At 69.8% G+C, this 55,356-nt stretch carries 57 protein-coding genes, 1 rRNA gene and 1 riboswitch (1 of these 59 only partly in view); of the genes, 19 read left to right on the top strand and 39 right to left on the bottom strand.

Annotated elements, in window-relative coordinates; all coding sequences use genetic code 11:
- From ACFU6I_RS23730 to ACFU6I_RS23715, 4 genes are all read right to left on the bottom strand, one after another.
- Positions 1-206: the 5' end (the start) of a patatin-like phospholipase family protein gene (locus ACFU6I_RS23730; protein ID WP_384370152.1), read on the bottom strand. It extends 640 nt beyond the left edge of the window; the window shows 206 of its 846 coding nt (coding positions 1-206); its start codon is at positions 204-206; its stop codon lies beyond the left edge, outside the window.
- A gap of 68 nt (positions 207-274) precedes the next feature.
- A complete protein-coding gene (gene tuf, locus ACFU6I_RS23725) occupies positions 275-1,444 on the bottom strand; it encodes an elongation factor Tu (protein ID WP_037690479.1) in 1,170 nt (389 codons plus the stop codon).
- Positions 1,445-1,537: 93 nt separating this feature from the next.
- A complete protein-coding gene (locus ACFU6I_RS23720) occupies positions 1,538-1,705 on the bottom strand; it encodes a hypothetical protein (protein WP_384370150.1) in 168 nt (55 codons plus the stop codon).
- A gap of 83 nt (positions 1,706-1,788) precedes the next feature.
- Positions 1,789-2,505: a DNA alkylation repair protein gene (locus ACFU6I_RS23715; protein WP_384370147.1), complete on the bottom strand. Its 717-nt coding sequence runs from the start codon at positions 2,503-2,505 to the stop codon at positions 1,789-1,791.
- Between the two features lie 49 nt (positions 2,506-2,554).
- Between ACFU6I_RS23715 and ACFU6I_RS23710 the strand changes: the two genes are divergently transcribed.
- Positions 2,555-3,268 (top strand): TVP38/TMEM64 family protein, encoded by a 714-nt coding sequence (locus ACFU6I_RS23710; RefSeq protein WP_384370144.1) that lies wholly within the window; start codon positions 2,555-2,557, stop codon positions 3,266-3,268.
- 229 nt (positions 3,269-3,497) lie between these two features.
- Entirely contained in the window at positions 3,498-4,370 is an 873-nt protein-coding gene (locus tag ACFU6I_RS23705; RefSeq protein WP_384370141.1) for an undecaprenyl-diphosphate phosphatase, read from the top strand.
- Positions 4,371-4,954: 584 nt separating this feature from the next.
- On the opposite strand, the gene ACFU6I_RS23700 is transcribed toward ACFU6I_RS23705, so the two are convergent.
- Both ACFU6I_RS23700 and ACFU6I_RS23695 read right to left on the bottom strand, forming a co-directional pair.
- The gene (locus tag ACFU6I_RS23700) at positions 4,955-5,749 is read right to left on the bottom strand and encodes an SDR family oxidoreductase (protein ID WP_384370138.1); all 795 of its coding nucleotides are present in this window, start codon (positions 5,747-5,749) and stop codon (positions 4,955-4,957) included.
- Positions 5,750-5,852: 103 nt separating this feature from the next.
- Positions 5,853-6,677, bottom strand: coding sequence for a hypothetical protein (locus tag ACFU6I_RS23695; RefSeq protein ID WP_384370135.1), 825 nt, complete (start codon positions 6,675-6,677; stop codon positions 5,853-5,855).
- Positions 6,678-6,946: 269 nt separating this feature from the next.
- Between ACFU6I_RS23695 and ACFU6I_RS23690 the strand changes: the two genes are divergently transcribed.
- The 3 genes from ACFU6I_RS23690 (at position 6,947) to lnt (ending at position 10,146) form a co-directional block, all read left to right on the top strand.
- Positions 6,947-7,810, top strand: coding sequence for a universal stress protein (locus ACFU6I_RS23690; protein ID WP_384370132.1), 864 nt, complete (start codon positions 6,947-6,949; stop codon positions 7,808-7,810).
- A gap of 102 nt (positions 7,811-7,912) precedes the next feature.
- Positions 7,913-8,413: a nuclear transport factor 2 family protein gene (locus ACFU6I_RS23685; protein ID WP_345511828.1), complete on the top strand. Its 501-nt coding sequence runs from the start codon at positions 7,913-7,915 to the stop codon at positions 8,411-8,413.
- A 107-nt stretch (positions 8,414-8,520) separates the two neighbouring features.
- Positions 8,521-10,146, top strand: a complete 1,626-nt coding sequence (gene lnt, locus ACFU6I_RS23680) for an apolipoprotein N-acyltransferase (RefSeq protein ID WP_384370128.1) — start codon at positions 8,521-8,523, stop codon at positions 10,144-10,146.
- On the opposite strand, the gene ACFU6I_RS23675 is transcribed toward lnt, so the two are convergent.
- The 3 genes from ACFU6I_RS23675 to ACFU6I_RS23665 all read right to left on the bottom strand — a co-directional run bounded on the left by ACFU6I_RS23675 (position 10,141) and on the right by ACFU6I_RS23665 (position 12,736).
- Positions 10,141-10,488 carry a hypothetical protein gene (locus ACFU6I_RS23675; protein WP_327247557.1) on the bottom strand — a complete coding sequence of 116 codons (348 nt, stop codon included), beginning with the start codon at positions 10,486-10,488 and terminating at the stop codon, positions 10,141-10,143. The genes lnt and ACFU6I_RS23675 overlap by 6 nt on opposite strands.
- Positions 10,489-10,579: 91 nt before the next feature.
- Positions 10,580-11,479, bottom strand: a complete 900-nt coding sequence (locus tag ACFU6I_RS23670; RefSeq protein ID WP_384370125.1) for a Gfo/Idh/MocA family protein — start codon at positions 11,477-11,479, stop codon at positions 10,580-10,582.
- A gap of 45 nt (positions 11,480-11,524) precedes the next feature.
- Positions 11,525-12,736: an FAD-dependent monooxygenase gene (locus ACFU6I_RS23665; protein ID WP_384370122.1), complete on the bottom strand. Its 1,212-nt coding sequence runs from the start codon at positions 12,734-12,736 to the stop codon at positions 11,525-11,527.
- A gap of 76 nt (positions 12,737-12,812) precedes the next feature.
- On the opposite strand from ACFU6I_RS23665, the gene ACFU6I_RS23660 reads away from it, so the two are divergent.
- From ACFU6I_RS23660 to ACFU6I_RS23650, 3 genes are all read left to right on the top strand, one after another.
- On the top strand, positions 12,813-13,481 hold the full coding sequence (locus ACFU6I_RS23660; RefSeq protein ID WP_384370119.1) for a TetR/AcrR family transcriptional regulator: 669 nt from the start codon (positions 12,813-12,815) through the stop codon (positions 13,479-13,481).
- Between the two features lie 40 nt (positions 13,482-13,521).
- Positions 13,522-14,034: a DinB family protein gene (locus ACFU6I_RS23655; protein WP_384370116.1), complete on the top strand. Its 513-nt coding sequence runs from the start codon at positions 13,522-13,524 to the stop codon at positions 14,032-14,034.
- 119 nt (positions 14,035-14,153) lie between these two features.
- On the top strand, positions 14,154-14,600 hold the full coding sequence (locus tag ACFU6I_RS23650) for a hypothetical protein (protein ID WP_384370113.1): 447 nt from the start codon (positions 14,154-14,156) through the stop codon (positions 14,598-14,600).
- 100 nt (positions 14,601-14,700) lie between these two features.
- On the opposite strand, the gene ACFU6I_RS23645 is transcribed toward ACFU6I_RS23650, so the two are convergent.
- The 8 genes from ACFU6I_RS23645 to ACFU6I_RS23610 all read right to left on the bottom strand — a co-directional run bounded on the left by ACFU6I_RS23645 (position 14,701) and on the right by ACFU6I_RS23610 (position 21,337).
- A complete protein-coding gene (locus ACFU6I_RS23645; protein ID WP_384370110.1) occupies positions 14,701-15,174 on the bottom strand; it encodes a hypothetical protein in 474 nt (157 codons plus the stop codon).
- Between the two features lie 334 nt (positions 15,175-15,508).
- Complete coding sequence (locus ACFU6I_RS23640; protein WP_384370107.1) at positions 15,509-16,192, bottom strand: uracil-DNA glycosylase; 684 nt, start codon at positions 16,190-16,192, stop codon at positions 15,509-15,511.
- A gap of 77 nt (positions 16,193-16,269) precedes the next feature.
- On the bottom strand, positions 16,270-17,850 hold the full coding sequence (locus ACFU6I_RS23635; RefSeq protein WP_384370104.1) for an ABC transporter substrate-binding protein: 1,581 nt from the start codon (positions 17,848-17,850) through the stop codon (positions 16,270-16,272).
- A 118-nt stretch (positions 17,851-17,968) separates the two neighbouring features.
- Positions 17,969-18,724 carry an SDR family oxidoreductase gene (locus ACFU6I_RS23630; RefSeq protein WP_384370102.1) on the bottom strand — a complete coding sequence of 252 codons (756 nt, stop codon included), beginning with the start codon at positions 18,722-18,724 and terminating at the stop codon, positions 17,969-17,971.
- Positions 18,725-18,744: 20 nt separating this feature from the next.
- Entirely contained in the window at positions 18,745-19,506 is a 762-nt protein-coding gene (gene fabG / locus ACFU6I_RS23625; protein WP_345511842.1) for a 3-oxoacyl-ACP reductase FabG, read from the bottom strand.
- Positions 19,507-19,709: 203 nt separating this feature from the next.
- Positions 19,710-20,093 (bottom strand): DUF3037 domain-containing protein, encoded by a 384-nt coding sequence (locus ACFU6I_RS23620; protein WP_384370099.1) that lies wholly within the window; start codon positions 20,091-20,093, stop codon positions 19,710-19,712.
- Positions 20,090-21,004, bottom strand: a complete 915-nt coding sequence (locus tag ACFU6I_RS23615) for a HipA family kinase (RefSeq protein WP_384370096.1) — start codon at positions 21,002-21,004, stop codon at positions 20,090-20,092. Before ACFU6I_RS23615 ends, ACFU6I_RS23620 begins: the two co-directional genes overlap by 4 nt.
- Positions 21,005-21,181: 177 nt before the next feature.
- Entirely contained in the window at positions 21,182-21,337 is a 156-nt protein-coding gene (locus ACFU6I_RS23610; protein ID WP_384370093.1) for a hypothetical protein, read from the bottom strand.
- A gap of 419 nt (positions 21,338-21,756) precedes the next feature.
- Between ACFU6I_RS23610 and ACFU6I_RS23605 the strand changes: the two genes are divergently transcribed.
- The gene (locus ACFU6I_RS23605; RefSeq protein ID WP_384370090.1) at positions 21,757-22,203 is read left to right on the top strand and encodes a Rieske (2Fe-2S) protein; all 447 of its coding nucleotides are present in this window, start codon (positions 21,757-21,759) and stop codon (positions 22,201-22,203) included.
- Here ACFU6I_RS23605 and ACFU6I_RS23600 read toward each other — a convergent pair.
- Positions 22,187-22,852, bottom strand: coding sequence for a cysteine hydrolase (locus ACFU6I_RS23600; protein WP_384370087.1), 666 nt, complete (start codon positions 22,850-22,852; stop codon positions 22,187-22,189). The genes ACFU6I_RS23605 and ACFU6I_RS23600 overlap by 17 nt on opposite strands.
- Before the next feature lie 143 nt (positions 22,853-22,995).
- Between ACFU6I_RS23600 and ACFU6I_RS23595 the strand changes: the two genes are divergently transcribed.
- Positions 22,996-23,466, top strand: coding sequence for a pyridoxamine 5'-phosphate oxidase family protein (locus ACFU6I_RS23595; RefSeq protein ID WP_384370084.1), 471 nt, complete (start codon positions 22,996-22,998; stop codon positions 23,464-23,466).
- Between the two features lie 24 nt (positions 23,467-23,490).
- On the opposite strand, the gene ACFU6I_RS23590 is transcribed toward ACFU6I_RS23595, so the two are convergent.
- Positions 23,491-24,420 (bottom strand): LysR family transcriptional regulator, encoded by a 930-nt coding sequence (locus ACFU6I_RS23590; RefSeq protein ID WP_384370081.1) that lies wholly within the window; start codon positions 24,418-24,420, stop codon positions 23,491-23,493.
- Positions 24,421-24,494: 74 nt separating this feature from the next.
- Between ACFU6I_RS23590 and ACFU6I_RS23585 the strand changes: the two genes are divergently transcribed.
- The gene (locus ACFU6I_RS23585; RefSeq protein WP_384370078.1) at positions 24,495-25,502 is read left to right on the top strand and encodes a DMT family transporter; all 1,008 of its coding nucleotides are present in this window, start codon (positions 24,495-24,497) and stop codon (positions 25,500-25,502) included.
- Here ACFU6I_RS23585 and ACFU6I_RS23580 read toward each other — a convergent pair.
- Entirely contained in the window at positions 25,493-26,824 is a 1,332-nt protein-coding gene (locus ACFU6I_RS23580) for an aminotransferase class I/II-fold pyridoxal phosphate-dependent enzyme (RefSeq protein ID WP_384370075.1), read from the bottom strand. The genes ACFU6I_RS23585 and ACFU6I_RS23580 overlap by 10 nt on opposite strands.
- A gap of 35 nt (positions 26,825-26,859) precedes the next feature.
- Here ACFU6I_RS23580 and ACFU6I_RS23575 point away from each other — a divergent pair, with 35 nt between their 5' ends.
- Positions 26,860-27,555, top strand: coding sequence for a pyridoxamine 5'-phosphate oxidase family protein (locus ACFU6I_RS23575; protein ID WP_345511852.1), 696 nt, complete (start codon positions 26,860-26,862; stop codon positions 27,553-27,555).
- Positions 27,556-27,598: 43 nt separating this feature from the next.
- Here the strand turns inward: ACFU6I_RS23575 and ACFU6I_RS23570 are convergent, their stop codons facing one another.
- From ACFU6I_RS23570 to ACFU6I_RS23560, 3 genes are all read right to left on the bottom strand, one after another.
- Positions 27,599-28,555, bottom strand: a complete 957-nt coding sequence (locus ACFU6I_RS23570; RefSeq protein WP_384370072.1) for a DMT family transporter — start codon at positions 28,553-28,555, stop codon at positions 27,599-27,601.
- Positions 28,556-28,713: 158 nt separating this feature from the next.
- A complete protein-coding gene (locus ACFU6I_RS23565) occupies positions 28,714-29,721 on the bottom strand; it encodes a DMT family transporter (protein ID WP_384370069.1) in 1,008 nt (335 codons plus the stop codon).
- Between the two features lie 272 nt (positions 29,722-29,993).
- Entirely contained in the window at positions 29,994-30,545 is a 552-nt protein-coding gene (locus ACFU6I_RS23560) for a Clp protease N-terminal domain-containing protein (RefSeq protein ID WP_384370066.1), read from the bottom strand.
- A gap of 508 nt (positions 30,546-31,053) precedes the next feature.
- On the opposite strand from ACFU6I_RS23560, the gene ACFU6I_RS23555 reads away from it, so the two are divergent.
- Positions 31,054-31,485, top strand: a complete 432-nt coding sequence (locus tag ACFU6I_RS23555; protein ID WP_384370063.1) for an SRPBCC family protein — start codon at positions 31,054-31,056, stop codon at positions 31,483-31,485.
- Positions 31,486-31,564: 79 nt separating this feature from the next.
- Here ACFU6I_RS23555 and ACFU6I_RS23550 read toward each other — a convergent pair whose 3' ends face one another.
- Positions 31,565-32,185 (bottom strand): PadR family transcriptional regulator, encoded by a 621-nt coding sequence (locus tag ACFU6I_RS23550; protein ID WP_384370060.1) that lies wholly within the window; start codon positions 32,183-32,185, stop codon positions 31,565-31,567.
- Between the two features lie 862 nt (positions 32,186-33,047).
- Positions 33,048-33,482: a VOC family protein gene (locus ACFU6I_RS23545; RefSeq protein WP_384370057.1), complete on the bottom strand. Its 435-nt coding sequence runs from the start codon at positions 33,480-33,482 to the stop codon at positions 33,048-33,050.
- A 361-nt stretch (positions 33,483-33,843) separates the two neighbouring features.
- Between ACFU6I_RS23545 and ACFU6I_RS23540 the strand changes: the two genes are divergently transcribed.
- Together ACFU6I_RS23540 and ACFU6I_RS23535 are read left to right on the top strand one after the other, a co-directional pair.
- The gene (locus ACFU6I_RS23540; protein WP_384370054.1) at positions 33,844-34,647 is read left to right on the top strand and encodes a class I SAM-dependent methyltransferase; all 804 of its coding nucleotides are present in this window, start codon (positions 33,844-33,846) and stop codon (positions 34,645-34,647) included.
- A gap of 86 nt (positions 34,648-34,733) precedes the next feature.
- The gene (locus ACFU6I_RS23535) at positions 34,734-35,555 is read left to right on the top strand and encodes a PhzF family phenazine biosynthesis protein (RefSeq protein ID WP_384370051.1); all 822 of its coding nucleotides are present in this window, start codon (positions 34,734-34,736) and stop codon (positions 35,553-35,555) included.
- A gap of 63 nt (positions 35,556-35,618) precedes the next feature.
- Here ACFU6I_RS23535 and ACFU6I_RS23530 read toward each other — a convergent pair whose 3' ends face one another.
- On the bottom strand, positions 35,619-36,398 hold the full coding sequence (locus ACFU6I_RS23530) for a CPBP family intramembrane glutamic endopeptidase (RefSeq protein WP_384370048.1): 780 nt from the start codon (positions 36,396-36,398) through the stop codon (positions 35,619-35,621).
- Between the two features lie 184 nt (positions 36,399-36,582).
- On the opposite strand from ACFU6I_RS23530, the gene ACFU6I_RS23525 reads away from it, so the two are divergent.
- Complete coding sequence (locus ACFU6I_RS23525) at positions 36,583-38,373, top strand: substrate-binding and VWA domain-containing protein (RefSeq protein ID WP_384370045.1); 1,791 nt, start codon at positions 36,583-36,585, stop codon at positions 38,371-38,373.
- Positions 38,374-38,438: 65 nt separating this feature from the next.
- Here the strand turns inward: ACFU6I_RS23525 and ACFU6I_RS23520 are convergent, their stop codons facing one another.
- Complete coding sequence (locus tag ACFU6I_RS23520; protein ID WP_384370042.1) at positions 38,439-39,944, bottom strand: glutamate-cysteine ligase family protein; 1,506 nt, start codon at positions 39,942-39,944, stop codon at positions 38,439-38,441.
- 483 nt (positions 39,945-40,427) lie between these two features.
- Here ACFU6I_RS23520 and ACFU6I_RS23515 point away from each other — a divergent pair, with 483 nt between their 5' ends.
- Positions 40,428-41,021 (top strand): hypothetical protein, encoded by a 594-nt coding sequence (locus ACFU6I_RS23515; protein ID WP_384370039.1) that lies wholly within the window; start codon positions 40,428-40,430, stop codon positions 41,019-41,021.
- A gap of 341 nt (positions 41,022-41,362) precedes the next feature.
- Positions 41,363-41,569, top strand: a complete 207-nt coding sequence (locus ACFU6I_RS23510; RefSeq protein WP_384370036.1) for a DUF5999 family protein — start codon at positions 41,363-41,365, stop codon at positions 41,567-41,569.
- A gap of 87 nt (positions 41,570-41,656) precedes the next feature.
- On the opposite strand, the gene gcvP is transcribed toward ACFU6I_RS23510, so the two are convergent.
- Positions 41,657-44,542, bottom strand: a complete 2,886-nt coding sequence (gene gcvP, locus ACFU6I_RS23505) for an aminomethyl-transferring glycine dehydrogenase (protein ID WP_384370033.1) — start codon at positions 44,540-44,542, stop codon at positions 41,657-41,659.
- Positions 44,543-44,736: 194 nt separating this feature from the next.
- Positions 44,737-44,833, bottom strand: a riboswitch (glycine riboswitch).
- 101 nt (positions 44,834-44,934) lie between these two features.
- Between gcvP and ACFU6I_RS23500 the strand changes: the two genes are divergently transcribed.
- Positions 44,935-45,315, top strand: coding sequence for a PRC-barrel domain-containing protein (locus ACFU6I_RS23500; RefSeq protein ID WP_384370030.1), 381 nt, complete (start codon positions 44,935-44,937; stop codon positions 45,313-45,315).
- On the opposite strand, the gene ACFU6I_RS23495 is transcribed toward ACFU6I_RS23500, so the two are convergent.
- The 11 genes from ACFU6I_RS23495 to rrf all read right to left on the bottom strand — a co-directional run.
- Positions 45,240-46,694, bottom strand: a complete 1,455-nt coding sequence (locus tag ACFU6I_RS23495) for a DNA polymerase IV (RefSeq protein ID WP_384370027.1) — start codon at positions 46,692-46,694, stop codon at positions 45,240-45,242. The two genes, ACFU6I_RS23500 and ACFU6I_RS23495, sit on opposite strands and share 76 nt — an antisense overlap.
- A gap of 44 nt (positions 46,695-46,738) precedes the next feature.
- Positions 46,739-47,356, bottom strand: coding sequence for a MerR family transcriptional regulator (locus ACFU6I_RS23490; RefSeq protein ID WP_384047603.1), 618 nt, complete (start codon positions 47,354-47,356; stop codon positions 46,739-46,741).
- A 168-nt stretch (positions 47,357-47,524) separates the two neighbouring features.
- On the bottom strand, positions 47,525-47,998 hold the full coding sequence (locus tag ACFU6I_RS23485) for a bifunctional nuclease family protein (RefSeq protein WP_037690563.1): 474 nt from the start codon (positions 47,996-47,998) through the stop codon (positions 47,525-47,527).
- Between the two features lie 54 nt (positions 47,999-48,052).
- The gene (locus ACFU6I_RS23480; protein ID WP_384370024.1) at positions 48,053-48,796 is read right to left on the bottom strand and encodes a MerR family transcriptional regulator; all 744 of its coding nucleotides are present in this window, start codon (positions 48,794-48,796) and stop codon (positions 48,053-48,055) included.
- Between the two features lie 17 nt (positions 48,797-48,813).
- Complete coding sequence (locus tag ACFU6I_RS23475) at positions 48,814-49,587, bottom strand: FHA domain-containing protein (protein WP_384370021.1); 774 nt, start codon at positions 49,585-49,587, stop codon at positions 48,814-48,816.
- Positions 49,588-49,777: 190 nt separating this feature from the next.
- Positions 49,778-50,566 carry a DUF881 domain-containing protein gene (locus ACFU6I_RS23470; protein ID WP_384370018.1) on the bottom strand — a complete coding sequence of 263 codons (789 nt, stop codon included), beginning with the start codon at positions 50,564-50,566 and terminating at the stop codon, positions 49,778-49,780.
- Positions 50,567-50,571: 5 nt separating this feature from the next.
- A complete protein-coding gene (locus tag ACFU6I_RS23465; RefSeq protein WP_023543062.1) occupies positions 50,572-50,904 on the bottom strand; it encodes a small basic family protein in 333 nt (110 codons plus the stop codon).
- The gene (locus ACFU6I_RS23460; RefSeq protein ID WP_384370015.1) at positions 50,901-51,821 is read right to left on the bottom strand and encodes a DUF881 domain-containing protein; all 921 of its coding nucleotides are present in this window, start codon (positions 51,819-51,821) and stop codon (positions 50,901-50,903) included. Before ACFU6I_RS23460 ends, ACFU6I_RS23465 begins: the two co-directional genes overlap by 4 nt.
- 98 nt (positions 51,822-51,919) lie before the next feature.
- On the bottom strand, positions 51,920-54,415 hold the full coding sequence (locus ACFU6I_RS23455) for a sugar phosphate nucleotidyltransferase (RefSeq protein ID WP_384370012.1): 2,496 nt from the start codon (positions 54,413-54,415) through the stop codon (positions 51,920-51,922).
- A 114-nt stretch (positions 54,416-54,529) separates the two neighbouring features.
- Positions 54,530-55,138, bottom strand: a complete 609-nt coding sequence (locus ACFU6I_RS23450; protein WP_266988138.1) for a CDP-alcohol phosphatidyltransferase family protein — start codon at positions 55,136-55,138, stop codon at positions 54,530-54,532.
- Between the two features lie 144 nt (positions 55,139-55,282).
- Positions 55,283-55,356: ribosomal RNA gene (gene rrf, locus ACFU6I_RS23445) — 5S ribosomal RNA — on the bottom strand; the annotation flags it as partial.

The raw sequence follows: 55,356 nt of genomic DNA, 5'->3' as shown, positions 1-55,356 counted from the left end.
TCGGCCAACTGACGTTCGTACAGTTCCGGGAGGCCGATCAGTCCGGAGGAGAGCTGGGCGCCGACGAGGGCCCCGGCAGAGCTTCCGATGACGAGATCCGCGGTGGACAAATCCACGCCCGCCTCGGCGAGCCCGTGCAGGATTCCGGTCTCCCAGGCGCCGCCGGTGCCGCCGCCTGCTCCGAGTACCAGTGCAATGTCTGCCATGCCGTCAGTCTCGCGCATGGCGCCGGGTCCGCGTCCCGTGGGGTCGGGAGGCGGACCCGGCGCCCGGATCAGAGCAGACCGGTGACGGTGCCCGCGCCGACTGTGCGGCCGCCCTCGCGGATCGCGAAGCCGAGCCCGGACTCCAGCGGGGTGTCACGGCCCAGTTCGACGGTCATGGTGACCGTGTCGCCGGGGCGCGCCACCGCCGCTTCGCCGAGGTCGATGTCGCCCACGACGTCCGCGGTACGGATGTAGAACTGCGGCCGGTAGCCGGTGGTGACCGGCGTGGTCCGGCCTCCCTCCCGCGCCGACAGGACGTACACCTGCGCGGTGAAACGACGGCTCGGCGTCACGCTGCCGGGCGCCGCCACCACATGGCCGCGGCGGACCCGGTCGCGCTCCACCCCGCGTACGAGCAGCGCCACGTTGTCACCGGCCTGCGCGGACTCCATCGGCTTGCCGAAGGTCTCCAGGCCGGTGACGACCGTCTCGATGTCCGCGCCGAGCACGGAGACCCGGTCGCCGACGCGTACGGTGCCGCGCTCGACGGCTCCGGTGACGACCGTGCCCCGGCCGGTGATGGTCAGGACGTTCTCCACCGGCAGCAGGAACGGCGCGTCGGTGTAGCGCACCGGCATCGGTACGTATGTGTCGACGGCGTCCAGCAACGCCTCGACGGACGCGGTCCAACGCGGGTCGCCTGCCAGCGCCTTCAGTCCCGACACGCGGACGACGGGGACGGTGTCGCCGCCGTAGCCGTGCGCGGAGAGCAGCTCGCGGACCTCCAGCTCGACCAGGTCGGTCAGCTCCGGGTCGCCCGCGTCGGCCTTGTTGAGGGCGACGACGATGTGGTCGACGCCGACCTGGCGGGCGAGCAGGACGTGCTCGGCGGTCTGCGGCATGATCCCGTCGAGCGCGGACACGACGAGAATCGCCCCGTCGAGCTGTGCGGCGCCGGTCACCATGTTCTTGACGTAGTCGGCGTGACCGGGCATGTCGACGTGCGCGTAGTGCCGGGTGTCGGTCTCGTACTCGACGTGCGCGATGTTGATGGTGATGCCGCGCTGTGCCTCCTCCGGCGCCCGGTCGATGCGGTCGAACGGGACGAACGTGCCGGTGCCGCGGTCACTGAGGACCTTGGTGATGGCGGCTGTCAGGGTGGTCTTGCCGTGGTCGACGTGGCCCATGGTGCCGATGTTGAGGTGCGGCTTGGTGCGCACGTATGCCGTCTTGGGCATGGCTCATTCCTTGGAAACTCGAAGCTGAGAGAGAAGACCCCAGGGCCCCGCCGACCCTCCCCTTACGGGGTCCGCCGGACTGTCGGGGGAGGGTCAGCTTCGGGCGCCGCCGATGGGCGCTGCGGCAGCGCTGAACGCTGCTGCGTCGACTGCGGCTGCTGCCGCGGTGATTGCGGTGGCAGCGAGGAAGGACGGGATGACGGCAGCCTTCGGCGTGTCCGCGACTGCGGACTGCGCTGCGAGGAAGGCGTACCGGAACATGGGTCCGATCATGGCCCACGGCCGTGATCCCGTCGAATGGTTTTCCGCCGGGCCCGGAAAGGGAGTTCGGCGCCGACCGCGCCTCAGAGGTGCTTCATGGCCTCACGTACGGACAGCGGCGAAAGCCGGTCCCGGGCGCCGTCGACGAAGTCCCGTACCGCCCACGGATCGGTCTTGGCGTACTCGCGCAGACACCAGCCGATCGCCTTGCGGATGAAGAAGTCGGGGTGATCCGCCCGGCGCAGGCAGTAGCCGAAGAGCCGTTCGGCGTCGGTGGCGTCCCGGTAGCGCAGCTGGTGCAGCAGGGCGGTGCGGGCGATCCACAGGTTGTCGTCCTCGATCCACTCGTCCATCACCGCCTTCAGCTCCGGGGCGGCGGCGACGAGCGGTCCTGTGACATGGGCGGCGAGCACATCGACGGTGTCCCACCAGGGGACGGTGGAGACGAGGTGTCGTACGACGGGCAGGAACCCGGAGGAGCAGCGGGGAGCGTGGCGGCGCAGATAGTCGGCTGCGAAGTACTGGTACTCCCGCTCGGGCAGCTTCCAGCAACGCAGGGCGACGGCCGCGCAGTCCGCCTCGTCGGGACGCCCCGTGCCGTCCAGGACCGTACGTGACAGGGCCCGGCGCTGCGAGGCGGGGATGCCGAGGAACGGGGCGACGTTCTTCATGTACGCGGCGGCGGAGGCCGCCCGCGCGGGATCGGCGGCCGTGGGGTAGACGGCCGTCAGACGCGCAAGCACAGTGTCGGCGAGCTCGCTCGGCGGCACGCCGGGAGCGGCTTCGGCTGCGAGTCTCATACGGTGCACATTACGGCGATCACGCACAGGTGTCGGTTACTCTCCCCGAATGCTCGACCCCGTCCCCGCCGCCCGGCCCGCCACCGGCCTCGCCGTGCGCTGCACGAGGGCGCTGCTCTCGCCCTGGTCCCGGTTCTCGCTGCTCGTGGCCGTGCTGCTGGCCGCCGCGGCGACCACGCTGCTCCTCGATCCCCAGCGCCTCCTGGCCCACGGTTGGCCGGCGCAGCTGAGCGGTGGCGCCACGGCGGTCCTGCTGTTCGGCCTCGCGTACGGCGTGTCCACCGTGGCGTTCGTGCCGCGGCCGCTCCTCAACCTCGCCGCGGGTGCCCTGTTCGGGTCGCAGGCCGGTCTGGCCGCGGCCCTGGCGGGCACGGTGCTGGGCGCGGGCATCTCGTTCGGGCTGGGCAGGGTGCTGGGGCAGGACGCGCTCCGTACGCTGGTGCGCGGGCGCTGGCTGAAGGCTGCGGACGGGCAGCTGAGCCGGCACGGCTTCCGTTCGATGCTGGCGCTGCGGCTGTTCCCAGGGGTCCCGTTCGCCGCCGCCAACTACTGCGCCGCGGTCTCACGGATGGGATATCCGCCGTTCCTGGTGGCCACAGGGCTCGGCTCGATCCCGAACACCGCCGCCTACGTCGTCGCCGGCAGCGAGGCCTCGTCCCCGACATCGCCCGCGTTCCTGGCGGCGATGGGCTTCATCGTGCTGACGGGCGTCGGTGCGGCCGTCGTCGCCTGGCGCAAGCGGCACCGCCTCGCCGCGGACTGAACCCGAACCGGACTGCGGTCCGGAGCCACCCTGACGCCACCGGGGGTCGACCGTGGGTGCGGGGGCAGTAGTCACCCCGTTCATCCAAGGGCGATACGCTGCCCGCGCACCGCAGACGATCACCGGGCCCGCCGTGGCCCGTCCCCCATATGACCGCAATCCGCACGCTGTCGACGGCCCTGCAGGCCGTCGTCCGATGCACGATCACTTTCGGGATGGCCAAAGCCCCATGAGCTGGTTCGAATCGTTCGTCCTGGGCCTTGTTCAGGGACTGACCGAGTTCCTGCCGATCTCCTCCAGCGCGCATCTGCGGCTCACCGCAGCATTCGCCGGCTGGACCGACCCGGGTGCGGCGTTCACCGCCATCACCCAGATCGGCACGGAGGCCGCAGTCCTCATCTACTTCCGGAAGGACATCGTCAGGATCGTCTCGGCCTGGTTCCGCTCGCTGACCAACCGGTCGATGCGCAGCGACCACGACGCGCAGATGGGCTGGCTCGTCATCGTGGGCTCCATCCCGATCGGCGTCCTCGGCGTGACCTTCAAGGACCAGATCGAGGGCCCGTTCCGCGACCTGCGCCTCATCGCCACCACCCTGATCGTGATGGGCATCGTCCTCGGCATCGCCGACCGTCTCGCCGCCCGCGACGAGATGGGCGGCAAGCACCGGGCGATCAGGGAGCGCAAGTCCCTCAAGGAACTCGGCGTCAAGGACGGCCTGATCTTCGGCTTCTGCCAGGCGCTGGCCCTGGTCCCCGGCGTCTCCCGCTCGGGCGCCACGATCAGCGGCGGTCTGCTGATGGGCTACACCCGCGAGGCGGCGGCCCGCTACTCGTTCCTCCTCGCGATCCCGGCGGTGCTCGCCTCGGGAGTCTTCGAGCTGAAGGACGCGGGCGAGGGGCACGTGTCGTGGGGGCCGACGATCTTCGCGACGTTCATCGCCTTCGCGGTCGGATACGCGGTCATCGCCTGGTTCATGAAGTTCATCACGACCAAGAGCTTCATGCCGTTCGTCATCTACCGCGTACTGCTGGGCCTGGTGCTTTTCGCCCTGGTGGCAACCGGTGTGCTGAGCCCGCACGCGGGTGAGTCGGCGGGCTAGTGCCTTGACCGGCAATGTTTGCCCCATGAGGAGCGCCGTCCGGTGCGTGTGATCGCAAGGCGGCCGGAAGTCCTTGGATGGGGTCTCCCCTGCTCGAACGGAGTTGAGAGCTGAGCTACCAGGGCTTTTGGCCAACGCGGAAGGGGGTCCCCCCTGGCCCTTGAGGCCTTGGGGGAGCGCGTGCCGGGCGGCGCGACGGGGCAAAGCTTGCCGGGAGGGGCACTAGCGCTGCGACCGATGCGGGCAGCGGCCGGCCGGACTCGCCTCGTCGCAGCCGCAGACCCTCCCGGGGGAGGGTCGGGAGGGGCGGCGGGCCCTGCCTGCCGCGCAGCACAGGACGGCCCGAACGGGATACCTGAGCCCGAAAGCTTCGGAGGTCCCGCGTGATCAACGATGCACCCGGAACCAGCCACAGGGATAGAGGCGTGACCCAAGACGTTTGGTCGGCCCTGTGCGCGGGTGGCGCTCGGCACTGCCCCGTGGAAGTCGGCTGCTTGCCGGCCTCCTTCGCAGACTCCTGATGCCGTGCCCCTGGAGGGCGGTGCCGATACGGGGACCGTGGAGCAGGCGGTCAGCACATCGGTTCAGTGTTCCTGGGCCGTCGGGCGCACCATGATCTCGTTGACCGCCGCGTGCCGCGGCTGAGTGACCATGAAGGCGATGGCCCGGGCGATGTCCTCGGCGTCGAGCCACGTGCTCTGCGGCAGACCACGCGCGGCTGCGAACCCGGCGCCGGTCGACATCTCCGTCGTGGTCATCCCCGGCTCGACGAGGCCCACCCGGACACCGCGCCCCGTGACCTCCTGACGCAGGGCCTCGCTGAATGCTCCGACCGCGTGTTTCGTCGCCGAATAGACGCTGTTGTTCTTACGGGCCACCCGGCCCGCGAGCGAGCTGACGTTCACCAGGTCGGCGACCCGGCGCGGGGCGTCAGCAGCCGCGTGCAGCAGGTGCGGCAGCGCTGCCTGCGACATGTGCAGAACGGCCTTGAGGTTGAGGTCGACCATCCGGTCCCATTCCTCGGGGTCGACTTCCTCCACGGCTCCGATCGCCACGTATCCGGCGTTGTTCACCAATACGTCCAGCCGTGCGAACCGGTCCGCGGCGTCCTCCACGGCACGACGGGCCTGTGCCGCGTCGCGGAGGTCGGCGGTGAGGGCGACGCACGAGCCGCCCCGGTCCCGGATCGCGGTGGTCAGTTCCTCCAGCCGGTCGGCTCGACGCGCGACCAGCGCGAGCGCCGCACCCTGCCGGGCCAGTGCCAGGGCGGTGGCCGCCCCGATGCCGCTCGAGGCGCCGGTCACCAGCGCGGCGCAACCGGACAGCGCTGCGTCGCCCGGTTCGGCCGAGGCCCCGACATTCGCATCCCTCGCGCTCATGATCGCCTTTCGCGGTTCACCCCCGGCCCGTTGCCCTTTCCGCAGCTTGCATCATGTGCCCCGAGTCCGCCTCCTCACCGCCCGGCCGCCTGCACCGCCTTCGTCAGTACGCGACGACCGCCCACACCAGTGCCCCGCCCACGGCGGCCGCACAGCACCCCACGGCGGCGCGGACGACAGTACGGCGGGTGCGGGCGCTCCACGAGGTTCTGGCCAGCGCCTCGGCCAGCAGGGGCAGCACCAGGATCGCGTGCAGGCTCACCGCGTGCAGTGGCTTCACCGATGCCGTGGAGTCGTAGCCGGCCGACTGATGGCCGGTGCGTGTCAGATAGACACCACGGGCGATCATCGCCGCTCCCGACAGCAGCCCGACCACCAGGATCGCGAAACCGGCCCGCAGGGCGAGCGCCATGCCCGTCGGCCCGTCCGGGCGACTGACGAACGAGGCGACCGCGAGGGTGGTGAGGATGACGACCAGCACTCCCCCGCCGACGGCCAGCGCCATGGAGACCGCCGTGTCGAAGGGGGTCTCCATGTTGAAGTGGGACGGTACGCCGCGCCACGCCTGGAGCGTGATGCCGCCGACCTCCAGCACGCAGTCGGCGGCGAACAGCGCGAGCAGCACGGTACGCGTACGGGGGCGTATGCGCAGGTAGGACGCCACCCAGCAGAGCGCGATGAGCGTCAGTCCGAACGAGACCCCGAAGGTGACGGGCTTGCGCCAGGACACCGGGCCGTCCCAGGAGCCGCCGTCGACGGCGAAGACGATCAGATGCAGCAGCCCGGAGACGATGAGGAGCACGCCGGTCCCGTAGCAGAGGCGCTCCACCGGGCGCGCATTCCGCCAGACGGGCGCGGTCGGCGATGCGCCGGCTGCGCTACGGCGCACCGGCACTGTCGTGGTGGCCCCTGCGGGCTGGTTCTCCATGCCCGGAGCATGCCTCGGGAGGCGCCCGGCGTCGTCGTACGTCCGAAGGCAGCCGACGTACGCCCCTCGAAGTACCGGTCGTCACCCGTACGGAACAGGTCCGGGCGGTGGTCCGGGTCCCGCCGCCGACCGGTGCCGGAAAGCGGCCGGTCCTGCACCCGCAGGGCCGGGCCTCGGACGCACAGGGTAGAAAAGGACCGAAAGTTCCTGCCGGATGCTGCGTTCGCGTATCGGCCCGGGACATGCACCGCCGGACTCTGGAGGACTCCATGACCACCACCGAGCTTCCCGTGATCGCCGCCATCGACGGTTCCTCGCACAGCTACGAGGCCCTCGACTGGGCCGCGCGTGAAGCCGGCCGGCGAGGACTTCCGCTGACGATCGTGCATGCCCGGATCCCCGGTCGGCGTACCGTCCAGGAGGCGCAGCAGCGAGAGGCCGACGAACTGCTCGCGGAGTCCGTACGGCGGGTGTCGCGGATCGCTCCGGACCTGCACCCGTCGACGCTCAGCCCGCTCGACTTCCCCGTGGCCGCGCTGACGTCGCTCGGCGGGAACGCGTCGCTGCTGGTGCTGGGCTCCCGCGGTCTGGGCGGATTCCGGTCCCTGCTGATCGGCTCGAACAGCCTTGCGACGGCTTCGATGGCCACGTGCCCGGTCGTCGTCATCCACAGCGGTCGGGGGGACGACGACGCGGTGGACGCGGCGGAGACATTCCCGGACATCGTCGCGGGAGTGGCTGCCGACGAGAGCAGCGAGGCGGTACTGGAGTTCGCGTTCGAGGCGGCAGCGGCCCGGCCCGGCGCGCGGCTGCGGATCGTGCACGGCTGGACGATGTTCTCTTCGATGCTCTCCGGCGGACCCGCTTTCGACCGGGACGCGGCGGCGGGCGCCGCCGAGCGCACCCTCGCGGAGCTCACCGCAGGCCGGCGCGAGAAATACCCGCAGGTCGAGCTCGTGCTGGAGCCGACCCATGGCTCCGCGTCGCGCACCCTGGTCACGGCGTCGGCAACCGCCGCGCTCACCGTGATCGGGCGGCGAAAGGGCGGCGAGAAGCTCGGGTTCGGGCTGTCCCCGGTCGCACAGACGACGCTCACGCACGCACTCGGGCCGGTGGCCGTGGTCCCCTGCTGAGACACGCACCGTGCCGGACCCCGGGCGTCCGGATCAGAACCGGACCGCTGCCGCGCGTGCACGGCCCTTGGCCTCGGCGGTCGGCGGGCACACACTGACCGGATGACGCAGCGCGTGGCTCTCGCAACCGTGATGGACCAGCTGTCCATCGATGCAGTGATCACCGGCTATGCGGTGGCGGTGGACGACAGCGCCTGGCAGGACTACCGGGAGCTGTTCACCCCGGACGGTCGCGCCGACTACCGCGGCGCGGGCGGCATCGAGGGACCCGCAGCCGAGGTCGCGCAGTGGCTCGCGGAAACCATGCGCCTCTTCCCCGTACGACAGCATCTGATCGTCAACCGTCGGCTGGACCTCCAGGACCTGGGGGGTTATCCCGGCGACCGGGCCGAGGTGCAGGCCGACTACCTCAACCCGATGCGGCTGAGGGGTACGCCCGACGACGGCGCCACCGGGGCCGCGGACAGCAACACGGCACCGAACTTCGTCTCCGGCGGCCGGTACGCGTTCGGGCTGTTGCGCACGGAGATCGGCTGGCGGATCCGCACCGTGGCCGTCCATGAGAAATGGCGCAGCCTCACCGGGGAGCTCGCTCCCGGCTGATCCCCGCCAACGGCCCCACCTCCCTCTGGCCGCGGCCGTTCCCCTCCCCCCACACTGGGGAAGGAGGAGAGGAACTGTGCTCACCGGGCAGGACGAGGAGGCGCGGCATGCGGATTCCGGCCGTTCGGCGTGAGCAGCGGGAGCGCCTGCTCCGGTCGCCCTGGTGGCGCGGTGGTGCTGTGCTGCTCGCGGGTGCACTGCCCGCACTCGCCTTTCCCGCCCCGGCTCTGTGGTGGTTCGCGTATGTCGCGCTGGTGCCGTGGCTGCTGCTGATCCGGTCGGCCGGTACGGGCCGGCGGGCCGCACTCGACGGCTGGCTCGGCGGTACGGGCTACCTGCTCGCGGTGCACAACTGGCTGCTGCCGAGCCTGCATGTGTTCCTGCTGATACTGGCGGCGCTCCTCGGTCTGCTCTGGGCGCCGTGGGGGCTGCTGGTCTCCCGGCTGCTGGGCGGATCGCCGTCCGTCGCGAGGTTCGGGGCGGCCCTGATCGTGGTCCCGTCCGGCTGGCTGATGATCGAACTGGCCCGCTCCTGGGATGCGCTCGGCGGCCCCTGGGGGCTGCTCGGCGCAAGCCAGTGGCAGGTGCCCGTGGCGCTCCGGGTGGCATCGGTGGGAGGGGTGTGGCTGGTGAGCCTCCTGGTGGTGGGGGTTAACACCGCGGTCGCCCTGCTGCTCGTGACGTCCGCCGCCCGGACCGCTGCGGCGGTCGGCATCGTGGTGGGCGCCCTGGCAGTGGGCGCGATATGGAGGTGGGCGCCGCAGCCGGAGCCCGCGGGAACGGCCCGGATCGCTGTCGTACAACCCGGTGTCGTCGAAGGGTCGAACAGCGTGGAGCTGCGTTTCGCCCGCAGCGAGCAGCTGACCCGCACGCTGGTGGGACGGCACCTCGACCTGGTCGTCTGGGGCGAGAGCAGCGTCGGCGAGGACCTGTCACAACGCCCGGATCTCGCAGCCAGGATCGCGAAGCTGTCACGCGAGGTCGGCGCGGATGTACTGGTCAATATGGATGCCCGGCAGACCCACGCCTCGGGCCGGACGGGGATCTTCAAGAGTGCGGTGCTGGTGGGGCCGGACGGCCGGACCGGGGACCGCTACGACAAGATGCGTCTGGTGCCGTTCGGCGAGTACATTCCGGCTCGTTCGGTGCTCGGCTGGGTGACGTCGGTGGGCAAGGCGGCGGGCGAGGACCGGCTGCGCGGGACCCGGCAGGTGGTGATGTCCGTTCCCGAGCAGCCGTCCCCGGTGCACTCCTCGCGATCCCGGGCCGGAGCGGAGAGGCTCCGCATAGGTCCGCTGATCTGCTTCGAGTCGGCGTTCCCCGACATGAGCAGGCGGCTTGCCGAGGACGGGGCACAGATGCTGATCGCCCAGTCGTCGACGTCCACGTTCCAGCACAGCTGGGCGCCGGCCCAGCACGCCTCGCTGGGCGCCCTCCGGGCGGCGGAGAGCGGCCGCCCGATGGTGCACGCCACACTCACCGGGATCAGCACGGTGTACGACGCACAGGGGCGTCGCATCGGCACCCCGCTCGGTACGGACACCAGCGCGGCCGCCGTGTTCGACGTACCGCTGGCCACCGGCACCACGCTCTATGTCCGGCTGGGCGACTGGCCGGCGCAGGGTGCGCTCGGAGTGCTGGCGGCGTTCTGCGCCTATGAGGGTGTGCGGTCGCTCCGGCGGCGGACCCGGGTGGAATCGGTGGGTGCGACCGCTCCGGCGGGCCGGTCATGACGGGGCGTTGACGGAGACGATGTGCCCCTGTGCGTCGACGGTGAGGGCAACCCGCTCGACCTTGTTCGTCACGGCCAGCGCCACCCACACGGCGCCCCACAGGAAGCAGCTGAACACCATGAGCAGGGCGTGCAGCACGTGGTTCAGCGGCTGCCCGCGGACCATGACGACCTGCGTCTCGGCACGCGACTCCACCCGCCAGCCGCTCGCGATCCGCTGATTGACCGCCCAGTCCAGGATCAGGGCCCGCTGCATCGCGTCGGGTGGCCGCCCGTCCGCCGAGTAGTAGCCGGGCGGCGGCTGGAGAGCACCCCACCCCTGTGGCTCGTCGTGGGGCTTCACCAGGTCACCTCCACGGGCTGGCGGTCCATCCCCCCAGCCTGCATCCGGCCCGTGCGGGACGCATCCGGACCCACCCTGACCAGCGGTTTCGCTACGCCCAGTCCAGGTCCCGCAGAATGCGCTCGCACAGTTCGTGCGTCTCAAGGGCGTCCCGGGCGCTCAGCAGCCTCCCGGCGCGCACGGCGTCCAGGAAGGACAGCACGCACTGCTCGATGCCGCGCTGACGGGCCACCGGCACCCAGTCACCACGCCGCCGCAGGCTCGGCTGCCCCTTGTGGTCGATCACCTCGGCAAGGTTGACGACCTCACGCTTGGAGTCCTGCCCGGAGACCTCGAGCCGCTCCTCCGTCGAGCCGCTGAGCCGGTTCATCGCGCCGATGGCGGTGAATCCGTCTCCGGACAGCTGCAGCACGACATGATGCATCAGACCTTCGCGGATCCGCGCCCGTGCGACGGTGTGCTCGACCGGCCCCGGCACCAGGAAGCGCAGGGTGTCGACGACATGGATGAAGTCGTCGAGCACCATGGTGCGCGGCTCCTCGGGCAGGCCCACCCGGTTCTTCTGCATGAGGATCAGCTCGCGCGGGTGCTCGATGCACTGTGCGTAGCCGGGGGCGAACCGCCGGTTGAAGCCGACGGCCAGGCTGACACCGCGCTCCTCGGCGAGGTTGACCAGCCGCTCGGAATCGGCGAGTTCGTAGGCGAGCGGCTTGTCCACGTACGTGGGGACACCGGCCCGGAGCAGGCGGTCGGTGATCTCCGGGTGTACGGAGGTCGGGGCGTGGACGAAGGCGGCGTCCAGGTCCTGGGCGATCAGCGAGTCGAGCTCGGAGTGGCACTGTTCCGGCGGGATCCGGTGGGACGCGGCGACGGCGGCGAGGGTGGAGGGAGTGCGGGTCTGCAGATGCAGTTCGACCCCGGGCAGGGTGGTGAGGACCGGCAGATATGCCTTCTGCGCGATGTCGCCGAGCCCGATGCAGCCGACCTTCACTGGGTTCTCCCTCTGACTGAGACCGACCGGCAATTGGGGGGCGGCCTAACGCCGTGTCATATGCATGTCCTTCGCCCGGGCAGCATACGTGTGCTGCGGCGGCTGCCAGTCCGCGATGCCGTCGAAGGTACGCAGCACCAGAGCCGGCCCGAGCCGGGACACGGCGGACATGAGCGTGTCGCGCACCCCGACGGAGGTGGCGCTGGTCAGGCGCATCAGACGGGCCACCTGGGCAGCCTTGCGGACGATGGCGCCCGTCCGGGGGAGCCGGTCCGCGCTGTATGCGGCGAGCGCCGTCCCGAGGTCGGCGTCGGGCGCCGCATGGTGAGCGAGCACGATTGCGTCCTCGATGGCCTGATTGCCGCCCTGTCCGAGGCTGGGCGTCATGGCGTGGGCGCTGTCGCCGACCAGGACGGTCCGGCCCCGGTGGAATGCGGGCAGCGGGTCGATCAGATGGTGCACATCGTTGCGGAGGACCCGGTCGGGTTCGACGGCGGCGATGATCCCGGGAATCGGATCGTGCCACGCGCCGAAGCGGCGCAGCAGCTCCGCCTTCTCGTCGTCTGCGGCCCGGGCCCCGGCGGGGGCGACCGCGGCTGCGTACGCGTAGATCCGGCCGTCCTTGAGCGGCTGGGTGCCCCAGAGGGCGCCGCGGCCCCAGGTCTCGTGCGGGGCGAAGGGCTGCTCGGGCGCGGGGACGACGACGCGCCAGGTGGTGAAGCCGGCGTACGACGGCCCGGGGTGATCGGGGAAGAGGTGTGTGCGTACGGCCGAGTTGATGCCGTCGGCTGCGATGACGAGGTCGGCCTCGATGTCCGCGGTGGGCGTCCCGACCACGGCGCGGGCGCCGCCCGCGGCGCCCGGGTTCATGAGTTCCGCCGTCGTTCCGGTTCGGATCACGGATGCGGGCAGTTCGGCCACGAGAGCATCGATCAGGGTCGCACGGTGCAGCAGGACGATCGCTCCGCCGAACCGCTCGGTCGCCGCAGCGCTGTCCGTCCGGGAGATCCAGCGGCCGCTCGGACGGCGCATACCGCCGTCGCCCTGCCAGGCGGCCAGGGACCGGACCCGGTCACCGAGGTCGATGACGTCCAGGGCGCGCTGCGCGTTGGGGGCCAGGCTGATGCCTGCGCCGACGGGCTCCAGCGAGGCCGCCCGCTCCAGGACGGTGACCCGCCAGCCGCGCCGGTGGAGGGCCACGGCGGCGGTGAGGCCGCCGATTCCGCTGCCGATGACGACCGCATGGGGCTTGTCCATGACTCCTCCTCGAAACTACATCTGTAGTGACGAGATCAACGTACTACAGGTGTAGTCAAAGCGGTAGGTTGATCCCATGGCCACCAGCACCACACGCACCGGCGGCGCCTCCCGGGCGGACCTGATCACCGATGCAGCCCTGGCACTTCTCGCCGAGCGCGGGATGCGAGGGCTCACCCACCGGGCAGTCGACGAACGCGCCGGCATCCCCCAGGGCTCGACATCCAACTACGCGCGCACCCGGCAGGCGCTCCTGGAGGCGACGGTGCGGCGCCTGGCGGAGCGCGAGGCGCAGGTCCTGGCTCCGGGCGAACTTCCGGTGCCCGGGGCCAGGACCGAGGGCAGGCCGGGCGGCGCACCGGACGCCGGACCCGCGGGCGGGCCGCCCCACGGCGTCGACGCGCTCGTCGGCAGCCTCGCCTCGGCCCTGCACCGATACCTGACCCGCCACCCCCACCTGCTCATCTGCCGCTACGAACTGGCCCTGGAGGCCACCCGGCGCCCGGAGCTTCGGGAGTTCTTCGACGCGACCGGCCGACAGTTCCGCGAACCCCTGGTGGCGCTGATGACGGCAGCCGGTTCTGCCGAGCCCGAGCGACACGCCCTCTCCCTGGTGGCCTGGTGCGAAGGTCTGATGTTCTCGTGCGCCGCGGGGTCGTACCACCGGTCCGTACCGACCGAGGAAGAGCTGCGCACCGGCTTCGCCGAACTGCTGCGCGGCTTGCTGACACCCCCCTGCGAATAACATCTGGCCAGGTCTTGGTCACTGGGAAAGAATGCCTCGCATGATCGCAGACGAGCGCTCCGAACCCGCCATCACAGCCGCCGAACGCCCGATGCTCGAGGGCTGGCTCGCCTATCACCGCGACACGCTCGCGCTGAAATGTGCGGGGCTCACCGACGCCCAGCTGCGGGAGACGTCCGTACCGCCGTCGCAGCTCAGCCTGCTCGGGCTCGTACGGCACATGTCGGAGGTGGAGCGCCACTGGTTCCGCAACGTCATGGCCGGCGAGGAAGCGAAGTCGCTGTACTGCACCGCGGAGGACGAGGACGGCGACTTCCACCCCACCGAGGCGGACACCTGGGAGGAGGCCGGGACCACGTGGCGGGCGGAGATCGACGCGGCCCGGGAGATCGCCGCGAAGCACGGGCTCGACGACCTGTCGATCGGCCGCAGCCGCAAGGGCGAGCACTTCAACCTGCGCTGGATCTACACCCACATGATCGAGGAGTACGCGCGGCACAACGGCCACGCCGACCTGGTCCGGGAACGGATCGACGGCGCTACCGGCGACTGACCCGAATCCCACGCATCCGGTCGGCAGCCGGGGTGTTGCGCTGACCGGGGTCACTCGTGAGGGCCAATCATCACCGGCCGGCTCGCGCGGCGCCCTGCCCGCACAGCAGAGTTGCCCAGGTGCAGCGAACCAGTATCACCGTGAAGCTCCTGGTCGGCGTGGCAGTCACTGCCGTCACCGGCTGTGTGTCCGTGGAGCCCCGGTCGGGCATTGCGCCCCGGCCCGAGACCAGCAGGCCCGCACAGGACCTGGCGCCCCAGATCGTGGGTCCGCCGGTCCGGGACAGCCTGGAGGCGGTCCCCGACCCGAAGCCGTCGCCGAAGGCCTCCGGCCGGCCGACGAAGGCGCCGTCGGACACCCGACGCACCGCGCCACGCGCCCCGCAGCAGCGGGAGCACGTCGGGATCCCCCGGCCTCGTCATGCCCCGCCCGCAGCCGCGCGGGTGCTGAATCCGCCGACAGCCCCCATCACCGGGACGAATGTCTGCGCGCTCGGCCGGGGCTACGGGGGCTGGTCCGCGGGCAGCCCCGCGGCCCGGATCTGTGAGGACACCTACGGCCGCTGAACGCACCGTCGGTCGCGGATCCCGCCGGGATCCGGCCGACTCGGACCGTTGCGGTCCGCAGACAACGGACGGGCCGCAACGATCCGCGACCGACCTCGGCTCACAGCTCCCGAAGCCGCCGCTCCAGCCGGCCGATCGCCGCGCGCACCCCTCCCCCGTACCCGTCGTCCGCGAGAGCCTCCGACGCCTTCCGGGCCCGGTCCAGATGGACCCGGGCCGCGTCGGGGCGCTGGAGCTTCACATAGTCCGCCGCAAGGTTCAGGTGGAGCGAGGGATAGAAGGCCCGCACCGCGAGCGAGTCCCCGTGTTCCGCGACGCGCCCGTCGGAGAGCCCGTCGGCGGCGGTCAACGCCCTCAGATCCCATGCCAGTTCGTCACCGGGATCGTCCTGGGTGTCGGCCATGTAGTGCGCGAGGGTGCAGCGGTGCAGGGCGTCGCCCTCCTCACCGATCTCCGCCCAGATCGCCCCGAAGCGGTTACGGGCCTCTTCCCGGTCGCCGCCGTGGAGCAGCATGATCGCCTGGCCGATCCTGGTCATGACGGCATCCGTCGACGCCTCCTGCTGCTCCGTCACCGCGGTCTCCCTCGCATGTGTCCAGCCGTCCCCGGTTCGCCCCGGTCGACGTCGGTCGGGCCCGGTGGAGCCCGTTCGATCCCGGTCACGGCGACGCTAGCGGCTGGCACCGGCAATCCCGCTCAGGCTCGGGCTAAGGGCTGTCCCGTAATCCCCGGCGGAACAGCGAGCGGCGTCGGATGCGGTGCATCGCAGGGCGGCGGAGCGCCCTGATACCGCGCACATCCGGGCGTTCCGACAAGGCGGCGAGGTGCCGTACGGCCCGGGCGCGGCCACGCCGTGCCCCGACGGAGACGACCGGGAGCCCGGGACTCGTCGGGCGGCTCCGGGCAGGTCAGCCCAGGTCGGGGATACGCCAGTCGATGGCCGGGTGTCCCTGCGCCGCGACCGCCTCGTTGATCTGCGTGAACGGACGGGAGCCGAAGAACTTCTTCGCGGACAGCGGAGACGGATGTGCGCCCTTCACCACCACATGGCGCTCCTCGTCGATCAGCGGGAGCTTCTTCTGGGCGTAGTTGCCCCAGAGCACGAAGACCGCCGGATCGGGCCTCGTGGACACCGCGTGGATCACCGCGTCCGTGAACTTCTCCCAGCCCTTGCCCTTGTGCGAGTTGGCCTCGCCGGCGCGGACCGTCAGCACGGCGTTGAGCAGCAGGACGCCCTGCTCGGCCCACGGCATCAGATACCCGTTGTCCGGGACCGGCAGGCCGAGCTCCTCCTTCATCTCCTTGTAGATGTTCCGCAAGGACGGCGGTGTCCTGACGCCGGGCCGCACGGAGAAGCACAGCCCGTGCCCCTGCCCCTCGCCGTGGTACGGGTCCTGGCCGAGGACCAGGACCTTCACCTTGTCGTACGGAGTGGCTTCCAACGCCGCGAAGACCTGCTCGCGGGGCGGGTAGACCGGCCCCTTGGCCCGCTCCTCCTCGACGAACTCGGTGAGCTCCTTGAAGTACGGCTTCTGCAGCTCTTCGCCGAGGACGCCGCGCCAGGACTCGGGCAGCAGGTCGGTGTCAGTCACTTCAACAACCTCCGGTACGCAATCAGTTCTTGACCACAGAACCTACCGGGGGCCACTGACAACCGGCCGGGCGAGTCCTACCAGCTGGCCTTGCGGTACAGCTCCCACAACTGCATGACCGTCTGCGGGTCCAGGGCGCGCTCGCCGCCACCGATGTCCTCGCCCGCCGCGACATAGAGCTTGCCCTGCCACAGAGGCAGCAGCCGGACGTCGTCGACCAGGATGTTCTGAGCCTGCTCGAACTGCTTACTGACCGCGCCCCGGTCGCTCTCCTGGCGGGTCTGCGGCAGCAGGTGCTGGGTGATCTCGGTCTTGTCGTACGGCATCCCGGTGACACTCTCCTTGCCCACGAAGGGAGCGATGAAGTTGTCCGGGTCCGGGAAGTCCGGGAACCAGCCGCGGCCGAAGACCGGGTACTGCCCCTTGGTGAAGCCCTCCTGGAACTTCTTCCACGGCAGGCCCTTCAGCGTGATCTTGAACAGACCCGACGCTTCCAGCTGATGCTTCAGCTCACCGAACTCGGGTTCCGTCGACGAGCCGTACCGGTCGGTGGTGTACCAGAACGTCATCGCGACGGGCTCGGTGATGCCCGCCTTGACCAGGATCTGCTTGGCCTTCTGCCGGCTCGGGTTGCCGAAGGTGTCGAAGAAACTGGTGGTGTGGCCGGCGATACCCTTGGGGATCATGGAATACAGAGGCTCGGCGGTGCCCTGGTAGACCTTGGCGACGAGCGCGTCCCGGTCGACGAGCTGTGCGACGGCCCGGCGGACGGCGGGGTTCCCGGCAGCCGGGTCGTCGGGGTTGAAGACCAGGAAGCGGATGTCGGCGCCGACGGTCTCGATCAACTGCAGCTTGCTGTTCTTTCCCTTGTTGTCCTCGAGGTTCACCACCTCCTCCGCGGTGAGACCGCGGTAGGTGGCGTCGACCTGGTTCTTCTTCAGTGCGTCGACCAGGGGGGCGGACCCCTTGAAGTACCGGATGGTCACGGCGTTGTTCTTGCGGTTGGCGAAGCCCTTGTAGCCCTGGTTCTTCACCAGCTCGGCCCGGTCCCCCGGCACGTAGCTGTCCAGGAGGTACGGGCCCGATCCGGTGACCTTGCCGTCCTCGCGGAGCTTGTCCTTCGGGTAGTCGCTGGGCGCCACGAGGGACATCGCAGGGGTGGCCAGAATGAACGGGAACGTGGCGTCCGGCCTGTTCAGGTGGAAGACGACGGTGTCGTCGCCCTTGGTCTCGACCCGGTCGAGCGAGCCGAGCATGCCAAGGGGGCCGCCCTTGACCTTGATGGTCCTGATCCGGTCGATGGAGTACTTCACAGCCTCGGCGTCGAGCTTGTCCCCATTGGAGAACTTCAGGCCCTCCTTGAGCGTGCAGCGGTAGGCCGTGCTGGTCCGGTCCGTGAACACACAGGAGTCCGCGGCGTCGGGCTCCGGACTCGTACTGCCGGTGGGGAAGCTCACCAGGGTCTGGAAGACGTTCCGCATCAGCTCCCACGAGTTGTCCCATGCCGCCGCCGGATCGAGGGTGGAGGGCTCACTCGTGGTACCGACGGCTATCTTCTGCTTCGCCTCCGAGTCATCGTTGGAAAGCAGACCGCAGCCGGCCAGCAGAGAAAGGGAAGCAAGGGCTGCAGCAGCCTGCAGCCTGGCCCGGTAGAACACGTGCACGCTCCTCGATCAGCCATGGATCGGCAGACCATACCGCAGCGCCCCGTCGGGTCAATCCGCAGGTCCGACGGGGCACTTGAGTCAATCAGGGCCAAACCGGAGCAGGCTGCGCTCAGCCCACGCCCGCATTCAGGAAGATGCCTCCGTCGACCACCAGCGTCTGTCCGGTGATCCAGTCGGACTGGCTCGACGTGAGGAACGCGGCGGCTCCGCCGATGTCCGCGGGGACACCGAGCCGGCCGAGCGGATAGGCGGCTGCCGCCTCCTCCTCGCGCCCCTCGTACAGCGCCGCGGCGAACTTGGTCCTGACCACGGCCGGAGCGATCGAGTTGACCCGGACGCCCGGGGCGAACTCGTGCGCCAGCTGCAGGGTCAGATTGACCATGGCCGCCTTGCTCATGCCGTACGCGCCGACGAAGGGCGAGGCCGAGACACCGGCGACCGAGGCGATATTGACGATCGCCCCGCCGTTCTCCTTCTGCCAGGCCTTCCACGTCTGCTGGGCGAAGCCGAGCGCCGAGATCACATTGGTCTCGTAGACCTTGCGCGCGACATTGAGGTCGAGCTCGGCGATCGGGCCGAACACCGGGTTCGTACCTGCGTTGTTGACCAGGAAGTCCAGGCGGCCGAACGCCTCCATGGTGCGCTCGACCGCCGCCGCCCGGTGCGCCTCGTCGTGCGCCTTGCCCGCGACGGCGATGACCCGGTCGGAGCCCAGCTTCTCGACGGCCTCCTTGAGGGCGTCCTCGCCGCGCCCGGTGATGCACACCCGGTCGCCGCGGGCGACCAGCGCCTCCGCGATTCCGTAACCGATCCCCCGGCTCGCGCCCGTGATGAGCGCGACCTTTCCGCTGTCCTGCACAGTCATGATGTCTGCTGTCCTTCGGGTCAGTTGAGCGGTCCGCCGGCGACATACATGACCTGGCCGGAGACGAAGCCCGCGTCGTCGCCGGTGAAGAAGGCGATGGCGTTGGCGATGTCCTCCGGGCGGCCCACGCGCTGCACGGGGATCTGAGTCGCGGCGGCAGCCTGGAACTCCTCGAATCCCATGCCGACCCGGGCCGCGGTCTGCGCGGTCATCTCGGTGACGATGAAGCCGGGGGCGACGGCGTTGGCGGTGATGCCGAACTTGCCGAGTTCCTTGGCGAGGGTCTTGGTGAAGCCCTGCAGACCGGCCTTGACGGCGGAGTAGTTCGCCTGACCGCGGTTGCCGAGCGCCGAGGACGAGGACAGCGAGACGATACGGCCGAACTTGGCGTCCACCATGTGCTTCTGGACGGCCTTGGCCATCAGGAACGCGCCCTTCAGGTGCACGTTCATCACGGTGTCCCAGTCGGACTCGCTCATCTTGAAGAGCAGGTTGTCGCGGAGCACGCCCGCGTTGTTGACGAGGATCGTCGGCGCACCGAGCTCGGCGACGACCCGCGCCACGGCGGCCTCCACCTGGGCGCTGTCCGACACGTCGCAGCCGACGGCGAGGGCGGTGCCCCCGGCGGCAGTGATCTTCTCGACGGTGTCCTTGCAGGCCGCCTCGTCGAGGTCGAGTACGGCGACGGCGCGGCCCTCGGCCGCCAGGCGTACCGCGGTGGCGGCGCCAATGCCTCGCGCCGCTCCCGTCACGATGGCGACACGCTGCTCGGTGGTGGACATGCTTGGTTCTCCTCGCCCTTGGATCGCGGCTCAGCGGACGTCAGGAAGTTCCCGATGACTGAGCAACCGCTTAGTACCTTCAGCAGACGAGACGCTAGAAGCCCTGGCACTCGGTGTCAACGGCCCACGGGCGCAGCAGTGCATGTCACACCGGACGGCGCCGCGACCGCAGGGTCCTGCGGGCGGCGCCGACGGTGGCCGGATCAGCGCACCAGCAGGTCGAGCAGCCGCTCGACCTCGGCCTCCGGATCGGCGGTGAGTCCGCTGTGCACGGCACTCGGCTGGACCACCGTGGAGCGCGGGGCGATCAGCCAGCGAAAGCGCCGCCCGGCGTCGTCACCGGCGGCCTGGCCGGCCGCGTCGCCACCACCACAGACACCCTCGACGGCCCGCAGCGCCGCCCGGACCCCGACCACGTCGGCGTTCGGGTCGAGCGCCCTCAGCTTGCCCTCGTCGAGATGGGTGCGGGCCGCCACGAAGGACTTGGCTCGGCAGTACACCAGCACGCCCGCGTTGAAGCACTCACCGCGCTCGACCCGGGGCACGACGCGCAGCAGCGCGTACTCGAAGACATCACGCTTGCTCACTGACTGTCGTCCTCGCTGCTCTGCGCCTCGTCGGCCCGCCCGGCCGCCGCCTTCTCCGCCGCCGCCTTCTCGGCGCGGTCCTTCTTCGTGGGATGCGGCCACGGAGTGAGTCGCTCGGTCAGCCACCCCGGCGCGCGGGACGGCGTCGTCCTCATGGGCGCGTCCATCGAGATCCGCTCGTGGATGGTGGCGGCGCGCGCCAGCAGCGGCTCCACATAGGCGCGGCGCAGCGCATCCGTCGTGTCGAAACCGGGCTCGTCGACCAGCCATTCGTCGGGCACCTCGGCGGTCACCTCGGTCAGCAGCTGCTCGGTGACGAGCGGGGCGAGCTCGGCGGCTGCGGCGGCGATGTCCGGGCCGAAGGGCGCGAGCACATGATCGGAGGCGTTGTACGGCTTGGCCGCGGAGGCCTGCGCACCCGGCCAGTTGTGGTGCCAGATCATCGTGGCGCCATGATCGATGAGCCAGGCGTCCCCGTGCCAGACCAGCATATTGGGGTTCCGCCACGACCGGTCGACATTGTTGATCAACGCATCGAACCACACGATCTTCCCGGCCTCTGCCGGGTCCACCTGATAGGCGAGCGGATCGAACCCGATCGAGCCGGGCAGATAGTCCATTCCGAGATTCAGTCCGCCGCTCGCCTTGAGCAGTTCCTGCACCTCTTGGTCCGGCTCCGCGAGCCCGATGACCGGGTCGAGCTGGATGGTGACGAGCTCCGGGACCCGCAGTCCCAGTCGCCGGCCGAGTTCCCCGCAGATGACCTCCGCGACGAGGGTCTTGCGGCCCTGTCCGGCGCCGGTGAACTTCATGACGTAGGTACCGAGATCGTCGGCCTCGACGATCCCGGGGAGTGAGCCGCCCTCACGCAGGGGCGTGACATAGCGGGTCGCTGTGACTTCCATGAGCATTTTACCAGGCTATCCGTTCATCCAGCCTTGCCATCAAAGGGACATGACCCTCACCTCCGTCGCCTGACTCAGCAGCCCGGAGGCCCGGGGAGAATCTGGGGAGTTTCAGCCGAGAGGCACCCCCGCCCCCACAACCATCGGCGGGCTCCCACCACCAGCGTAGGGGCCGCGATCGCCTCATCCGCCCAGGAACCACAGCAGCTCGAAGGAGAGCATCGTCGGCCGGTGGGCGCAAGCACCACCCGAGGAGGCCGGCCGGAGCGACCAACAACTGCTCCTGAACATAAGGGACATGCCCTTGACCAGATGCCGGGCGAGCAGCATGTCATGCACGACGGGGTCGCCCGATACGAGGCCCCGCCAACCCGTACGGCAAGGGCGCCCGGATCCAGGGCATCCACAACGCCCACCGCCATCGCGGCGACCGCCTCGGCCGCGCCGCCGCCCCGCACCGTCTCCTCGACCCCCTCGGCCGGCCCCCTCATCGGCGTCGAGCTGCACGTCCTGACCCGCAGGACATGTGACCGTCGCCCGCACGCTGGGGCTCTCCGTCACGCTGCCGGCGGCGGGACGACCGCACACGGTGCTGCCGCCCTCCGGGTCGACCCGCCTGGTCACCCAGGAGAAGACTGCGGCCATCCATTGGTCCCGGAGCGGGACCTCCTGGGGAAATCCCGCGGTCGTTGAACATGGGACATCGACCGCACGTATCCCTGGTCGAAGCCATGAACACTGCGGAAGGGAATGCCAGCATGAGCGCATCGCAGGAGCACGAGGTCCGTCCCGGGCGTCGCACCGTCGTCGCAGCCGCCGGTGCCGTCGGAGTGGCCGCCGTACTCACCGCGTGCGGCGGCTCGAAGGACTCGGGCGGCTCGACTGCCGTCGAACAGGCCGGTGCCGGCGGCGCTGCGGGCGTCCTGGCGAAGACCGCCGACATCCCCGAGGGCGGCGGGAAGGTCTTCGCCGACAAGGGTGTCGTCGTCACGCAGCCGAAGGCCGGGGAGTTCAAGGCGTTCTCGTCGAAGTGCACGCATCAGGGGTGCGCGGTGTCGAGCGTCGCGGACGGCACGATCAACTGCCCGTGTCACGGCAGTAAGTTCGACGCCGCGACGGGCAGTGTGTCGGCGGGCCCGGCCACCGAGCCGCTGCCCGCCGCGTCGATCAAGGTCGAGGGCGACTCGATCACGCTCGCCTCGTAGGTCGGGCCCCGGCCCTCCGGGGGCTCTGCCAGCAGCCCAGCACGTCCTGCGTGGTGGTGACGGTGGCGACGAGGGCGAGCGTGTTACGGATCATCGCGGGGGTGTAGTCGGCGGGCACCCCCGCGATGGCGTCGGACGGCACGACCGCCGTGTACCCGAGATTCACCGCGTCGAAGACGGCGTTGGGGATGGCGACATTGGCCGAGACACCGGCGACGACAAGGGTTCGGCAGCCGAGATTGCGGAGCAGTGCGTCCACATCGGTGCCGGCGATGGGCGAGAGGCCGTGCAGCCTGCGTACGACGATGTCCTCGTCTGCCACCTCGATGGGCGCGGCAATCCGGACCGCCGTGGTGCCGGAGTGCTGCTGCACGGGCAGGCGCCCGGCGGCCCGGAAGAGGCGGGCGTTGTGGTTGGCACCGCGCCCGTCGGGGCGCCGTTCGGCGACCGCGTGCAGCACCTGGACACCGGCCTCGTGGGCGGCTGCGACCAGCCGGGCGACATGCCGGAGGGCGCCGGATCCGCGCGCCTCGTCGGCGAGTTCGGGCAGTGCGCTGTCGGGGCCCACGACTCCCTGCTGGCACTCGACCGTCAGGAGAGCGGTGGTGGCCGGGTCGAGCTGCTCGGCGAGCTGTTCCCTGGACGGCACGGCTGCCCCTCTCTGTGGCTCCTGGTGTCCGTCGGCGGCCTTTCTGCCGACAGCCGGGCGCGCGAGGCTAACGGCCATTGCGCTGAGAGGGAAGAGGATCCATGATTTCTGACACATGGTCAGCCAATTGGAAGGGGCGCCCCATGGCCGTCATTCAGCGACGGGGCCGTCGGATCATGATGACGGACGCGGAACGCGACACGTACCTCACTGAGCAGCGCACCTGCCGGGTCGCCACCGTCTCCGCCGACGGCCGCCCGCACATCGGCGCACTCTGGTTCACCTGGGACGGCACCTCGCTCTGGCTGTACTCGATCACCCGGTCCCTGCGCTGGTCACAGCTGTGCCAGGACCCGAAGATCGCGGTGGTCGTCGACGACGGGGTGGAGTACGGAGAACTGCGTGGCGTCGAACTCTCGGGCGAGGCAGCCTTCGTCGGCGAGGCCCCTCGTACCGGCGACGACTGTCCCGAACTGGACGTTCCGGAGCGCCTGTTCGCGGCGAAGTACTTCGGGATGGACGTGATGCCGCACGACGGGCGGCACGCGTGGCTGCGACTCAGCCCGGAGACGATCACCTCCTGGGACTTCCGGAAACTGGCAGACCCGGCCTGATTCCACCACCCCACCGTCACGAGGTCAGGCCACGCCGTCCCCGTTCAGCGGAGCGTCGAACTCCCGGCCCGCCGCACGCAGAGCCGCAACCGCCGCCCTGATCGACGGGCGGCGGTCCGCGTCCACCCGCCACACGGCGTGGACGTGCCGCCTCATCTTCTGCCGCACGGGCACGAGCCGCACCCCGTCCGGCACCGCCCCCCGCCCCAGCCGGGGCGCCACGCAGACGCCCACGCCGGCGGCGATCAGCGCGAGCTGGGTGTGGTGTTCGCCCGCGAGATGAGCGATGCGCGGCTCGATGCCCTTGGAGCGCAGCGTGAACATCAGCCAGTCGTGACAGAACTCGCCCTCCGGCCAGGAGATCCAGTCGTCGTCGGCGAAGTCCTCCAGATCCACTTCCGCCCGGCCCGCGAGCGGGTGACCGGCCGGCATCGCGATGTCTGGTGCGTCGTCGAGCAGTTCGGCCATGGCCAGACCGCCGGGGACCGGCAGCCTCTTGTTGCTCCAGTCGAGCACCACCGCCAGATCGATATCGCCCCGCATCACGGCACGGATGCCGGCTTCCGGCTCCAACTCGGCCGTGCGCACCTTCAGTTCGGGGTGGTCCGCGCGCAGCGTGACAAGCGTCGCCGGGAACAGTCCACGCGCGGCGGTCGGAAACGCGCCGAGCCGGATTTCGCCCACCACCTCTCCGCGCTGGGCCTCGATGTCCGACTGGGCCAGCTCGACCTGGGACAGGATCCGCGCGGCATGATCGGCGAGCAACTGGCCCGCGTCGGTGAGCCGGACCCCGCGGCCGTTCCTGGCGAGCAGCTGCTGCCCCACTTCGCGCTCCAGTTTGGCGAGCTGCTGGGAGACCGCCGACGTGGTGACATGCAGGCCCTCGGCCGCACCGCTCACCGAACCGAAGCGCGCGAGGGCGTCCAGGGTGCGCAGACGCTCCAGGTTCAACATGTAAGCAATGCTACGCGAAGCCCCCCACAAAGTCTCACTTGTCCTACGCGGTCGAAGTTGTCATCGTTGTCCTCATGACCGCCCGCACCGCGACCGCCGCCCCCACCCGGGCGACCGGTGTCCCCGCTCCCTCCTCCGCACGCCGCCCCGCACTGGACTGGCGGATCCGTTTCGCGGCACTCTCGCTCATCTGGGGCTTCAGCTTTCTCCTGATCAAGGTCGGCACCGAGGGGTACGCCCCGTTCCAGGTGACGCTCGGCCGACTGCTGTCGGGGACGGCGGTGCTGGCCGTCGCCATGGTGGTGCGCCGTGAGCGGCTGCCGCGCACCGCCCGCACCTGGGGCCATCTCGCCGTCGCCGCGTTCTTCCTCAACGCGCTGCCGTTCTCGCTCTTCGCCTACTCCGAACTGACCATCCCGTCGACGCTGGCCGGCATCTGCAACGCCACCTCGCCGCTGTGGGGCATGGCACTGTCCCTCGTCGCGCTGTCCGAGGACCGGCCGACCCGTCGCCGCGTGGCGGGACTCGGCCTCGGCTTCCTCGGTGTGCTGACGGTGCTGGGCGCCTGGCAGGGCTTCTCCGGGCTGGACTTCAGCGGGACGGCGATGGCGCTCCTCGCCTCCCTCAGCTACCCGGTCGGCTGGATCTACGTCCGCAGGACCCTGGCGGGCACCGGGTCGTCCACCCTCGCCCTGACCGGCAGCCAGCTCTTCCTCGGCACCGCGCAGATCGCCCTGGTCACCCCCCTGTTCACATCGGCCCCGGACGGCTTCCCCCTGCTGCCGACACTCGCCGTCGTCGCACTGGGGGCGCTCGGTACGGGCCTTGCGGTGCTGATGCAGTACGGCCTGGTCCAGGAGGTCGGGCCGACGACCGCACAGATGGTCACGTATTTCATTCCGGTCATCGCCACCGCGGCCGGGGTCGCCCTGCTCGGTGAACAGCTGACCTGGAACACCCCGGTCGGCGCCCTGATCGTCCTGGCGGGCGCCGCCCTGACCCAGAGCAGAGCCCGTAAGCCCAAGCCCGGACCGCTCGCCCCGTCCCGCCCGACCACCGAACGCCACCCGGCTCAGCCGTAATTCAACGGGCGGAGCGGTCCGGCCGCTGCCGCGACCGCATCCGCCAGCGGCTCGATGTCGGCCGCGGTGAGCGGTGACACGGTGAGCCGGACCCCCTGGGGTGCGGCGACCCGGAACCGCGCCCCGGGCGCCACCGCCCAGCCCGCGCCCAGCAGCCTGGCGACGGTCCCCGTCTCGTCGCTCACCGGCACCCACACATTCATACCGCTGCGGCCGTGCGCCTCGACACCGCGCTCCTTCAGCGCCCGGACGAGCGCGTCCCGCCGCTCCCCGTACGACCGGGCGACCGCGCCGGTGTCGACGGCGCCCGAGGTCAGCAGGTGCGCCACCGCCCGCTGCAGCAGTCTGCTGACCCAGCCGGGCCCCAGTCCCTGCCGCCCCAGGACCCGGTCGACCGTGACCGGGTCCCCGGTCAGCACGGCAACCCGCAGATCGGGTCCGTACGCCTTGGCGACCGACCGCACGAACGCCCACCGGTCCGTGACACCCGCCAGCGGGTGCAGCGGCAGATCGACGATGGCGTGTCCGTGATCGTCCTCGATCAGCAGGACTCCGCGATGACCGGCGAGAACGCGGCGCAAGTCCGCGGCGCGCGCCTCCCCGACAGCGGCACCTGTCGGGTTCTGCGCACGGTCGGTCACCACGAGCGCACGGGCACCGGCGTTCAGCGCCTCTTCGACGGCGTCGGGCAGCGGCCCCTCGTCGTCCACGGGGATCGGCACGGGTCGCAGACCCAGCGCCGGTACGAGATCGAGAAGGGAGCCCCAGCCGGGGTCCTCAAGGGCGACCGCGTCACCGGGCTTGAGGTGGGCGACCAGCACCCGCTCGATCGCGTCCAGGGATCCGGAGGTGACGGCCACGGGCCCGGCCGGCACCCCGTCCGCGTCGAGGGCGGCGCGCGCCAGAGCAGCGAACTCCGGGTCCACCGGCACCTCTCCGTACATCCCCGGCCGCTCCCCGTACGCCCGCGTGGCCGCCGCGAACGCCTCGTCCAGTGGTGGCAGCAACGCCGGATCAGGGTTCCCCTCTCCCAGATCGCGCACCCCGGGCGGCGCCTCGACCCGGAGCGAGCCACGCGCCGTGCTGGCGGGGCGCGGACGCACCCGGCTCCCCCGGCGACCGGCCGTCTCGATCACCCCGCGCTCGCGAAGGGTGCGGTAGGCGGCCGCGACCGTATTCGGGTTGACCTCCAGCCGGGCCGCCAACTCCCGCATGGGCGGCAGGACTTGCCCGGGCGCGAGCTCGCCCGACCCGACCGCTCGCTCGACACTCGCGGCAATCTCCGATGCACGCCGCCCAACGATCCGATACTCTTCTAGCACAAAAATGATTATGCACTAGTGCAATGGAGTTTGTCATGCCGGACACCGCACCGCCGCAGACCACGGGCCCAGAGGCGGCAGCCCCGTACGAACCGACCGAGCGGACCGTCCCGACCCGCTCCCGGGAGCGGGCCTCCTACGACAGGGAGCTGGTCCACTCGATACTCGACGAGGCCTACCTCTGCCATCTCGGCTTCGTCCGCGACGGCGCACCGGTCGTCCTGCCCACACTCTTCGGCCGGATCGGCGAGCGGCTGTACGTACACGGCTCCACCGGCTCGCGGCCGCTTCGGCAGGCCGGCGAGACGGATCCCGGCCTGCCCGTCTGCCTCACGGTGACGCATGTCGACGGGCTGGTGCTGGCCCGCTCCGCCTTTCACCACTCGATCAACTACCGCTCCGTGGTGGTGCACGGCATCGCCCGCACGGTGAGCGATCCGGAGGAGCGACGTACCGCGCTCGACGCGATCGTCGACCACGTCGTCCCGGGCCGGACCGCGGACTCCCGCCCGGCGAACGCCAAGGAACTCGCCGCGACGGCCGTGATCCGGCTGGACCTCGACGAGGTCTCCGCGAAGGTGCGCACCGGCGGCCCGAACGACGATCCGGACGATCTCGCACTGCCGCACTGGGCGGGCGTGGTTCCGCTGGCCCGCGGCTACCGTGCGCCGCAGCCGTCGGACGACCTCGATCCGGCCATCGCCGTGCCCGACTATCTGACCGTTCTCTGATGCCCCCGGAGGCGACCACCATCGGTGGCCGCTCCCGGCACAGTCAGGCAGGAACGGCCGCCCGGCGGCGGGTGCTCGCCGCACTGCGCGTCTCGGCGACGGCGAGCCCCGCCACCGCCGTGAGGAGCAGGAGCGTGCCGACCACCGTGGCCGCGGTGAGCTGCTCCCCGAGCACGACGACGGCGATGACCGCGGCGCTCACCGGTTCCAGCAGCATGATCACGGACACCGTAGCGGCCCGCACCACCGCGGCGCCCGCGAAGTAGAGCGCGTAGGCGAGCGCGGTGGGGACGGCCGCCACGTACACCAGGAGCCACACCACCTGGGCGGCGTCCGCGGTGTGCGGCACGAGTCCTTCCGCAGCCGCCATCGGCAGCAGCCCGAGCGCCCCGATCCCGAAGGCCCACGCGCTGGTGGCGAGCGGGTCCGAGCCGCCGCCGTCGCGGCCGAGCCACCGGGTCAGCAGGGTGATGGCGGCGTATCCGGAGGCCGAGAGCAACGCCAGCACCACCCCGGCGGGACGCACCGCGGCGCCCTCGCCACCGAGCACCAGCACGGCGAGGCCGGCGAGCGCGCCCAGCACCGCGGCGAGCCCTCCGCCGCCGAGCCGCTCCCCCATGGTCAGCCGCGCGCCGACGGCGATGAGCACGGGCCCGGCCCCGAGCGTCACGACGGTACCGACCGCAAGACCGGTCGCCTCGACGGCCGCGAAGTACGCGCTCTGGAACACGGTGAGGCCGACGCCGGTTCCGAGGATGCGCAGCAGGCGGCGCCGCCGCGACTCGGCGGAGACGGCTGCGCGTCGCGGCCGCAGTACGAGCACGGCGAGCAGCAGCACGAGACCGCCGACGCAACGCCAGAACGAGAGGGCGAGCGGACCGAGATCGCTGACCCGGAAGATCAGCGAGGCGGCAGCCCCTGCGGTCCCCCAGGCCACCCCGGCGACGATCAGATAGAACAGGCTTCGCCCGACGGGCAGGCGGGAGGCAGGATTCGACATGTGCACTTCTCCTGGGGAAGACAGATGGTGGTCGCTCGGCTCGGCACGCGGGCAGCGACGATCCGCTCGGGGACTTCCCGAGCCCGGCCTTCGTCAGGAGTGGCCGCCCGCGCTAGGCGGCAGGCGGCGGAAGCACGGTGAGATGCACGATCGGCACATTACGTGGCGGCGCCGCGGGCGGACAACTCACCCTCGACGGCATCCCGGCCACCGCCCCCGCCCCGCCCCGAAGCGACGGGCCCGGAGGGGGCCTTGGGCGTCGACGACTGGGCGATGAACGCACCGATCAGCACCATGGCACCGCCGATGAGCTGCGGCGCTGTGAGGTGTTCCCCGAGCAGCACCCAGGCGAGCACGGTGGCGATGACGGCCTCCAGGCAGGCGACGACACCCGCCACCGCCGGAGACAGCAGCCGCACCGAGATCACGCCGGTGACATAGGCGATCACGGTGGCGAGCAGCACGATCCAGCCGAGCAGCAACCAGGCGGGAACCTCCGTGCCGTTCATGCCGGTGCTGCCGCCGAGGACCGACCAGTCCATCCCCCAGGGCCGCGCCACCACCGTGAGGACGGCCGCGCCGATCAGCAGTCCGTACGCGATGACGCCGACCGGATGCGGAGGCTCCACGCCCGCCGTGTCCCCGCTCCCCGGGTCGGAGAGGACGAAGTAGCCGACCTGGCAGCAGGCGGCACCGAGGGCGAGCACCAGCCCGACGGCATCGAAGCTCAGCCCGGACCACACCTCGACCACGCAGGCGAGACCGCCGACCGCGAGAACGACGCCGACCGCGGCGGCCCGGGTGACGGGACGGCGCTGCACGAACCGGACCCATCCCAGGACGAGCGCGGGCGCCAGATATTCGACGAGCAGCGCGACACCGACCGGGATGCGGGAGATCGCAGCGAAATAGCAGGCCTGGACGCCCGCGACGGCGAGCAGCCCGAAGCCCAGGAGCAGCACGGGACGGCTGCGTACGAGACCCCGGTGGCGCCACGCCACGGGAAGCATGACGAGCGCGGCGCCCGTCACCCGCAGCCACACCACATGGAGGGGGTCGAGCCCCGCCTCGATCAGCGGCTTGGCCGCCACCCCGGAACCACCGAATGCGAACGCCGAGGCCAGGGCTAGTCCCAGGCCGGCGCTTCTCCCCTGAGACGCGTGCATCGGCACATCATGGCAGCTACCGTCATGAGCGTCACCCCGGTGACCACTGTCGCACGTAACACTCCGATACCACCTTGGCCCCTGACCGCCGTGACGGCCCCTCGCACCTCGCGCGCCGACCGCCGCCGAGCCACCGAGACGCGCACCTCACCGGCGCCCGGGAGCTGTTCGCAGAGAGGCTTCGAGCGCACGACCATCCGGGCCGTGGCGGGCGTCGTCCCGGCTCCGGTCATGCATCCGCCGCGCCGAGGCGCCCCCGCGACGGGAAACCGTCAGTCCCCGCCCGGCACATTGATGATCCGACCGGCGAGCTGCACCGCATCGACACCCGCGCGCTCCAGCACCTCGACAGCCCTGCACTCCGGGTCGGCGGCCAGTGCCGCGAGCAGATCGAGTCCGCCGGCCCGCACGTCCCCGCGCAGCTCCGCGCGCTCCCTGGCACCGGCCATCGCCGACAGAGCCGAGGGCGACCAGCCCTCCACCCCCACGTCCCCGGCCTCGGCAACCACCCCAGTGACCACCGGAACCGCGCCGGAGTCCTCCACGCTGCCCTGCCAGCGAAGCCCGTAACCGATGGAGCGCTGCACGAGGTAGCCGAGCACCTTCGCGAGCTGCGGTCCGCCCTCGAAGGCAGTTCGGACCTCGGGATCCGACTCGATGAGGGAATGCAGCAGATGAGCCGTGTCGATCTGCCGGTCGCCGTCGCGCAGGGCGCGCCTGCGGGCACCCGTCACCACCGAGGCCAGCTCATCGGTGAGTGTGGCTCCGAGTTCAGCACGGTTCGGTGCGGGCTGCTGAGGAATCCGCGGCGTCCGGTTTTGCACACCTCTCACCCCATCAGTTCCGGGGCGCCCGAGCATCCCCGGAGGGGCCCATTTACGCATCCCACCGAAGTTGGGGACACCAGAGCGGTTCCTCCTCCTTACGGATGAGATCTCGCCATGCGCGGATCCGAATACCGGAGACGGCGCGCGCCGCCTTGCCCTGCGCTGCCCGGACGACCGCGTGTCGTCCCGCGCGCCACACCACGTGCAGGACGGCCGGAAGGACGCAACAGAGGCGAGCTGATTGGCTGCCTTGCCGGCGATCGACGGACGTGAGTACGTCCACCGGCTCCTCGCTCCCCGCGCCCCCTGCCCACCGACCTGTTCCGGGCGGCGTTCCACTGCCACGACGACGGCTCGCACCCCCGCGCCTGCGACCGGTTCGAAGCGGCGCGGACCCTGCGCACAGAACCGACCGATCAGATCTGACGGTCCATCAGTATTGAATGTTCTCGCCACTACGGCTACGTTCCGCGACACCGTGAACCCGACGAGAAGGGGTGGTCGCATGGCCGAAGTCAGCGCCGAGGCGCGTATCGAAGCGCCGGCCGAGAAGGTCTGGGCCCAGCTGACGGACTTCACCGCGTACGGCCAGTGGAACGCCACCCACACCAGCTTCCCCAAGGGCGGCCCGACCACACTCGAACTCGCGGCCACCTACGAGGAGAACATGAAGCTCATGGGCTTTCCCGCCGAGGTGACCTGGACCGTGGCGGAGCTGGAGACCGCCCGGCTGCTGACCACCAGGGGCAAGGGGCCGATGGGCGTCAATCTGGCGATGCGCTACTCACTGACACCCGACGGCGATGCCACCACAGTCCGGATCGACGGAGAGTTCACCGGAGCCGCGGTCTCCCTGATGGCGGGCAAACTCAAGGACTCGGCGACCGCGGCACTCGTCGAGTCGCTGCGCAAACTGGGCGGGCTGGTCGCCGCCTGATCACCACCGGACGAACGAAGGGCCCCGCGGCTCAGCCGCAGGGCCCTTCGCACCGCACCCGTCGGGTCCACCCCTCGGGTCAGTGCTCGTCGGCAAGGATCAGATAGAGCTTCTTCCGCGCGTCATTGATCACCGACAGTGCCTTCTGGCGCTGATCGGCCGAGCCGGTCTTCCAGACCTGGCCGAACGCCTCCATCAGACCGAAGCCGGCCTGCCGGATCTCGTTGACGCTCTCCCAGTCGACCCCGCGGCCGGCCTCTTCCCAGGGCGCGTCGGGCCCGGATTCCGCCTCGGTGCGGCCGGTGTCGGTGAGCGTGAACAGCTTCTTGCCGCCCTCGCTCGCGCTGACGATCAGCCCCTCGTCCTCCAGCAACTGGAGGGTCGGGTAGACCGAGCCGGGGCTGGGCCGCCAGGCCCCGCCGCTGCGCTCGCCGATCTCCTGGATCATCTCGTACCCGTGCATCGGCCGGTCCTTCAGCAGCGCCAGGATCGAAGCGCGCACGTCACCGCGCCGCGCCCTCCCCCGGCCGCCGCCGCGACCGCGCCCCCCGCCGAAGGGGCCACCACCGAACGGGCCACCGCCGAACGGCGGACCGAACGGGCCGAATGCGGCACGGCGGCCCTCGAAGTCGCCCCGACCGTGATGACCGGGCCCGCAGTGCCCATGTCCGTGCTCATGCTCGTGTCCATGTGAACGCATCGCTACGCTCCTTCCATCGTTGATCTGTCGCGATGCGTCAACGATATATCGGAACAGGTCTTACGGCAATCGCTTTGAAGGGCCTTGCTTGTGACCCGTGACAGTGGACCTTGATCTGTCGCCACCGAGGACTGACGCCTGATGCTCTGTGCCGGCGAATGAGAACCACTCACCGGTGCGTGCCGGTGAAGATCGGCCCGCGGCGGCCGCCGATGACGCTCTCGGACCTGACGAGGACGGGGCCGAACTGGCCTTTCATCGCTTCGGTGGCTGAAGGTGACGGAGGTGACGCAGCAACCTCCGCCGCGCAGGCAGACGCTTCCTCGGCCATGCTCCAGCGCATGGGGAAGTAGATCAGCGGGCCGCAGGCCTTCCCGATCGGCGGGCCGGTCGACCACGGCGAACCATCGCCTTCGTCTTCAGTGAGATCCGGCCGTCATTCCAGGAGCGCAGCTACAAAGGCCGCTATTGGCGCCTACGGAGGAACCGCAGGTTCCTCGATGTACCGGTATCGATGTACCGGTCGTACAGACCGGGCCGCAAAGGCGTCATCCGGCGGCCGCTCGCCCTCCCGCACAGCAAGGTCACGGCTCATGGGCGCAGCCTGTCACCCCACCGACGACCGTGGTCTCGCATCCGACCTGGCGCAGAGCGTCGCCGCTGGGCTGCGGTACGCCAGATTCAGTCGGACGCAGACCACCGTGTCCGTCTCATCGAACCTGTCGCAATCCGTCGAACCAGCCGGACGGCTCGCCCGTCCCGAGCGCCTGACCCGGCGATCTGCGCCACAGCGCCCTGACAGGTCAGGGGCGGTTGTTCGTCCTGGCCCATGGGGACAGAACGACGACAGGTTCTCGGTCCCTCAGTCGAGGCAGAACTCGTTGCCCTCGATGTCCTGCATCACGATGCACGACTCATTGACGCCATCGGCACGCAGTATTCGCACGCGCACCGCACCGAGCGCGACCAGTCGTGCGCACTCGGCTTCGAGTACGGCCAGGCGCTCTTCACCCACGAGCCCGGTCCCGACCCGCACGTCAAGATGCAGCCGATTCTTGACGACCTTGCCTTCGGGAACGCGCTGGAAGTACATTCGCGGGCCCACGCCTGAGGGATCCATGCAGACAAACGCCGAACCCTGACGCTCAGTCGGCAGCGAGCGATCGAAATCGTCCCAAGTAGCAAAGCCCTCCGGCGGCGGCGGTACGACGTACCCCAACACCTCGCACCAGAAACGAGCGACGCGCTCAGGTTCTGCGCAGTCGAAGGTGACTTGGAACTTCTTGATCGACGCCATCGGCCCATCGTAGTGGCGCGTGCTGTTCACCGAGGTTCCGGATGTCATCGCCGTGCGGGTCGAGGTCTCGTGTGACACGAGTAGCGCCAACGGACTGGCCGCTTCTCCTCTTTGGTCAGGGCATCGCACTCGTCCTGAGTCAGCATGACCATCGGCCCGCCGGGCTGCGGGGAGGAGTTCGACGTGGTCCTGGCCGCCGAGGGCGACGGGGACGTAGCCGCAGGCTTAAACAGGCTCCCCGGCACGTCCCGTACCCGCTCGCACGCCGACCAGTTGATCTTCGGTGGCAACGGATCGAGGTTCGCTGTCACAGGTCACTTGCATACTTGCCCCGAGACGCACAGGACGAAGGCGATGCGACATGACTGCACCCAACCCGGACGACGGCTACCTGCTCGACAACCGGCAGTCCGAGGCGGGCATCCGCTTCGGCGCCCTCGCCGAACTCTTCGACCCGGTGACCTTCCGGCATGTCGACCGGCTCGGCATCACCACGGGCATGCGCTGCTGGGAGGTCGGAGCCGGCGGCCCCTCCGTTCCCGCCGGCCTGGCCGCGCGAGTCGGTCCGACCGGCGCGGTCGTCGCGACGGACATCGATGTGTCGTGGGCGCAGGGCGCCGCGGACGACGTCGTCGAGGTACTGCGCCACGATGTCGCCGCCGATCCCCCGCCCCCCGGTGGCTTCGACCTGGTCCATGCCCGGTTGGTCCTGGTGCACGTCACCGACCGTGCCGAAGCACTGCGCCGCATGATTCAGGCGCTGCGACCCGGCGGCGCACTCCTCCTGGAGGACGCCGACCCCCGGTTGCAGCCGCTGCTGTGCCCGGACGAGTCGGGCCCCGAACAGCGCCTCGCCAATCGCCTCCGGTCAGGCTTCCGCGAACTCATGGCGGCCCGCGGCGCAGACCTCGCCTACGGCCGGACCTTGCCCCGGCTGCTGCGCGAGGCGGGTCTGGACGATGTGCAGGCCGATGCGTACTTCCCGATCACCTCACCGGCGTGCACCGTCCTCGAGGCCGCCACCGTGCGCCAGATCCGCGACCGGCTCGTGGCCTCGGGGCTCGCCACCGACGAGGAGATCGACCAGCACCTGGAGAACGTCGCCACCGGACGCCTCGATCTGGCCACCGCTCCACTCGTCTCCGCATGGGGACGCCGGCCGTAACGCCCCGTGGAAGCTCCCGGAATCCCGGGCCGGCGACCTGGAATTGGCCTTGGTCCGCCGCTCTGCAGAACCTCTACGGTCGTCCCATGAGGATTCGCATCGTCGACGCGTTCACCGACCGCGCCTTCACCGGCAACCCCGCAGCCGTCCTGCTCCTGGACTCCGAAGCATTCCCCGAAGCCGACCGCCTCCAGGAGATCGCCCTGGAGATGAACCTTTCCGAGACCGCCTTCGCCCATCCCCTGCCGCCGGGCGGTGCGGCCGACTGGGCGCTGCGCTGGTTCACCCCGGCCACCGAGGTCGACATGTGCGGGCACGCCACGCTCGCCACCGCCCACGTCCTGCACACCACCGGCACGGCGACCGGCACGGTGCGCTTCGCGGCGCGCTGCGGGATCCTCTCGGCCACCTCCCACCCGGACGGCTCGCTCACGCTCGACTTCCCCACGGCCCCACTGACCCCCGCCACCGCCCCGTCCGGGCTGGCCGCCGCCCTGGGCGCCGAGCCCCTGTCCGTGCTGGACACCGGCGAACACATCGGCGACCTCCTCGTGGAACTGGCCGACGAAACCTCCGTACGCACACTGACGCCGGATTTCGCCGCGCTGGCCTCATGCTCGCGGCGTGGCATCATCGCCACGGCCCCCGCCGAGGACCCGGCCCGCGGCTACGACTTCGTCTCCCGCGGCTTCTTCCCCCGGGTCGGCATCGACGAGGACCCGGTCACCGGCAGCGCCCACACGGCACTGGCCCCCTTCTGGTCCGTCCGGCTCGGCCGTGACGAACTGACCGGGCTGCAGGTCTCCGCGCGGACCGGCCTGGTCCGCACCTCGCTGCGCGGCGACCGCACCCTGCTGACGGGCAACGCCGTGACGGTCCTCGACGGCGAACTGCTGACCAGGTTCTGACAGACGGGAAGGGCGTACGGGCTGTCAGGCACGTGAGGGATCCGTACGCCCTTCTCCCGCCCCTCACAAAGTGGGCAGCCACCCCACCTTTCCGGCCAGCAGCGCGTATCCGACGAAGGCTCCGATGTCGAGCAGCGCATGCGCCGCGACCAGGGGCCCGACGCGCCCCCAACGCCGGTACAGCAGCACGAAGACGACGCCCATCACCATGTTGCCGATGAACCCGCCGATCCCCTGATACAGGTGGTACGAGCCGCGCAGCACCGAGCTCGTCACCAGGGCGGCCATGGGTGTCCACCCCAACTGTCCGAGTCTGCGCAGCAGATACCCGACGACGATCACTTCCTCCAGCACGGCGTTCTGAAGTGCGGAGAGGATCAGCACCGGAAACTTCCACCACACGTCGGGCAGCGACTCCGGAACCACCGTGAGATTGAAACCGGCGGCCCGTGCCACCAGATAGAAGGCCAGCCCGGCGCTGCCGATGCCCGCCGCGATCACCGTGCCGCGCCCCAGGTCCGACCCGGGCCGGGTCCGGTCGAAGCCGATGGCCCGGAGGCCCACGCCCTCCCTCATCAGCAGATGCGCCACCAGCGCCACGGGCACCAGGGCCGTGGTGATGCCGAAGAGCTGCCAGGCGAGATCCAGCCATGGCCGCCCGGGGGCGTATGAACTGTTGAGCGTCGCGGCCTGATCCTTCAAACCCCCTGGTTTCGTCAGTGATCCGACAAAACTGATCAGGGCAGACACTCCGCTTGCGCCCAGCGAGAGAGCCAGCACCAGCACCGTTTCGGACCGCAGAATCCGCCGTGAAACGGCCTCTTGGGGAAAAGAATCAGCCACGCGCCCCTCCGTCACCTGTACACCTGCCTTCAGTTGTGCATTCGCGTCTCATCCCGCTCCCCGTCCCGCTAGGGTCTCGAATGCAGGTACGAAGATCATGCGCGACCGGCCGGGGGACGACCACCATTGGTGATGGTGTGGTCCCCCTTTTCCTTGTTCATCCTCAAGGAGGGGCACCACCGACATGGGACGTCACAGCTTGCCCGACGACTACGCGACGGATGGCAGCGGGGACGGTTCCCCGCCACGCCGCCGCCGCACCGTGGTCATCGCCACCATGCTCGTCCTCGCCGTGGCGGCAGGTACGGCAGTCGCGGTGCAGGGTGACGTGTTGTCGTTCTCGAAGTCGTGCGAGGACTCTGCGGTACGACTCACCGTGATGGCCTCGCCCGACATCGCCCCCGCCGTGCGTGCCGTCGCCGACAAGGCACGCACGGACGAAACACGGTCCGACGGGCATTGCCTCCACGTCCAGGTCGTCGCCCGTGATTCCTACAAGGTCGCCGACGCGCTCTCCGCCGGCACCCGCACCCCGGACTATCAGATCTGGCTGCCCGACTCGGACCTCTGGCTGGACCGCGCCAAGGGCTCCGGCGACGGCATCCCGGTCGCGCCGGGCGACTCCATCGCCTCGTCCCCGGTGACCCTCGCCCTGGTCCCGTCGGCGGCGAAGGCCCTCGGCTGGCCGAAGAAGAAGTACTCCTGGGCGGAGTTGATGGCCTCATCCATGGAGTCGGACAAGGTGCGCCTCGGCGCTGCGGACCCCGGCCGCAGCGCCACCGGCCTGCTGGCCCTCACCAGCATCGCCGCGTCGTCCGACAAGCAGGGTGGCGACAGCGACACCAGGGTCGCGGCCACTGCCAAACTGCTTGCTCAGCGCATGTCCGACGGCGACACCCAGGTACTCGAAACCCTGGCGCAGGACAGCTCGGGCGCCGAAGAGGGCAATCCGCAGCGCAACCAGGCAGTGCTGCTCTCCGAGCAGGCCGCTTTCGCCCACAACGCGGGCTCGACGGGCGGCGGAAAGCTGGCACTCTTCTACCCGAAGGACGGCAGCCCGCTGCTCAACTACCCGTACACACTGGTCGACGGGAAGGAGCTGAGCACAAGCGAGAGCCGGGCCGCCCTGCGGTTCATGACGCTGCTGGGCGAGGAGAGCGCACAGCGCACCCTGGAGAAGCATGGCTTCAGGACCACCGACGGAACGGCCGGTGAATCGCTGGTCTCATCGGCGGGCGGCAGGAAGCCGCAGCCGTACGCGACGTCACCTGCCACTGCACCGTCGGCCGCCGAGCTGCAGGAGACGCTCGGCATGTGGACGATCACGGTGCAGAGCGCACGGCTGACGACGGTCGTCGATGCCTCCGGTTCCATGGCCACCGTCGTCCCCGGGCGCAACCAGTCGCGGATGGATGTCACCAAGGCTTCGCTGATCCAGGCCCTCGGGCAGTTCACCCCGAACGACGAGATCGGTCTCTGGGAGTTCGCCACCACGCTCGACGGCACCAAGGACTACCGCCGGCTGGTGCCGACCGCCCGCCTCGGCGACCCGGCGAAGGGCGGCGGCACCCACCGCGAGAGGCTCGCCGCGGCGTTCGCCGCACTGCAACCGGTACCGGACGGTGCGACGGGTCTGTACGACACCACCCTGGCCGCCTACAAGGAGGCGCAGTCGACGTATGTGAAGGGCAAGTTCAACGCCGTCGTGATCCTCACCGACGGTTCGAACCAGGACGACAACTCCATTTCCCGCAGCGGGCTGATCGCGGCGCTCAAGCAGATCGCCGACCCCGAGCGCCCGGTACCGCTCCTCGCCATCGCGGTCGGCCCCGAAGCCGACCGCGAGGAGGTGGAGGAGATAGCCAAGGTGACCGGTGGCGGCGGGTACCAGGTCAACGACCCTGCCGAGATCCAGGCGGTGATTCTGCAGGCGGTGATGACGGCCGGGCAGGCCGGCCGCGCGGCCCAGGAATAGCCGTGCCCGGGCGGGCACCGGCCGGGAACGGCAGACAGCGGGCGCGCTGAGGCACACCCACCGGGCTACGACGCAGGGAGACCCACCGGCCAGCTGTGCACCGGTTCGCCGGCGTGCATCAACTCGGCGTACCGGCGAGTGGTGGCCGCGAGCGCCGCGTCCCGGCCGAGCCCGGCGTCCAGCCCCCGGTGGTACGTGTCCGCCTGCCAGGACGCCCCGTTCACCCGCCGTTTGCAGCGCTCCTCGATGACCCCGAGGTAGTGGTCGCGGTCCGCGGGCTCGATGTTCCACGCGTCGAGTCCCGCCGCGGCGAGCGGCAGCAGTTCGTCCCGTACGAGATTGACGGCCGCCACCCGCGTCAGCCCGCCCGACCGCCCCGGCCGGGGCCAGACCAGCTCGGCATCGATGCCTCGGCGGCAGGCGGTGTCGAAGTTCTCGGCCGCCGCGGCGAACGGCAGCCTGGTCCACACCGGGCGGGACTCCTCGGCGAGCGCCCGCACCAGGCCGTAGTAGAGCGCGGCGTTGGCGATCACGTCGGTGACGGTCGGCCCGGCGGGCAGGACACGGTTCTCGACACGGAGATGGGGTACGCCGTCGGCCAGGCCGTACACCGGCCGGTTCCAGCGGTAGACCGTACCGTTGTGCAGCACGAGCTCCTGGAGCCCCGGCACCCCGCCCTCGTCGAGCACCCGCAGCGGGTCCTCCTCGTCGCAGATCGGGAGCAGCGGCGGGAAGTAGCGCAGATTCTCCTCGAAGAGCTCGTACGCCGAGCTGATCCATCGCTCGCCGAACCAGGTCCTCGGACGCACCCCCTGGTTCTGCAGTTCCGGCGGCCTGGTGTCGGTGGCCTGCTGGAAGAGCGGGGGCCGCGACTCCCGCCACAGCTCCCTGCCGAACAGAAAGGGCGAGTTGGCGCCGAGGGCGACCTGAACGGCGGCGACGGCCTGGGCGGCGTTCCACACGTCCGCGAAACGCGCCGGGGTGACCTGCAGATGCAGCTGGACCGATGTGCAGGCCGCTTCGGGTGTGATCGAGGTGGCGGTGCAGACCAATCGCTCCACGCCTTCGATATCGAGGGCGAAATCCTCGCCGCGCGCCGCCACTATCTGATCATTGAGCAGTGTGTAGCGGTCCACGTCCGAGAGGTTCGCCGCGACCAGGTCCGCATGGCCGAGGGTCGGAAGCATTCCGATCATCATGATCCCGGCAGCGACCTCGCCCGCCTTCCGATGCGCATATCCGAGACCGGTCCTGAGCTCCTCGGCCAGCTGATCGAAAACACGACCGTCCAGGTGATGCGGAACTATGTTCACTTCCAGATTGAACATCCCGAGTTCGGTCTGGAAATCACGGCTCGCGATCCGCTCGAGCACCTCTGCATTCATCATCCGGGGCAGGCCGTCCGAACCCGCCAGATTGAGTTCGATCTCCATGCCCATGAGGTTGCGGGGGCGGTCGAACCTCTGCTCCGCCAGGAGCCTCCCCAGCCCCTCCAGGCACAGGTGGAGCTTCCTCCGGTACCTCTGCCGATCGGACAGGTCAAAGGCGCCCGCCACGACCTTCTCCCCCATCGAAGAGTCCCTCCGCAAGTGGGCGGCCCGCGGCCCAGGCCGCTCGCGTCACGATCGATAATGCCCAGGGGAGGTGATCCATAACGCCCCCGTGGACAGCGCGGAACCAGTAATCTGATGGCGGTCGTCCCGGGCACATTCCGACGGCATGTAGCACAGTGCGGTTTCCGCCGGTCGGCGGGTGGCGAAAACGCCGACGCGATTCGGCCTACCGCGGCTGCGGAAAAACACCAGGCAGCAGCTGCGCGGCTCACCCCGAATCAGCAGAATCTCCGCATAATAAAGTCTGGATACCACCTTGTCGGCAATACCTGCGACAGCTAGTGGAAACACCGCGTGAACACGTGTCGTATAAACTCCGCGGACGAGGCAGAGAGTTGACGCACCGGCCCAGTCACCGGCCTCCTCTGGCCCCGCACGCCGACAGCGCCGTCTGCACCCGCCCACGCATCACCGTGTCTCCGAAGTGAGAGGCAACCCACTATGCCGCTGCATGTTCCCCCGGCTCCCGCGCCTGCCCTGCGCAGCGTCCTCACGGCACTCGGTTCACCCACCGCAGTCCTCGAGGCCCGCACCCCGGCTCTCCGGTCCGTCCAGGGACCTCTGAGCCCCGAACTCCCGCTCCCCGTCCATGTACTGGACCGGATCGGCCCGAGCGGGCTCGCGCCACGCACCCGGCTGACCGCGTGGCGCTTCCTGATCCGCAGCTCGGAGCGGGCCGTCGCCGCGGCCGACACCATGCTCACCCCGGACGGCTGGGCCTTCTCGCACTTCTTCGAGGGCCCCTACATCGCCTCGACCGAACTCGCCCTGCGCCAGACGGAGACGGTCACTCCCCACTACCAGCCCCGTCTGCTGTCGATCCCGGAGCTCTACATGCTGACGCTGTGGCTCCACGAGGACGTCGAAGCCGACCCGTCCGGGGGCGCCCTCGCCCCCACCGATCTTCTGGTACCGCTGGCTCCCGCCGCACCGGGTATCGCGGCACACCACCCGCACCGGGTCGCCGATCTGCTTCCCGTGATGACCCTGCGCATCACGCCCGGCCCCGGCCCCCTGCTCGGTTCACCGGCCTGACCCCGTCCCGCCTCCGGCACGCCGTACTGTGCCCCGTCGCCGTTTCCGGTGGCGGGGCACAATGCTGCGGGACACGCGGCGCGGGAGGTCGGGGGCGCCCCCGGTCCCATCCGGACTAGTCCGGTCCGGCCACCCCGAACCACCCGAAGGGACAGTCCAGTTGTGTTGAACCGTCCGGCCGGGTGATGCGTCATGAGAGTAGGAGCAGCGCTGCCGCGAAATCCCTGCGGATCGGCGCCCGTGGGGCAACACTGGAACCAGACCGATCGATACGGGGGGCGGCCATGAACACCTCATCCAGCCGCAGGACACTCACTACAACGCAGCGAAAGAACCCAGCCATGTGCCAGCACAAGCCACCCTGCCCAACCGCCGACTCAGCCGACCGGGAAGCCGCACGCCTGGTGGCGCACCACCCGGAACAGGGCTGGAGCCTGCTGTGCAACGGCGTCCTGCTCTTCGAGGACACCGGTGAGCTGCTCCCGGACGGGCAGATCATCGCTCCGCACCGGCCGCTGGACGCCGGTCGGGTGATGAAGGCCGCCTGACCGCGGCCCGTAAGAAACGGGGGCCGGCCCGGAGAAGATCTCCGAACCGGCCCCGACGCATGTCCGCGTCACACCCGAACGGGTGAGTCAGTTGTCGTACTCGTCCAGCGGCGGGCAGGAGCAGACGAGGTTGCGGTCACCGAACGCACCGTCGATCCGGCGCACCGGCGGCCAGTACTTGTCGGCGGCCGAGACTCCGGCCGGGAAGACGGCCGTCTCGCGGCTGTACGCGTGCTTCCACTCCCCGCCGAGCATGGCGGCGGTGTGCGGGGCGTTGGTCAGCGGGTTGTCGTCCGCGGTCCACTCGCCGGAGGCCACCTTCTCGACCTCGCCGCGAATGGCGATCATCGTGTCGCAGAACCGGTCGAGCTCGGCGAGGTTCTCGCTCTCGGTCGGCTCGATCATCAGCGTGCCCGCCACCGGGAACGACATGGTCGGCGAGTGGAAGCCGTAGTCGATCAGACGCTTGGCGATGTCGTCGACGCTGACCCCGGTCGCCTTGGAGATCGGCCGCAGATCGACGATGCACTCGTGCGCGACCAGACCGGCCGGGCCGGTGTACAGGATCGGGTAGTGCGGTTCCAGACGCTTGGCGATGTAGTTGGCCGCGAGTACGGCGACCTGCGTCGCGTGCTTGAGGCCCTCCCCACCCATCAGGCGTACGTACGCCCAGGAGATCGGGAGAATACCGGCCGAGCCCCACGGCGCGGCCGAGATCGGGCCGACACCGGTCTCGGGGCCCGCGGCGGGCTGCAGCGGGTGGTTCGGCAGATACGGCGCCAGGTGGGCGCGCACGCCGACCGGGCCGACACCGGGGCCACCGCCGCCGTGCGGGATGCAGAAGGTCTTGTGCAGGTTCAGGTGCGAGACGTCGCCACCGAACCGACCCGGCTTGGCGAGGCCGACCAGTGCGTTGAGGTTGGCGCCGTCGACGTACACCTGACCGCCCGCGTCGTGCACCTCGGCACAGATGTCGGCGACGTGCTCCTCGAACACACCGTGCGTCGACGGGTACGTGATCATGAGCACGGCGAGTTCCTCGCGGTGCTTCTCGATCTTGGCGCGGAGGTCCTCGACGTCGACCTCACCGTCGTCGGCGGTCTTCACCACGACGACCCTCATGCCCGCCATCACGGCGCTCGCCGCGTTGGTGCCGTGCGCGGAGGACGGAATGAGGCACACGGTCCGCTGCTCGTCGCCATTGGCCCGGTGGTACGCACGCACGGCCAGCAGGCCCGCGAACTCGCCCTGCGAGCCCGCGTTCGGCTGGATGGAGACCGCGTCGTAGCCGGTGACCTCGGCGAGGCGCTCCTCCAGCTCGCGGATCAGCGTGAGGTAGCCCTCCGCCTGCTCGGCCGGCGCGAACGGGTGCAGCGCGCCGAACTCGGGCCAGGTGATCGACTCCATCTCGGTGGTCGCGTTCAGCTTCATGGTGCAGGAGCCGAGCGGGATCATGCCGCGGTCCAGCGCGTAGTCACGGTCGGCGAGCTTGCGCAGGTAGCGCAGCATCGCGGTCTCGGAGCGGTGCTGGTGGAAGACCGGATGGTTGAGTATCCCGTCGGTACGCAGCAGGGACTCGGGCAGTGCGTCGGCGGCAGCGGCGTCCAGCGCCTCGATGTCACCGTCGGCGCCGAAAGCGGCCCAGACGGCGGCGAGCTGCGCACGCGTAGTGGTCTCGTCACAGGCGAGGGAGACCCGGTCGGCGTCGACAAGACGCAGGTTGACCCCGCGGTCGCGGGCGTCGGCCACGACATCCGCCGCCTTGCCGGGGACACGCACGGTGAGCGTGTCGAAGAAGGCGCCGGTCTCGACGTCGACCCCGGCCGCCCGCAGTCCCTCGGCCAGGATCGTGGCGTAGCGGTGGGTGCGCTGCGCGATCGTCCGCAAGCCGTCGGGGCCGTGGTAGACCGCGTACATCCCGGCCATCACGGCGAGCAGCACCTGCGCGGTACAGATGTTGCTGGTGGCCTTCTCGCGACGGATGTGCTGCTCGCGGGTCTGCAGGGCGAGGCGGTACGCCTTGTTGCCGTCCGCGTCGACGGAGACTCCGACGAGGCGGCCGGGCAGGCTGCGGGCGAACTTCTCGCGTACGGCCATGAAGCCGGCGTGCGGTCCGCCGAAGCCCATCGGCACACCGAAGCGCTGCGTGGTGCCGACGGCGATGTCCGCGCCGAGGTCGCCGGGCGAGGTCAGCAGGGTCAGGGCGAGCAGGTCGGCGGCGACGGTGACGATCGCGCCGAGCTCGTGGGCCTGCTCGATGACGGGCTTGATGTCGCGGACGGCACCGGAGGCACCCGGGTACTGGAGCAGCACACCGAAGACACCGCGCTCGGCGACCTCGGCGGGGATGCCAGCGGCGAGATCGGCGACGACGACCTCGACACCGGTCGGCTCGGCGCGGGTCTCGATCACGGCGATGGTCTGGGGCAGGGCGTCGGAGTCAACCAGGAAGACGCCGTCCTTGACCTTGCCGACACGTCGGGCGAGCGACATGGCCTCGGCGGCGGCGGTGCCCTCGTCGAGCAGCGAGGCGCCGGAGGTGGGCAGCCCGGTCAGCTCGGCGACCATCGTCTGGAAGTTGAGGAGCGCCTCCAGGCGGCCCTGCGAGATCTCCGGCTGGTACGGCGTGTAGGCCGTGTACCAGGCGGGATTCTCCATGACGTTGCGCAGGATCACCGGCGGGGTGAACGTGCCGTAGTAGCCGAGCCCGATCATCGGGGCGAGCACCTGGTTGCGGTCGGCAAGGGTGCGCAGCTCGGCAAGGACCTCGGCCTCGGTACGGGCCGACGGCAGCTGCAGAGCCTCCGCACTCTTGATCACATCGGGCACCGCGGCCGCGGTGAGGTCGTCGAGCGAGCCGTAACCGACCTGGGCGAGCATCTTCGCCTGCGCCTCGGCATCGGGGCCGATGTGGCGCTGCTCGAAGGGGATGCCCTGCTCCAGCTGGGAGAGCGGAGTGCGACGGGGGGTCATGATGGAGGCCTCCTGGTCTGTCACGACCTGCGAGGGGCACCACGGCGCGGGTGCCCGGACGGCCTCCCCCTCTGTCATCTCAACCTGAGAGCTTCACCGGTGCGCCCTGAGGCATACCGGCTTTCACCGTCGGTGAGGGAGGGATCCGTCCCGGCTGCTGCCGCCACGAAACCCGCCCTGCTTTCCAGAGTGACCTCGTCCGTGCGGTACGGGGGCCTGAGAGATTCCGGGGAGGATTTGCTCCTTCGGCGCCTGCCGGATGTCTCCGGAAGACTCTCCCGCACGGGGTCAGCAGCCATCACCAGCCTACCAGCGGGGCTCGCGACGAAATTCTCAAGTGGCCGACAGCCCGAATCTGCACTTTCGTAGAGCCTGTGGAGTAGCCGCGACCAATGGGAGGGACCGTGCAGACCGACATCGATCCGCGCAACCTGATCGGGCGCAAGGCATTCGACCGCAAGGGCACCAAGATCGGAACTGTGGACGAGGTGTATCTCGACGACGCGACCGGCATACCCGAGTGGGCAGCCGTGCGTACCGGACTGTTCAGCAGGGACGCCTTCGTGCCGCTTGAGCCCAGCGAGTTCGTCGACGACGTGCTTCGGATCCCCTTCGACCGTGCACTGATCAAGGACGCACCCGACTTCGGCGTGGGCCGCCATCTCTCGCCGGAACAGGAGCTTCAGCTCTACCGGCACTACGGCCTGGACTCACCGCCCGACGAGCCGGGCCAGGACCGGGACTTCGGCAGCCTGGCCGGCCAGGACGAGTAATCCACCGGATCACGCACCAGCGGGAGCGGATCGGCCGGCTGCAGCTCCGGATCGTCGACACGGAACGTCCGCACCCGGCCGGGCGGTGACTCGGGTTCCTCGAACCGCACGGTCACCCGGCCCACCCCACTGCCCTGTACCCAGCCGTGGCCGTAGGTGTCATGGCATACGTCGTGCCCGGCGGGCCAGCGCCGGGCCGCGAGCTGTTCGGCCGCCTCCTGCTCCTGCGCCCCGTCCGCCGGCTCGTCCCCGTGGCCGCCCGCGTCCTGTTCCTCACGGGCCGGGACCTCGGGCGCGGCCCGCTCACCGGCTGCCTGGGCGAAAAGATCCTCCTGCGTGTAGTCGGCGAGCCCCGTGACGCCCACCCCGAGCAGCCGCACCCCTCCGGTCGTGTCCACAGCCTCCAGGAGCCGCGCAGCGGCCTCTCTGACCACGGTGGGGTCATCCGTCGGCCCCCGGAGCGTCTCGGACCGCGTGAGCGTCGAGAAGTCGTATCTGCGCACCTTCAGCACCACGGTGCGTCCCGAGCGCTCCGCGGCCCGCAGCCGCTGGACACAACGGTCCGCCAGGCGCTCGACCTCCGTCCTGACCCGGACCCGGTCGTGCAGGTCCATGTCGAAGGTGTCCTCGACCGACACGGACTTGGCGTCGCGCTCGGCCACGACGGGGCGGTCGTCGTACCCGAGAGCCATGCGATGGAGAGCGACGCCGTGCGCCTTCCCCAGCAGTCGTACGAGCTCCGCCTCGCCGGCCGTGACCAGGTCGTCGACCGTGGTCATCCCGGCCCGCCGCAGATGGTCCCCGGTGGCGGGGCCCACACCGGGGAGGATCCGTACGGACATCGGCGCGAGCAGATCCCGCTCGGTGCCCGGCTCGATGACCAGCAGCCCGTTCGGTTTCGCCTCCTCCGAGGCGATCTTGGCCAGCATCTTGGAACCCGCGAGGCCCACCGAGCCGGTGAGTCCGGTGACGGCTCTGATGGCGTCGCGCAGCTGCTCGCCGATGGCCCGCGCCGAGGCGGTGTCGTCGGCAGTCCCACCGGCCTCCAGATCGACGAACGCCTCGTCCAGGCTGAGCGGCTCCACCAGTGGTGACAGCTGCCCCAGCAACCCCATCACCTGGTCGCTCACCGTCCGGTACAGGGTGAAGCGGGGCACCAGGTAGGCGGCATTGGGCGCCAGCCGCCGGGCCTGCGCGGTCGGCATCGCCGAGTGCACTCCGAAGCGCCGCGCCTCGTAGGACGCCGTGGCGACGACCCCGCGGGGTCCCAGCCCGCCGACCACGACCGGTTTGCCGCGCAGGCTCGGTTTCGCCGCCTGCTCGGCCGAGGCGTAGAAGGCATCCATGTCCAGATGCAGGATGGTGGGCGCGGATCTCACATCAACCGATGCTGCCCTAAGGCACTGACAATCGCCGCGCCCCGTCAGACGGCGCGGTTGCGCCGCCGTGCGAGCTCGTCGGTGGGGTTGTGGCCGATCAGCGTCTCGCCCGTGTCCACCCGCTCGCCGTGCAACTGCGACAGGGCGGCGTCGACATCCCTCCAGACCACCCCGACGGCGATGCCGAAGACCCCCTGGCCCCCCTGGAGCAGATCCACGACCTCGTCGGGCGAGGAGCACTCGTAGACGGTCGCTCCGTCGCTCATGAGGGTCATCCGCTCGAGATCCTGGAACCCCCGGGCCCGCAGATGCTGGACCGTGGTGCGGATGTTCTGCAGGGCGACGCCCGTGTCGAGGAAGCGCTTGACGATCTTCAGCAGGACGACGTCCCTGAAGCTGTAGAGGCGCTGCGTGCCCGATCCGTAGGCCGGTCGCACGCTCGGCTCGACGAGCCCGGTGCGCGCCCAGTAGTCGAGCTGCCGGTAGGTGATCCCCGCCGCCGCGCACGCCGTCGGCCCGCGATAGCCGATGTCGCCGGCCGCTGCCGCCCCGTCCCCCGCCATCGCCGCCGGTTGAACCGGTTGTCTGAGGGTGTGGTCGGCTGTACTTCCGTGCTGCCGGTAGGGCCCACCCGCTGCCGTACCGTCGCCGCTGCTTCTCACGCCGACCTCCGTCCTTGACCTGCCATCTCGAAGGTAGGCAGTCGCTCGGGGTGCGTCAACGATCGCCACACTGGGCACGCCGGGTGATAATCACCCTGAGGGTGGTTTGCGGTGTCCCGTTCCCGGGAAAGGCTTGCCGAATGCGTTGACGGCGACCCTGCTGGACGGTCACTGGCTGTTGGTACCGAAGTCCTCCGGCGAGATCTGGTCGAGGAACTCCCGGAACTTCTCGACCTCGTCCTCCTGCTCGTCCGGGATGGAGATCCCCGCGTCGTCGAGCACCCCGTCACTGCCGTAGATCGGCGTGCCGGTGCGCAGCGCGAGCGCTATGGCGTCGGACGGCCGCGCGCTCACCTCGACCCCGCCGGCGAAGACCAGCTCCGCGTAGAAGACCCCTTCCCTGAGGTCCGTGATGCGGACCTCGGTGAGCTCCTGACCCAGGGCCTCGAGCACATCCTTGAAGAGATCATGGGTCAGCGGCCTGGCCGGAGCCATGCCCTGCTGGGCGAAGGCGATCGCGGTCGCCTCACCCGGACCGATCCAAATGGGGAGGTACCGGTCGCCTCCCACTTCACGCAGGAGAACGATCGGTTGGTTGGAGGGCATTTCCACCCGGACACCCACAACGTCGAGCTCGTTCACACAGCAACCCTAGGACGTGCTCGGCAGGTTTGGGTAGTCGGGCTCCCCCGTGACTCAGTGGAGTCGGATCCGCAGAGCGGTCTGCACAAGGGCCGAATGAAGCCGTACGGAGAGCTCCGCGAGCTCCTTCGCCTTGGCCTCCGCATGGGCTCTGGTCTGCGGATTCCGGTGTCGGCGCAAGGGCGCGACCACCTGCTCGATCAGACCGGCCTCGCGTTCCGCAGCCCCGCGCATCGCCCGCAGATGACGCGGTTCCAGACCGAATCGACCCAGATCCGCCACAAGTTTGGCAACGGTCACCGTCTCGGCGTCGTAGCCACCCTCCGCCGTCGGAGCGATGAGCCCGTACGACTCCCACTCCGCGAGCTCGCTCTCGGTGACCTCGGCGGCGGCCAGGAGCTCCGCACGCCCGATCCGGGCCGCGGTGGCCCGCCAGGACTCGCCGTCCCAGGAACCGTCGGTCAGGTCCCGCGGACCGCCCGCGGCCGGCAGGGACACCTGCTCGCCGCGGGCCAGGGCGTCCAGGTGCTCACGGATGACCTTGAGCGGAAGATAATGGTCCCGCTGCATCCGCAGCACCTGCGCCAGCCGCTCGACGTCTTCGGGGCGGAATTTGCGGTAGCCGGAGGGGGTCCGCTGCGGCTCGACGAGCCCCTCGGCCTCCAGGAAGCGAATCTTGGAGATGGTGACTTCGGGAAATTCGTCCCGCAGCTGCAGGAGCACCGTGCCGATGCTCATGGCCCGGTCGTCGGCCGTGGCGGTGCCGTGACCGGCACCGCCCGTCGATGTTCTCAGCATGGACCTTCCCTGACGGGTCAGATGCCCCGCTGGCTTGCGTAGAAGACCAGCCGGTACTTCCCGATCTGCACTTCGTCGCCGTTGGACAGCGCGACGGAGTCGATGCGCTCACGATTGACGTACGTGCCGTTGAGGCTGCCGACATCCCCGACCGTGAAGCTGCCGTCGGGGCTCCGGCGGAACTCCACGTGACGGCGGGAGACCGTCACGTCATCGAGGAAGATGTCGCTCTGCGGGTGGCGGCCGGCCGTGGTCAGCTCGCCGTCCAGCAGGAAGCGGCTGCCGGAGTTCGGACCGCGACGCACCACCAGGAGCGCCGAGCCGAGCGGCAGGGCGTCGACGGCGGCCTGGGCCTCCGGTGAGAGGGAGGGCACGGGCGTCTGGCCCGTCGCCTCCGCCTCGTACGCCTCGAGACCGGAGATGGAGATGGTCGACGTCGTCTCCGAAGGACGCTCCGCAGAGGCGCCTCCACGCAGCGGCGCACCACAGTTGGAACAGAAACGACTGGCCTCGGCGTTGCGATGGCCGCACCTCGAACAGACCGGCATGGACCCAAACCCTCCACCCGTACTTGAGGCTGATGGATCCCCGAAACCTATGCGGCCCGGACCGGCAGGGTCAACAGACGACGCGCCGGTTCCACCCGAAATGTCACCGCCCGGACCCGACACCTCGTCACGGAAGAGCGGGCGATCAGTGCCCTGCTCCTCGGCCTGGCCATGGCGCGGTGCGCGATGACGGGCCGCGTCATCGCGGGCGCTCTTGCCGAACAACTTCGCAAACAACTTCACGGGCGATTCCCCTTGACCGAAACAGACCCGCCCGTGGGGCAGGACGAACCCTGACTGAACACACCTGCCGACCCGGACATCTTCACAACGTCCGTATCCACTCGACAGTTTCCACCACACGCCACCATTACGATGCGGCGACCCCCCGCAACCTCTTGCCCGTGTCCTTCGAGCCCCGTGTCCGGCGCCCTCACTGGGATGACGACCGAGCGTAGTCAGGCTGCTGCGCAGGTCGCAAGGCGTCCACGACGATGTCGTCGGCCTGCGCCACATGCACGGTCGCCTGCTCCTTCTCCAGCGTCTGCACCACACCACCGGGGATGTTCAGCGCCGGCTCCAGATCCTGCGGTTTGCCGATCACCTTGAAGACGTACGGCGCGGAGATGGACCGGTCGTCGACCTTGATGGCGCCGCCGTCGCCGGAGAAGTACGTATTGGCCACCACCCTCACCCCGTTGACCTCGATCGCCTCCGCCCCGGCCGCACGCAGCTCCTGGAGGGCGTCGAGCAGCATGTCCGCCTGCACCGCGTCCCCCGGATCATTGATCGTGAGCGTGATCCCGGGCCCGTGTGCCGCCACGGTGCCCGCGAGGACACCGAGTTGCCGTTCCTTCTCCACGGTCTGCTTACGGGCCTCCTCTGCCTGGTCCGAGCTGTTCTCCAGCTCCGTACGCTGATCGTCCAGACGCTGCTTCTCATCCTCAAGACGCTGTGTACGGTCATCGAGTTCATCGAGAATGCGGACCAAATCCTCCTGCCGGGCACCGCGCAGTGCGCTGTTGTCACTGTTCGACCGCACCTGGATCGCCAGACCCAGCCCCAGGACGAACAGCAGCAGCGCCACGACGAGTTGCGCGCGGGTGACCCGGGGCGGCCACAGCCCGGCGATCAGCCTCTGGCGCCCCGTGAGCTGCTCAGGCACGTGGGCCTGCTGCTCGCCGGTGCGCTCCTGGTCACGGGGAAGCTCTTCGTTGCTCATCGGCCTCAGGCCCGGAAGACGTGCCGGCGGATAGCCGCGGCGTTGGAGAAGATGCGGATACCGAAGACGACGACCACACCGGTGGAGAGCTGCGCTCCCACACCCAGCTTGTCGCCCAGGAACACGATCAGTGCGGCGACGACAACGTTCGAGAGGAACGACACCACGAAGACCTTGTCGACGAAGATGCCGTCGAGCATGGCCCGCAGACCACCGAAGACTGCATCGAGAGCAGCCACGACGGCAATCGGGAGATAGGGCTCGACCACCGCCGGCACCTCGGGCCGGACCAACAGTCCGACCACGACTCCCACGACGAGGCCCAGTACGGCGATCACGATGTGCCCTTCCCTGTGTCTGCCGCACCACTGCCGGTGTCTGCGGCCTTCGGCTCTGCTGTTCGTACGATGAGGCTGGGCGCAGCCGGGAGGCGCACCTCGTCCTGGACGGACATGTTGGTCCGGATGTCGAAGGTGTCCTTCAGCGCCCTCAGGTACTGGCCGTCGGCACTGTCCTCGAAAGCGGTGCTGAGCCGCTTCCCGTCCCCCACCGCAAGCACCGTGTACGGCGGCACGAGCGGCTTGTTGTCGACCAGTATGGCGTCGCCCGCGGCGCGGATCGCCGACAGGGCCGTCAGCCGCTGCCCGTTGATGGAGACCGCCTCCGCGCCGGACTGCCAGAGGCCGTTGACGACCCGTTGCATGTCCCGGTCGCGCACCCGCCCCGTGTCGGTGAAACCAGTGGTCTCGCGCGGTCCGCCGCCGCCCTGGTCGGTGCCCTTGGCATCGTCGACGACGAGTTTCACCCCGGGTCCCTTGACGGCGGTCGCCCCGGAGAGCAGCGCCACGAGCTGTCCCTGGTCCCCGCCATGCTTTTCCAACGCTTTACGTTGCCGCTCGCCCACGTCGTCGCGGGCCTTGTCGACCTGGGACTCGAGCTTGTCGGCCGCCGACGTCTCCGTGTCGATACGCTCGATGAGCTCCTCGCGCTCCTTGGCGAGGACAGGCGCCGATACACGCGCCTCCGCGGCGCCCAGGGTGACGACGAGGGCAGCCAGCACGAGGCACGCCGCGAGGCCCAGTTTCGCCTTCAGTGTGCGGGGCATGGCCGCACTCCCGTCGGCCTTGCGCTTGGCCGTGGCCTCCGCGTAGCCGTCGTCCAGGCTGTGGTCCATCACATTGGTCAGCAGCGACATGGACGCGTCAGGGCGCGCAGGCGGCGAGGCGGTACTCCGATCGGGGGGCTGCTGCGACATGCCGCACATCGTCGCACGCCGCGACTGCTACCGCCGAATGGCCCCACCCGTGCGCCGGGAGGCGTCTGCACGACACCTCCCGGCACACCGGCGACAGGTCACTGACCTGCGCTGTCCACGATCGCCGACCACTCGTCGAGCAGTTCCTGCGCCGAGGCGTCGTCGGGGCCCTCCGCCCACAGATGGGTGACGGCCTCGGCCGGGTCGGGAAGCACCATCACCCAGCGCCCGTCCGCCTCGACGACCCGCACGCCGTCGGTGGTGTCGACGTCACGGTCCCCGGCGGCTTCCACCACGCGACGCATGACCAGTCCCTTGACGGCCCAGGGCGTGGCCAGGTCGCGGCGCAACACGTGCGCCAGGGGAATCCGGGCATCGATCTGGCTGAGCGTGAGCTGCGTCCGCGCAACGAGCCCGAGAAGCCTCACGAAGGCTGCCGAACCGTCGAAGACGCTGCTGAATTCGGGAACGATGAAACCGCCCCGCCCGTCGCCCCCGAAGATGGTGCCTTCCTCGCGTCCCACACGGGTCAGGTCGTCCGGCGACGTCGTCGTCCACTCCACCTGTGTGCCGTGGTAGGCGGCGACCTGCTCGGCGACCCGCGTCGTGGTCACCGGCAACGCCACCCGGCCGCTGCGCCGCTCGGCGGCCACCAGATCGAGCAGGACCAGAAGGGCCCGATCGTCCTCAACGATCCGGCCCCGCTCGTCGACCAGGGAGAGCCGCTCCCCGACCGGGTCGAAGCGCACTCCGAACGCGGCCCGTGCCGAGGACACGATCTCCCCGAGCCGCACGAGCCCGGAGCGCCGGGTGTCGGCGGACTCCGTGGGCCGTGATTCGTCGAGCCCGGGGTTGATGGTCAGCGCGTCCACGCCGAGCCGCCCGAGCAGACTGGGCAGAACGAGTCCGGCACTGCCGTTGGACGCATCGACGACAACCTTGAGACCGGCGGCGGAGATCCCTGTGGTGTCCACATTGCGCAGCAGTGCCCCGGTGTAGGAGTCGAAGACGCTGGACGGAAAGTGCAGATCCCCGATCTCTCCCGGGAAGGCCCGGCGGTACTCCTGGCGGGCGTAGACGCGGTCCAGCTTCCGCTGCCCCGCCTGGGAGAGGTCCGCCCCCCGTTCGTCGATGAACATGATGTCCACCGAATCAGGCACCCCGGGCGACGTACGGATCATGATCCCGCCCGCGCTGCCCCGAGCGGTCTGCTGACGCGCGACCGGAAGCGGCACGTTCTCCAGGTCCCGTACGTCGATGGCGCTGGCCTGCAACGCCGAGATCACGGCCCTCTTCAGCGCACGGGCGCCACGGGAGTGGTCACGGGCGGTGGTGACGGTCGAACCCTTCTTGAGGGTGGTGGCGTACGCGCCGGCGAGCCGGACGGCGAGTTCCGGCGTGATCTCCACATTCAGGATTCCTGAGACACCTCGGGCGCCGAAGAGGTGTGCCTGGCCCCGAGACTCCCAGATCACCGAGGTGTTGACGAAGGCGCCGGCCTCGATGGTCTTGAACGGGTAGACCCGGACATTGCCCTGAATGATCGATTCTTCACCGACCAGGCACTCGTCCCCGATGACCGCACCGTCCTCGATGCGGGCAGCCCGCATGATGTCGGTGTTCTTACCGATCACACAGCCGCGCAGATTGCAGTGCTGGCCGATGTAGACGTTGTCGTGGATCACGGCCTTGTGCAGGAACGCCCCGGTCTTGACGACGACGTTCGAACCGACGACCGTGTGCTCGCGGATCTCGACACCGGCCTCGATCTTCGCGTAGTCCCCGATGTAGACGGGTCCGCGGAGCACCGCGTCAGGATGGACGTCGGCGCCTTCCGCAACCCACACACCGGGCGAGATCTCGAAGCCGTCGATCTCGACGTCGACCTTGCGCTCCAGAACGTCGGCCTGAGCCTTCACATAGCTCTCATGCGTGCCCACGTCCTCCCAGTAGCCTTCGGCGACATAGCCGTAGATGGGCTTGCCTTCCTTCATGAGCTGCGGGAAGACATCACCGGACCAGTCCACCGAGACATCGGCTTGGACATAGTCGAAGACCTCGGGTTCCATGACATAGATGCCCGTGTTGACGGTGTCCGAGAAGACCTGGCCCCAGGTTGGCTTCTCCAGGAATCGCTCGACCTGGCCCGCCTCGTCGACAATCGTGATTCCGAATTCCAGTGGATTCGGAACTCGGGTCAGGCACACGGTGACCAGTCCGCCCTTTTCCTTGTGGAAGGCGATGAGGTCGGTGAGGTCGAAGTCCGTGAGCGCGTCACCGGAAATGACGAGGAAGGTGTCGTCCTTGAGCGCTTCCTCGGCGTTCTTTACGCTGCCGGCTGTCCCGAGAGGTTTCTCCTCGTTGGCATAGGTGAGCTCCATCCCGAGCTCTTCGCCGTCGCCGAAGTAGTTCTTGACGAGGGAGGCGAGAAACTGGACGGTCACGACGGTCTCATTGAGCCCATGCCGTTTCAGCAGCCTCAGCACATGCTCCATGATCGGCCGATTGGCGACGGGCAGGAGCGGCTTGGGCATGCTGGAAGTCATGGGGCGAAGGCGTGTGCCTTCACCGCCAGCCATCACGACGGCCTTCATGTCGGAAACGTCCTCCTTGAAGAGACGACGGTTTAGCCGACTTCGCCCGTCAGGGCAACATCTCAGAGTTCAGCCGCGGACCGGCCACACTGCGCGGCACCGCATCAAACGAGCTCAATCGGCTACTGCATCCGCCTTGACGAGTCGGCGGACCTGAACCACGTAGAGGATCCCTGCCCACCAATAGAGCGTTGTACCCCATCCTGCGAACGCCCATCCGAAAACAGCGGCGAGCGATCCAAGCCAACCACTTGCGTCACTGAGCAGCAACAAGGGGAAGGCGTACATGAGGTTGAACGTAGCCGCCTTCCCCAGGAAGTTCACCTGGGGTGGTGGATAGCCGTGGCGTCGCAGGATTCCGACCATCACGAGAAGCATCAGTTCACGGGCCAGGAGTGCCGCCGTGAGCCAGAGCGGAAGGATCTCCCGCCAGGTCAGTCCGACGAGCGTCGAAAGGATGTAGAGGCGATCAGCGGCCGGGTCCAGGAGCCGCCCGAGGCTGCTGATCTGGTTCCATCGGCGGGCGAGTTTACCGTCGAGGTAGTCGCTGATACCGCTGAGCATCAGCACGAGCAGCGCCCAGCCATCGCTCTTGGGTCCGCCGAACTCCGGGCGAAGAATCAGCCACAGGAAGAGCGGTACCCCGACAAGGCGCGCCATGCTGAGGATGTTGGGGATGGTGAGGACCCGGTCCGTCTGAACCCGAGTCTCCTGGACCTCCACCCGGGGGCCTCCTGTGAACGTGCCAATGATGCCCCCCGACCCTACCCTCAGCCTTCGCCAGCACATGCACGGGGGTGACAAAGGGGCATCGTGAACGCAGAAAAGCCCCGTGCCACAAGGGCACGGGGCTTTCCCGGAATAATTGTTCGGCGGCGTCCTACTCTCCCACAGGGTCCCCCCTGCAGTACCATCGGCGCTGAAAGGCTTAGCTTCCGGGT

Origin of the sequence: Streptomyces sp. NPDC057486 (assembly GCF_042802415.1) — a bacterium.
Taxonomy (GTDB): domain Bacteria; phylum Actinomycetota; class Actinomycetes; order Streptomycetales; family Streptomycetaceae; genus Streptomyces; species Streptomyces yanii.
The sequence above is the reverse complement of the archived record's forward strand: the minus strand, read 5'-3'. Positions and strand labels throughout refer to the sequence as shown.

Excerpts from the sequence above, each read along its gene's own strand:
- tuf (WP_037690479.1), bottom strand. The coding sequence starts at position 1,444 with ATGCCCAAGACGGCATACGTGCGCACCAAGCCGCACCTCAACATCGGC.
- ACFU6I_RS23720 (WP_384370150.1), bottom strand. The coding sequence starts at position 1,705 with ATGTTCCGGTACGCCTTCCTCGCAGCGCAGTCCGCAGTCGCGGACACG.
- ACFU6I_RS23715 (WP_384370147.1), bottom strand. The coding sequence starts at position 2,505 with ATGAGACTCGCAGCCGAAGCCGCTCCCGGCGTGCCGCCGAGCGAGCTC.
- ACFU6I_RS23710 (WP_384370144.1), top strand. The coding sequence starts at position 2,555 with ATGCTCGACCCCGTCCCCGCCGCCCGGCCCGCCACCGGCCTCGCCGTG.
- ACFU6I_RS23705 (WP_384370141.1), top strand. The coding sequence starts at position 3,498 with ATGAGCTGGTTCGAATCGTTCGTCCTGGGCCTTGTTCAGGGACTGACC.
- ACFU6I_RS23700 (WP_384370138.1), bottom strand. The coding sequence starts at position 5,749 with ATGAGCGCGAGGGATGCGAATGTCGGGGCCTCGGCCGAACCGGGCGAC.
- ACFU6I_RS23695 (WP_384370135.1), bottom strand. The coding sequence starts at position 6,677 with ATGGAGAACCAGCCCGCAGGGGCCACCACGACAGTGCCGGTGCGCCGT.
- ACFU6I_RS23690 (WP_384370132.1), top strand. The coding sequence starts at position 6,947 with ATGACCACCACCGAGCTTCCCGTGATCGCCGCCATCGACGGTTCCTCG.
- ACFU6I_RS23685 (WP_345511828.1), top strand. The coding sequence starts at position 7,913 with ATGACGCAGCGCGTGGCTCTCGCAACCGTGATGGACCAGCTGTCCATC.
- lnt (WP_384370128.1), top strand. The coding sequence starts at position 8,521 with ATGCGGATTCCGGCCGTTCGGCGTGAGCAGCGGGAGCGCCTGCTCCGG.
- ACFU6I_RS23665 (WP_384370122.1), bottom strand. The coding sequence starts at position 12,736 with ATGGACAAGCCCCATGCGGTCGTCATCGGCAGCGGAATCGGCGGCCTC.
- ACFU6I_RS23660 (WP_384370119.1), top strand. The coding sequence starts at position 12,813 with ATGGCCACCAGCACCACACGCACCGGCGGCGCCTCCCGGGCGGACCTG.
- ACFU6I_RS23655 (WP_384370116.1), top strand. The coding sequence starts at position 13,522 with ATGATCGCAGACGAGCGCTCCGAACCCGCCATCACAGCCGCCGAACGC.
- ACFU6I_RS23630 (WP_384370102.1), bottom strand. The coding sequence starts at position 18,724 with ATGACTGTGCAGGACAGCGGAAAGGTCGCGCTCATCACGGGCGCGAGC.
- fabG (WP_345511842.1), bottom strand. The coding sequence starts at position 19,506 with ATGTCCACCACCGAGCAGCGTGTCGCCATCGTGACGGGAGCGGCGCGA.
- ACFU6I_RS23615 (WP_384370096.1), bottom strand. The coding sequence starts at position 21,004 with ATGCTCATGGAAGTCACAGCGACCCGCTATGTCACGCCCCTGCGTGAG.
- ACFU6I_RS23605 (WP_384370090.1), top strand. The coding sequence starts at position 21,757 with ATGAGCGCATCGCAGGAGCACGAGGTCCGTCCCGGGCGTCGCACCGTC.
- ACFU6I_RS23595 (WP_384370084.1), top strand. The coding sequence starts at position 22,996 with ATGGCCGTCATTCAGCGACGGGGCCGTCGGATCATGATGACGGACGCG.
- ACFU6I_RS23590 (WP_384370081.1), bottom strand. The coding sequence starts at position 24,420 with ATGTTGAACCTGGAGCGTCTGCGCACCCTGGACGCCCTCGCGCGCTTC.
- ACFU6I_RS23585 (WP_384370078.1), top strand. The coding sequence starts at position 24,495 with ATGACCGCCCGCACCGCGACCGCCGCCCCCACCCGGGCGACCGGTGTC.
- ACFU6I_RS23575 (WP_345511852.1), top strand. The coding sequence starts at position 26,860 with ATGCCGGACACCGCACCGCCGCAGACCACGGGCCCAGAGGCGGCAGCC.
- ACFU6I_RS23570 (WP_384370072.1), bottom strand. The coding sequence starts at position 28,555 with ATGTCGAATCCTGCCTCCCGCCTGCCCGTCGGGCGAAGCCTGTTCTAT.
- ACFU6I_RS23565 (WP_384370069.1), bottom strand. The coding sequence starts at position 29,721 with ATGCACGCGTCTCAGGGGAGAAGCGCCGGCCTGGGACTAGCCCTGGCC.
- ACFU6I_RS23555 (WP_384370063.1), top strand. The coding sequence starts at position 31,054 with ATGGCCGAAGTCAGCGCCGAGGCGCGTATCGAAGCGCCGGCCGAGAAG.
- ACFU6I_RS23550 (WP_384370060.1), bottom strand. The coding sequence starts at position 32,185 with ATGCGTTCACATGGACACGAGCATGAGCACGGACATGGGCACTGCGGG.
- ACFU6I_RS23545 (WP_384370057.1), bottom strand. The coding sequence starts at position 33,482 with ATGGCGTCGATCAAGAAGTTCCAAGTCACCTTCGACTGCGCAGAACCT.
- ACFU6I_RS23540 (WP_384370054.1), top strand. The coding sequence starts at position 33,844 with ATGACTGCACCCAACCCGGACGACGGCTACCTGCTCGACAACCGGCAG.
- ACFU6I_RS23535 (WP_384370051.1), top strand. The coding sequence starts at position 34,734 with ATGAGGATTCGCATCGTCGACGCGTTCACCGACCGCGCCTTCACCGGC.
- ACFU6I_RS23525 (WP_384370045.1), top strand. The coding sequence starts at position 36,583 with ATGGGACGTCACAGCTTGCCCGACGACTACGCGACGGATGGCAGCGGG.
- ACFU6I_RS23520 (WP_384370042.1), bottom strand. The coding sequence starts at position 39,944 with ATGGGGGAGAAGGTCGTGGCGGGCGCCTTTGACCTGTCCGATCGGCAG.
- ACFU6I_RS23515 (WP_384370039.1), top strand. The coding sequence starts at position 40,428 with ATGCCGCTGCATGTTCCCCCGGCTCCCGCGCCTGCCCTGCGCAGCGTC.
- ACFU6I_RS23510 (WP_384370036.1), top strand. The coding sequence starts at position 41,363 with ATGTGCCAGCACAAGCCACCCTGCCCAACCGCCGACTCAGCCGACCGG.
- gcvP (WP_384370033.1), bottom strand. The coding sequence starts at position 44,542 with ATGACCCCCCGTCGCACTCCGCTCTCCCAGCTGGAGCAGGGCATCCCC.
- ACFU6I_RS23500 (WP_384370030.1), top strand. The coding sequence starts at position 44,935 with ATGGGAGGGACCGTGCAGACCGACATCGATCCGCGCAACCTGATCGGG.
- ACFU6I_RS23480 (WP_384370024.1), bottom strand. The coding sequence starts at position 48,796 with ATGCTGAGAACATCGACGGGCGGTGCCGGTCACGGCACCGCCACGGCC.
- ACFU6I_RS23470 (WP_384370018.1), bottom strand. The coding sequence starts at position 50,566 with ATGAGCAACGAAGAGCTTCCCCGTGACCAGGAGCGCACCGGCGAGCAG.
- ACFU6I_RS23460 (WP_384370015.1), bottom strand. The coding sequence starts at position 51,821 with ATGTCGCAGCAGCCCCCCGATCGGAGTACCGCCTCGCCGCCTGCGCGC.
- ACFU6I_RS23455 (WP_384370012.1), bottom strand. The coding sequence starts at position 54,415 with ATGAAGGCCGTCGTGATGGCTGGCGGTGAAGGCACACGCCTTCGCCCC.